At 37.3% G+C, this 57,671-nt stretch carries 62 protein-coding genes, 2 tRNA genes, 2 other RNA genes and 1 other annotated feature (1 of these 67 only partly in view); of the genes, 18 read left to right on the top strand and 48 right to left on the bottom strand.

From position 1 onward, the window contains the following. On the bottom strand, positions 1-4 hold the 5' end (the start) of the coding sequence (locus AA0X95_RS16150; protein ID WP_413299548.1) for an RrF2 family transcriptional regulator. 425 nt of this gene lie to the left of the window's left edge; only the first 4 of its 429 coding nucleotides appear in the window; its start codon is at positions 2-4; its stop codon lies off the left edge, out of view. A gap of 216 nt (positions 5-220) precedes the next feature. Here AA0X95_RS16150 and AA0X95_RS16155 point away from each other — a divergent pair, with 216 nt between their 5' ends. Further along, positions 221-787 carry a CBO0543 family protein gene (locus AA0X95_RS16155; protein ID WP_413299550.1) on the top strand — a complete coding sequence of 189 codons (567 nt, stop codon included), beginning with the start codon at positions 221-223 and terminating at the stop codon, positions 785-787. Here the strand turns inward: AA0X95_RS16155 and AA0X95_RS16160 are convergent. Next, a complete protein-coding gene (locus tag AA0X95_RS16160) occupies positions 784-1,245 on the bottom strand; it encodes a GNAT family N-acetyltransferase (RefSeq protein ID WP_413310070.1) in 462 nt (153 codons plus the stop codon). The two genes, AA0X95_RS16155 and AA0X95_RS16160, sit on opposite strands and share 4 nt — an antisense overlap. A 371-nt stretch (positions 1,246-1,616) precedes the next feature. Between AA0X95_RS16160 and AA0X95_RS16165 the strand changes: the two genes are divergently transcribed. Beyond that, a complete protein-coding gene (locus AA0X95_RS16165) occupies positions 1,617-3,404 on the top strand; it encodes a DUF4153 domain-containing protein (RefSeq protein WP_413299552.1) in 1,788 nt (595 codons plus the stop codon). 136 nt (positions 3,405-3,540) lie between these two features. Next, positions 3,541-3,918 (top strand): VOC family protein, encoded by a 378-nt coding sequence (locus AA0X95_RS16170; RefSeq protein WP_413299554.1) that lies wholly within the window; start codon positions 3,541-3,543, stop codon positions 3,916-3,918. 73 nt (positions 3,919-3,991) lie between these two features. Here AA0X95_RS16170 and AA0X95_RS16175 read toward each other — a convergent pair whose 3' ends face one another. From AA0X95_RS16175 to AA0X95_RS16200, 6 genes are all read right to left on the bottom strand, one after another. Further along, on the bottom strand, positions 3,992-4,300 hold the full coding sequence (locus AA0X95_RS16175) for a YjdJ family protein (RefSeq protein WP_413299556.1): 309 nt from the start codon (positions 4,298-4,300) through the stop codon (positions 3,992-3,994). Between the two features lie 61 nt (positions 4,301-4,361). Continuing rightward, positions 4,362-5,528: a DL-endopeptidase inhibitor IseA family protein gene (locus AA0X95_RS16180; protein ID WP_413299558.1), complete on the bottom strand. Its 1,167-nt coding sequence runs from the start codon at positions 5,526-5,528 to the stop codon at positions 4,362-4,364. Further along, positions 5,506-6,051, bottom strand: a complete 546-nt coding sequence (locus tag AA0X95_RS16185; RefSeq protein ID WP_413299560.1) for an RNA polymerase sigma factor — start codon at positions 6,049-6,051, stop codon at positions 5,506-5,508. The genes AA0X95_RS16180 and AA0X95_RS16185 overlap by 23 nt, the downstream gene beginning before the upstream one ends. A gap of 183 nt (positions 6,052-6,234) precedes the next feature. Then, entirely contained in the window at positions 6,235-6,954 is a 720-nt protein-coding gene (locus tag AA0X95_RS16190; protein WP_413299562.1) for a CPBP family intramembrane glutamic endopeptidase, read from the bottom strand. After that, a complete protein-coding gene (locus AA0X95_RS16195) occupies positions 6,955-7,716 on the bottom strand; it encodes a hypothetical protein (protein ID WP_413299564.1) in 762 nt (253 codons plus the stop codon). It lies immediately after the preceding gene. Positions 7,717-7,750: 34 nt separating this feature from the next. After that, positions 7,751-8,167: a MarR family winged helix-turn-helix transcriptional regulator gene (locus AA0X95_RS16200; RefSeq protein ID WP_413299566.1), complete on the bottom strand. Its 417-nt coding sequence runs from the start codon at positions 8,165-8,167 to the stop codon at positions 7,751-7,753. 268 nt (positions 8,168-8,435) lie between these two features. Here AA0X95_RS16200 and AA0X95_RS16205 point away from each other — a divergent pair, with 268 nt between their 5' ends. Next, entirely contained in the window at positions 8,436-8,960 is a 525-nt protein-coding gene (locus AA0X95_RS16205) for a GNAT family N-acetyltransferase (protein ID WP_413299568.1), read from the top strand. 101 nt (positions 8,961-9,061) lie between these two features. Further along, positions 9,062-9,280: a YolD-like family protein gene (locus AA0X95_RS16210; protein WP_413299570.1), complete on the top strand. Its 219-nt coding sequence runs from the start codon at positions 9,062-9,064 to the stop codon at positions 9,278-9,280. 6 nt (positions 9,281-9,286) lie between these two features. Here AA0X95_RS16210 and metG read toward each other — a convergent pair whose 3' ends face one another. The 4 genes from metG to AA0X95_RS16230 all read right to left on the bottom strand — a co-directional run bounded on the left by metG (position 9,287) and on the right by AA0X95_RS16230 (position 13,015). Next, positions 9,287-10,939, bottom strand: coding sequence for a methionine--tRNA ligase (metG, locus tag AA0X95_RS16215; protein ID WP_413299572.1), 1,653 nt, complete (start codon positions 10,937-10,939; stop codon positions 9,287-9,289). 56 nt (positions 10,940-10,995) lie between these two features. After that, positions 10,996-11,268 (bottom strand) — a binding site (T-box leader). Between the two features lie 114 nt (positions 11,269-11,382). Beyond that, a complete protein-coding gene (locus AA0X95_RS16220) occupies positions 11,383-11,844 on the bottom strand; it encodes an SAM-dependent methyltransferase (RefSeq protein ID WP_413299574.1) in 462 nt (153 codons plus the stop codon). Between the two features lie 32 nt (positions 11,845-11,876). Beyond that, positions 11,877-12,302, bottom strand: coding sequence for a VOC family protein (locus tag AA0X95_RS16225; RefSeq protein ID WP_413299576.1), 426 nt, complete (start codon positions 12,300-12,302; stop codon positions 11,877-11,879). A gap of 164 nt (positions 12,303-12,466) precedes the next feature. Continuing rightward, the gene (locus AA0X95_RS16230; RefSeq protein ID WP_413310072.1) at positions 12,467-13,015 is read right to left on the bottom strand and encodes a peroxiredoxin; all 549 of its coding nucleotides are present in this window, start codon (positions 13,013-13,015) and stop codon (positions 12,467-12,469) included. Positions 13,016-13,275: 260 nt separating this feature from the next. On the opposite strand from AA0X95_RS16230, the gene AA0X95_RS16235 reads away from it, so the two are divergent. The 3 genes from AA0X95_RS16235 to AA0X95_RS16245 all read left to right on the top strand — a co-directional run bounded on the left by AA0X95_RS16235 (position 13,276) and on the right by AA0X95_RS16245 (position 14,754). Further along, positions 13,276-13,707 (top strand): MarR family winged helix-turn-helix transcriptional regulator, encoded by a 432-nt coding sequence (locus tag AA0X95_RS16235; protein ID WP_413299578.1) that lies wholly within the window; start codon positions 13,276-13,278, stop codon positions 13,705-13,707. Between the two features lie 3 nt (positions 13,708-13,710). Continuing rightward, complete coding sequence (locus AA0X95_RS16240) at positions 13,711-13,872, top strand: hypothetical protein (protein WP_413299580.1); 162 nt, start codon at positions 13,711-13,713, stop codon at positions 13,870-13,872. Positions 13,873-14,313: 441 nt separating this feature from the next. Then, positions 14,314-14,754, top strand: a complete 441-nt coding sequence (locus AA0X95_RS16245; protein ID WP_335546813.1) for a YaiI/YqxD family protein — start codon at positions 14,314-14,316, stop codon at positions 14,752-14,754. A 41-nt stretch (positions 14,755-14,795) separates the two neighbouring features. Here the strand turns inward: AA0X95_RS16245 and AA0X95_RS16250 are convergent, their stop codons facing one another. Beyond that, positions 14,796-15,095, bottom strand: coding sequence for a hypothetical protein (locus AA0X95_RS16250; RefSeq protein WP_413299582.1), 300 nt, complete (start codon positions 15,093-15,095; stop codon positions 14,796-14,798). A 219-nt stretch (positions 15,096-15,314) separates the two neighbouring features. On the opposite strand from AA0X95_RS16250, the gene AA0X95_RS16255 reads away from it, so the two are divergent. Beyond that, positions 15,315-15,932: a DUF47 domain-containing protein gene (locus AA0X95_RS16255; protein ID WP_413299584.1), complete on the top strand. Its 618-nt coding sequence runs from the start codon at positions 15,315-15,317 to the stop codon at positions 15,930-15,932. 55 nt (positions 15,933-15,987) lie between these two features. Here the strand turns inward: AA0X95_RS16255 and AA0X95_RS16260 are convergent, their stop codons facing one another. From AA0X95_RS16260 to AA0X95_RS16270, 3 genes are all read right to left on the bottom strand, one after another. Next, positions 15,988-16,110, bottom strand: coding sequence for a hypothetical protein (locus AA0X95_RS16260; protein WP_413299586.1), 123 nt, complete (start codon positions 16,108-16,110; stop codon positions 15,988-15,990). Positions 16,111-16,287: 177 nt separating this feature from the next. Continuing rightward, positions 16,288-17,580: an ATP-binding protein gene (locus tag AA0X95_RS16265; RefSeq protein WP_413299588.1), complete on the bottom strand. Its 1,293-nt coding sequence runs from the start codon at positions 17,578-17,580 to the stop codon at positions 16,288-16,290. A gap of 42 nt (positions 17,581-17,622) precedes the next feature. Next, positions 17,623-18,045: a DUF1801 domain-containing protein gene (locus AA0X95_RS16270; protein ID WP_413299590.1), complete on the bottom strand. Its 423-nt coding sequence runs from the start codon at positions 18,043-18,045 to the stop codon at positions 17,623-17,625. 148 nt (positions 18,046-18,193) lie between these two features. On the opposite strand from AA0X95_RS16270, the gene AA0X95_RS16275 reads away from it, so the two are divergent. After that, positions 18,194-18,901 carry a hypothetical protein gene (locus AA0X95_RS16275; protein ID WP_413299592.1) on the top strand — a complete coding sequence of 236 codons (708 nt, stop codon included), beginning with the start codon at positions 18,194-18,196 and terminating at the stop codon, positions 18,899-18,901. A gap of 4 nt (positions 18,902-18,905) precedes the next feature. On the opposite strand, the gene AA0X95_RS16280 is transcribed toward AA0X95_RS16275, so the two are convergent. Next, positions 18,906-19,448 (bottom strand): CBO0543 family protein, encoded by a 543-nt coding sequence (locus AA0X95_RS16280; protein ID WP_413299594.1) that lies wholly within the window; start codon positions 19,446-19,448, stop codon positions 18,906-18,908. A gap of 237 nt (positions 19,449-19,685) precedes the next feature. Between AA0X95_RS16280 and AA0X95_RS16285 the strand changes: the two genes are divergently transcribed. Next, a complete protein-coding gene (locus AA0X95_RS16285) occupies positions 19,686-19,979 on the top strand; it encodes a hypothetical protein (protein ID WP_413299596.1) in 294 nt (97 codons plus the stop codon). Positions 19,980-20,378: 399 nt separating this feature from the next. On the opposite strand, the gene AA0X95_RS16290 is transcribed toward AA0X95_RS16285, so the two are convergent. Beyond that, positions 20,379-20,750, bottom strand: a complete 372-nt coding sequence (locus AA0X95_RS16290) for a hypothetical protein (protein WP_413299598.1) — start codon at positions 20,748-20,750, stop codon at positions 20,379-20,381. A 611-nt stretch (positions 20,751-21,361) separates the two neighbouring features. Here AA0X95_RS16290 and AA0X95_RS16295 point away from each other — a divergent pair. Then, complete coding sequence (locus AA0X95_RS16295) at positions 21,362-21,859, top strand: J domain-containing protein (protein WP_413299600.1); 498 nt, start codon at positions 21,362-21,364, stop codon at positions 21,857-21,859. Positions 21,860-21,929: 70 nt separating this feature from the next. On the opposite strand, the gene AA0X95_RS16300 is transcribed toward AA0X95_RS16295, so the two are convergent. The 5 genes from AA0X95_RS16300 to AA0X95_RS16320 all read right to left on the bottom strand — a co-directional run bounded on the left by AA0X95_RS16300 (position 21,930) and on the right by AA0X95_RS16320 (position 28,869). After that, positions 21,930-22,454 (bottom strand): GrpB family protein, encoded by a 525-nt coding sequence (locus AA0X95_RS16300; RefSeq protein ID WP_413299602.1) that lies wholly within the window; start codon positions 22,452-22,454, stop codon positions 21,930-21,932. Between the two features lie 115 nt (positions 22,455-22,569). Continuing rightward, positions 22,570-23,808: a serine/threonine transporter SstT gene (gene sstT / locus AA0X95_RS16305; RefSeq protein WP_413299604.1), complete on the bottom strand. Its 1,239-nt coding sequence runs from the start codon at positions 23,806-23,808 to the stop codon at positions 22,570-22,572. Between the two features lie 211 nt (positions 23,809-24,019). Continuing rightward, entirely contained in the window at positions 24,020-26,302 is a 2,283-nt protein-coding gene (locus tag AA0X95_RS16310; protein WP_413299606.1) for a molybdopterin oxidoreductase family protein, read from the bottom strand. A 41-nt stretch (positions 26,303-26,343) separates the two neighbouring features. After that, positions 26,344-27,318, bottom strand: a complete 975-nt coding sequence (locus AA0X95_RS16315) for a quinone oxidoreductase family protein (RefSeq protein ID WP_413299608.1) — start codon at positions 27,316-27,318, stop codon at positions 26,344-26,346. A gap of 588 nt (positions 27,319-27,906) precedes the next feature. Then, complete coding sequence (locus tag AA0X95_RS16320) at positions 27,907-28,869, bottom strand: S8 family peptidase (protein WP_413299610.1); 963 nt, start codon at positions 28,867-28,869, stop codon at positions 27,907-27,909. Positions 28,870-29,269: 400 nt separating this feature from the next. Between AA0X95_RS16320 and AA0X95_RS16325 the strand changes: the two genes are divergently transcribed. After that, positions 29,270-29,455, top strand: coding sequence for a hypothetical protein (locus tag AA0X95_RS16325; protein WP_413299612.1), 186 nt, complete (start codon positions 29,270-29,272; stop codon positions 29,453-29,455). A gap of 704 nt (positions 29,456-30,159) precedes the next feature. On the opposite strand, the gene AA0X95_RS16330 is transcribed toward AA0X95_RS16325, so the two are convergent. The 6 genes from AA0X95_RS16330 to AA0X95_RS16355 form a co-directional block, all read right to left on the bottom strand. Further along, on the bottom strand, positions 30,160-31,365 hold the full coding sequence (locus AA0X95_RS16330) for an IS256 family transposase (protein ID WP_413299614.1): 1,206 nt from the start codon (positions 31,363-31,365) through the stop codon (positions 30,160-30,162). Between the two features lie 390 nt (positions 31,366-31,755). Continuing rightward, a complete protein-coding gene (locus AA0X95_RS16335) occupies positions 31,756-32,409 on the bottom strand; it encodes a vWA domain-containing protein (RefSeq protein WP_413299616.1) in 654 nt (217 codons plus the stop codon). Between the two features lie 78 nt (positions 32,410-32,487). After that, positions 32,488-33,489, bottom strand: coding sequence for a macro domain-containing protein (locus AA0X95_RS16340; protein WP_413299618.1), 1,002 nt, complete (start codon positions 33,487-33,489; stop codon positions 32,488-32,490). Positions 33,490-33,585: 96 nt separating this feature from the next. After that, positions 33,586-34,833: an OFA family MFS transporter gene (locus AA0X95_RS16345; RefSeq protein ID WP_413299620.1), complete on the bottom strand. Its 1,248-nt coding sequence runs from the start codon at positions 34,831-34,833 to the stop codon at positions 33,586-33,588. 149 nt (positions 34,834-34,982) lie between these two features. After that, on the bottom strand, positions 34,983-35,762 hold the full coding sequence (locus tag AA0X95_RS16350; RefSeq protein WP_413299622.1) for a LytR/AlgR family response regulator transcription factor: 780 nt from the start codon (positions 35,760-35,762) through the stop codon (positions 34,983-34,985). Further along, the gene (locus AA0X95_RS16355; protein ID WP_413299624.1) at positions 35,759-37,420 is read right to left on the bottom strand and encodes a LytS/YhcK type 5TM receptor domain-containing protein; all 1,662 of its coding nucleotides are present in this window, start codon (positions 37,418-37,420) and stop codon (positions 35,759-35,761) included. Before AA0X95_RS16355 ends, AA0X95_RS16350 begins: the two co-directional genes overlap by 4 nt. 412 nt (positions 37,421-37,832) lie before the next feature. Here AA0X95_RS16355 and ppsA point away from each other — a divergent pair, with 412 nt between their 5' ends. Continuing rightward, complete coding sequence (gene ppsA / locus AA0X95_RS16360) at positions 37,833-40,433, top strand: phosphoenolpyruvate synthase (protein WP_413299626.1); 2,601 nt, start codon at positions 37,833-37,835, stop codon at positions 40,431-40,433. Positions 40,434-40,532: 99 nt separating this feature from the next. On the opposite strand, the gene AA0X95_RS16365 is transcribed toward ppsA, so the two are convergent. Further along, on the bottom strand, positions 40,533-41,258 hold the full coding sequence (locus AA0X95_RS16365) for a TIGR02206 family membrane protein (RefSeq protein ID WP_413299628.1): 726 nt from the start codon (positions 41,256-41,258) through the stop codon (positions 40,533-40,535). Positions 41,259-41,409: 151 nt separating this feature from the next. Between AA0X95_RS16365 and AA0X95_RS16370 the strand changes: the two genes are divergently transcribed. Next, positions 41,410-41,631, top strand: a complete 222-nt coding sequence (locus AA0X95_RS16370; RefSeq protein ID WP_413299630.1) for a hypothetical protein — start codon at positions 41,410-41,412, stop codon at positions 41,629-41,631. An 83-nt stretch (positions 41,632-41,714) separates the two neighbouring features. Here the strand turns inward: AA0X95_RS16370 and AA0X95_RS16375 are convergent, their stop codons facing one another. The 6 genes from AA0X95_RS16375 to AA0X95_RS16400 form a co-directional block, all read right to left on the bottom strand. After that, the gene (locus AA0X95_RS16375; RefSeq protein WP_413299631.1) at positions 41,715-43,037 is read right to left on the bottom strand and encodes an aspartate aminotransferase family protein; all 1,323 of its coding nucleotides are present in this window, start codon (positions 43,035-43,037) and stop codon (positions 41,715-41,717) included. 62 nt (positions 43,038-43,099) lie between these two features. Continuing rightward, complete coding sequence (locus AA0X95_RS16380) at positions 43,100-43,957, bottom strand: ABC transporter ATP-binding protein (protein WP_413299632.1); 858 nt, start codon at positions 43,955-43,957, stop codon at positions 43,100-43,102. Beyond that, a complete protein-coding gene (locus AA0X95_RS16385) occupies positions 43,958-44,755 on the bottom strand; it encodes an ABC transporter permease (protein WP_413299634.1) in 798 nt (265 codons plus the stop codon). 143 nt (positions 44,756-44,898) lie between these two features. After that, entirely contained in the window at positions 44,899-45,891 is a 993-nt protein-coding gene (locus AA0X95_RS16390) for an aliphatic sulfonate ABC transporter substrate-binding protein (RefSeq protein ID WP_413299636.1), read from the bottom strand. Between the two features lie 105 nt (positions 45,892-45,996). Further along, positions 45,997-47,103 (bottom strand): iron-containing alcohol dehydrogenase family protein, encoded by a 1,107-nt coding sequence (locus AA0X95_RS16395; RefSeq protein ID WP_413299638.1) that lies wholly within the window; start codon positions 47,101-47,103, stop codon positions 45,997-45,999. A gap of 309 nt (positions 47,104-47,412) precedes the next feature. Beyond that, positions 47,413-48,777 (bottom strand): sigma-54 interaction domain-containing protein, encoded by a 1,365-nt coding sequence (locus tag AA0X95_RS16400; RefSeq protein WP_413310074.1) that lies wholly within the window; start codon positions 48,775-48,777, stop codon positions 47,413-47,415. A gap of 286 nt (positions 48,778-49,063) precedes the next feature. On the opposite strand from AA0X95_RS16400, the gene AA0X95_RS16405 reads away from it, so the two are divergent. Both AA0X95_RS16405 and AA0X95_RS16410 read left to right on the top strand, forming a co-directional pair. After that, complete coding sequence (locus tag AA0X95_RS16405) at positions 49,064-49,492, top strand: hypothetical protein (protein ID WP_413299640.1); 429 nt, start codon at positions 49,064-49,066, stop codon at positions 49,490-49,492. 35 nt (positions 49,493-49,527) lie between these two features. Further along, positions 49,528-50,397 (top strand): nuclease-related domain-containing protein, encoded by an 870-nt coding sequence (locus tag AA0X95_RS16410; RefSeq protein ID WP_413299642.1) that lies wholly within the window; start codon positions 49,528-49,530, stop codon positions 50,395-50,397. A gap of 58 nt (positions 50,398-50,455) precedes the next feature. On the opposite strand, the gene AA0X95_RS16415 is transcribed toward AA0X95_RS16410, so the two are convergent. From AA0X95_RS16415 to ffs (AA0X95_RS16425), 3 genes are all read right to left on the bottom strand, one after another. Beyond that, complete coding sequence (locus AA0X95_RS16415) at positions 50,456-51,685, bottom strand: Bcr/CflA family multidrug efflux MFS transporter (protein WP_413299644.1); 1,230 nt, start codon at positions 51,683-51,685, stop codon at positions 50,456-50,458. A gap of 167 nt (positions 51,686-51,852) precedes the next feature. Then, positions 51,853-52,209, bottom strand: a complete 357-nt coding sequence (locus tag AA0X95_RS16420; protein WP_413299646.1) for a hydrolase — start codon at positions 52,207-52,209, stop codon at positions 51,853-51,855. A 114-nt stretch (positions 52,210-52,323) separates the two neighbouring features. Further along, an RNA gene (ffs, locus tag AA0X95_RS16425) (signal recognition particle sRNA small type) lies at positions 52,324-52,409 on the bottom strand. A 254-nt stretch (positions 52,410-52,663) separates the two neighbouring features. Between ffs (AA0X95_RS16425) and AA0X95_RS16430 the strand changes: the two genes are divergently transcribed. After that, a complete protein-coding gene (locus AA0X95_RS16430; protein ID WP_413299648.1) occupies positions 52,664-53,461 on the top strand; it encodes an HAD family hydrolase in 798 nt (265 codons plus the stop codon). Positions 53,462-53,582: 121 nt separating this feature from the next. Here the strand turns inward: AA0X95_RS16430 and ffs (AA0X95_RS16435) are convergent. From ffs (AA0X95_RS16435) to AA0X95_RS16475, 9 genes are all read right to left on the bottom strand, one after another. Beyond that, positions 53,583-53,668: signal recognition particle sRNA small type (gene ffs, locus AA0X95_RS16435), an RNA gene on the bottom strand. Then, positions 53,668-53,749: transfer RNA gene (locus AA0X95_RS16440), tRNA-Leu, on the bottom strand. The genes ffs (AA0X95_RS16435) and AA0X95_RS16440 overlap by 1 nt, the downstream gene beginning before the upstream one ends. Positions 53,750-53,761: 12 nt before the next feature. Further along, positions 53,762-53,852: transfer RNA gene (locus tag AA0X95_RS16445), tRNA-Ser, on the bottom strand. A 110-nt stretch (positions 53,853-53,962) separates the two neighbouring features. Further along, positions 53,963-54,514, bottom strand: coding sequence for a GNAT family N-acetyltransferase (locus tag AA0X95_RS16450; RefSeq protein ID WP_413299650.1), 552 nt, complete (start codon positions 54,512-54,514; stop codon positions 53,963-53,965). Between the two features lie 132 nt (positions 54,515-54,646). Further along, complete coding sequence (locus AA0X95_RS16455; protein ID WP_413310076.1) at positions 54,647-55,300, bottom strand: DsbA family oxidoreductase; 654 nt, start codon at positions 55,298-55,300, stop codon at positions 54,647-54,649. A 149-nt stretch (positions 55,301-55,449) separates the two neighbouring features. Next, positions 55,450-55,623, bottom strand: a complete 174-nt coding sequence (locus AA0X95_RS16460; RefSeq protein ID WP_413299652.1) for a hypothetical protein — start codon at positions 55,621-55,623, stop codon at positions 55,450-55,452. 27 nt (positions 55,624-55,650) lie between these two features. Next, positions 55,651-56,079 (bottom strand): hypothetical protein, encoded by a 429-nt coding sequence (locus AA0X95_RS16465; protein ID WP_413299654.1) that lies wholly within the window; start codon positions 56,077-56,079, stop codon positions 55,651-55,653. Positions 56,080-56,711: 632 nt separating this feature from the next. Next, positions 56,712-56,792, bottom strand: a complete 81-nt coding sequence (locus AA0X95_RS16470) for a putative holin-like toxin (protein WP_413310078.1) — start codon at positions 56,790-56,792, stop codon at positions 56,712-56,714. A gap of 158 nt (positions 56,793-56,950) precedes the next feature. Continuing rightward, positions 56,951-57,535 (bottom strand): hypothetical protein, encoded by a 585-nt coding sequence (locus tag AA0X95_RS16475; RefSeq protein WP_413299656.1) that lies wholly within the window; start codon positions 57,533-57,535, stop codon positions 56,951-56,953. Positions 57,536-57,671 lie beyond the last annotated feature (136 nt).

Below are 57,671 nucleotides of genomic sequence, written 5' to 3' on the forward strand. Positions count from 1 at the left end.
TCACGTTAATCATCCTTCCTAACCGAACCTTACTGTAACTTTAATGTATACAGTTTATTAAGTCAATGTTAAAACTTGGTGAAAACACCTATTTTTCAAAATAAAAGCGAATCTATTTAATATAGAAACGATGACATTACTTAATATCTCTAATTTGAGTAATTTTCACAATTAATGACAAACTAATGATAGGAATTTTTTTGAACACGAGGGATGATATATGAATGAAGGTCAGGTAAAAAGTTTTGAACGACTGGGACGTATTCAAAAAGAACTTTCTGATGGTTGGATTGATTATTGGTCTAAGTACTCCAATATAGATACTTGGCAGTTTTGGTTGAATTTATTTTTGTTCGTTCTTCCACTTATCATTTTATTTTTTACTATCGATCGTAAGCGCGCCTTTCACATTGGTTTTTTCGGCTATTCTGTTCATATGATGGCCGGATATATTGACGGATTTGCTACCAGACATGGTTTATGGGAATATCCCTTTAAAATTATTCCCTTCTTACCAATCAGTATTACACTAGATACTTCCTTAATCCCAGTTGTGTATATGCTGCTCTATCAATGGACACTAAATCGGAAGAAGAATTACTACATCTACGCAATTGTAGTAAGTGCTTTGTATTCTTTGGCAATAAAACCGATTTTGGCAGCTCTACACTTATTTCAATTAGAAAATGGATCCAATTACTTTTATTTATTTTTAGTCTATTTATTTGGCTGTTATGCTGCTAAATGGATTACAAACGTGTTTGTTTTTTTCGAGAGAAACAGTTAATTAATCTGAATAGATTTTGATAATAATTCCATGTCTTCCTTTGTAATGGCATAAATCTCGTGGTCTTCCCAACTCCCATATATTTTTAAGTATCTTGGCGAATAGCCTTCCTTTTTAAATCCAGTCTTTTCTAGGATACGTTTGGATGCAATATTCCTAGGCATGACGGCTGCTTGCACCCGGTGCAGCTTTAATTCATCAAAAGCAAGATCTAATATTAATCGAACAGCTTCTGTTACATATCCTTTTCCGTTATATTTTTTGTCTAAATAATATCCCAGGTTCGCATTTTGAAATGGCCCTCGAACGATACCGGATAAAGTAATTCTTCCAACTAGCTGTTGGGTTTCACGATGAAAAATGCCATATATATACGAAGAGTCGTTCTCAATATCTAAGGTTGCTTTTTGTATTTCTCTTAATTGTTCTTCATATGTAAAGTGTGACTCGGTTCTTATAGGTTCAAATTCCTAGAAAAATTGGCGATTCTCTTTCCTTAATTGAAGAAGACTTTCAGCATCACTATCCTTTAAATAGCGAAGAATTATGTTGTTATTAATCATTCCTTACACCTACTCTCATATAACATCCTCTTTCCAAATTGTAACATTCTTTTTCATAAAATAAATGAAAAACATAAAAAACGGTGCCTGTCCCCCGCCACGTTACCACAGTAACGCACTGGGGGACAGGCACCGTTTTTTAGAGTGTAAATTTACACCAATTTATCCATATGATATAATTAGATGTAGGATATGGAAATTATTTTTTGTGAAAGGACTTTCGTTAAAGTGAACTACATATGAAAAATAAAGGGGGTTCGAGGAAAATGAAATGGATGAAAAAGCTACAAGAGAGACTTACAGGATTGACCGATGCAATTACACGTTTCCCACTGACGACACTTTTTCTTTTAGCAGCTGCCGTTTTTATTTCTTACAGTATAAATGCAGAAAAGGATCAAACGCAATATATTCTAACATTCGTAGTTGGAGCATTTCTTAGTGCAGTATTACAGGTTGTCTATGAGAGGTTTTACTCTAATGGTACTACTCGTTTCGTATTAATGGGTGTGGGGGCCTTCTTAACAGCCGGATACTACCTAATTATCAAACCAACTGATTCAATAAGCATGGAGATGGGAATTAGAACAGGAGTAGCTCTCTTTGCCCTGCTCATTGCCTTCATTTGGGTTCCAATCATTAAAAGCAGCATTAGTTTTAATGCCAGTTTTATGATTGCATTTAAATCATTTTTTATCTCATTATTCTTCTCAGGAATTATTATGGCCGGCGTAAGCATCATTTTGGGGGCAACTGACTTATTAATTTTTTCTATCAATTATAAAGTGTATTCTTATGCAGCAACCATTATTTTCACCCTATTTGCACCGATGTATTTTCTGTCGCTCATTCCAGTCTATCCCGGAGCGGAAGACAAAAATAGATCTCAAGATGAAATAAAACAAAAGACAGAGTTCATTAATATCGCAGCCTATTGTCCAAAGTTTTTACAAATTCTTATTTCCTATATTGTCATACCCTTGATTGCTGTATTTACATTAATTCTCGTGATTTACATTATCAAAAATATCGGCGGAGACTTTTGGACTGATAACCTGCTGGAACCAATGCTCGTTTCCTATGCTATTACCGTAATATTAGTTTATATTTTAGCAAGTGAAATAGAAAATAAGTTTACAGTCTTTTTCAGAAAGGTTTTTCCAAAGGTATTAGTACCCATTGTTCTTTTCCAGATTGCCTCATCAATATTAAGTTTAACTGATACGGGTGTCACACATACTCGCTATTATGTGATTCTGTTTGGTATATACGCAGCTGCTGCAGGAATTTTATTTAGTATAATGCCTGTTCGAAAAAATGGAATAGTGGCTGCCATGGTAATTGTTTTTGCAGCAGTTTCCATAATACCACCAGTTGATGCATTTACCATCAGTCGAACAAGTCAGATTCATACACTTGAAAGCGTACTAGAGAAAAATAATATGCTTAAAAATAACAAAATCAAGCCAAAGGAATCCATCCCTGTTAAGGATAAAAAGACAATCACAAATAGCATTTATTACCTAGACAATATGGGCTACACAAAAGAAATCGCATGGCTACCAAAGGACTTTAAAGTATATGAAGATTTTACTGAGACCTTTGGTTTTAAAGAGTATCAGGACCCTGTTGATACTGATTTTAACCAGCCTGTATACGTAAATCTTGATTCATCTGCCCCAATACCTATTACTGGATATGACACTTTTATACAAACAGATATCAATATATACGATAAACAACAAAATCAAAAGATTTGTGTTATTAAAAAAGACGGAAAAACGTATACCTTGTTAAAAGACTTTAATAAAGACCGGGTAGATATCAAATTAAAGGGTGAAAATGCAAGTGATTTGTTCACCTTTAATACAAAAGAAATCTATGATAAGTTTTATAACTATAAAGCAATGAAGGAGCAAATCTCTGTAGATGAAGCAACTTTTACAAAGGAAAATGATCTTGTCAAAATAACGGTTGTCGTGCAAAATCTGAACATCGATAAGCAAAATAATCAGTATGACGCCTTCCTATTTGTATTTGTCCAAATAAAATAGTTGATGTTCTTTAAAACAAACGAGACCGTAGTTTCGTTTGTTTTTTCTTTTGATTGTTTTGATGATTGTAAATTGATTTGATAGAATGGGTTGATAAACGAAGCTCATCTACATATTAGTAAAAGGAGATTTTAGAATGATTAACAAAATTGGAAAAGTGACTGTCTATGTGCAAGATCAGGACCAAGCGAAGGATTTTTGGTTAAATAAAATGGGGTTTGTCTTAAAAATGGAGCAGCCAATGGGACCAAATGCAAGATGGATTGAAGTGGGTCCTAGTGAAGACGAATTTACCACATTGGTTCTTTACTCTAAGTCTGCAATGGAGCAACAAAAGCCATCCGCAGTTGCACACCCTTCCGTCCTTTTCAGCACCACGGATATTGAAGCTGCTTACGAAAAAATGAAACAAAACGGTGTAGAAGTAGACGATATGTTAAGAATGCCGTTCGGAACTATGTTTTCGTTCAAGGATCAGGATGGTAATGATTATCTGTTAAGAGAAGATAAATAATACAGTAAAAGCATGGCATTTTGCAATCAGTCAAAATCACCATGCTTTTTCATATCTTGACATTGAAATGACATCATCTTCTAAAAATAGTAACGAAACGTCTGAACATACCTAAGTTAATCATTATTAAAACTATGATAACACTTCCACTAACTAACATAAGTGTTGGAAATAAGGGATGAAACTTAGCAGCGTAAATAAAATAATCTAATTGATTAATGTCATGATAATCAGATATTTCCCCTTTAAAATAGTTTGTAAATTTAGCAGTATATTTCCATTCAAATGGATCGTCAACGATATTAGAACCCTCATACCAGGCTAAGAGGGTTGAGAAACAAAGTACCAAAATCGCAAGTCCGAGAATGCTCCAAAATATCATTTAACCTCACCCTTTTATATTTAAATAATTGCATTATCAAGACCTTTGAAAGACAATCTAGTTATTGCATTGGCATAAAGGCAACATTCCAAATTCCATCTTCATCCTGTATCAATTGGAAACCTTTCTTGCTGCCAGATTTGGTAAATTCAATATATCCTGTAAAATCTCCCGTTTTGATAAACTTTCCTTCCGCTAAGCCTGCATATGCAATTGGTATTTGCTCTCTTGAAATACGGTCAGAGGAAGGAATGTTCTCATCATATTCCTTCGTCCAGTTCACATACCCTTCCCTGTCAGTATATAGGGCATAGGCAATATCGTATTTTCCTTCCCATTCCGCCTGTACATAAAGCATTGCAACACTTATTGGATCCAGCCCTTCTAAATGAGATTCGTTTAAATCCTTAGAAAATGCTTTATAGACAATCATTTGTTCATCGTTTAACTGAAACGTTTGGGTTTGATCCGCTTCGATATCCCCACTATTTTTTGTGGAAAATGGAAGCGAACCGTCTATTTTCCACCCGCCTTCGTATTTTAAGCTGATATGGTAAATTCGGAATGGTTCAGAAACACCTTGGTCGATGGGAACCTTAAACTCTATACTCCAGCTTTGGTCATTAAGCTGTTTTCGGCTTGCGATTTCGGCATCCTGCCATAATAAGTTACCACTCATCTGTCGATTTTGTTGCGCAAGTTTACCGTTATACTCAATAAAATCCATTGCCCCATACATTCGGTTGGCCGCTTCTTTCGTATACACTTCCTCTAAATAAGCAAGAACCTTTTCCTTCGTTAAGAAATCTTCACCCATGTATCTGTAACTTTTGCCCTTATAGGAAAACACCTCACCCATTTCTGGTCCGCCACCATTGTAGATTATGGATGCATGGGCAAAGGCAATCCCCACGGTTTCTTTGGCTTTTTGTTCAGTAAGTTCCACTTGTTTCGTTTCATTTCCTTCTGGCAGCGTGCTATGCTTAGACTCAATTTCATGTTTTTCTGTAAAAATAACTTCGTACCCTGCAACAATCCCAATTAATAATAAGGCCGCAGTAAGTAGATTGGGTAATAAATGCTTCCCGATTCCTCTTATAGCACGTTTCTGTTCCTGGTCCATGGAGGTCAATTTTTTGCGAAGATTTTCTTTAAACTCTTGATCCGGCTGTAGATCAGGTCTGTTTTTTAATGGCTGTAAAAAATTATCGTACATTTTCTCGTTCATTGAAAATCACCACCCCTTCATTAGAATTATCTACATACTTTTTAAGGAGTTTAATGGCGCGGTGGTAATCTACCTTAACTTTTGATTCCTTCCAGCCCAGTACTTCTGCCGTTTCTTTGATCGAATACTCCTTTAGACCCCGAAGTATAATCACGTTCCGATAGTCTGGCTTTAATTGGATAAGTGCCATTTGCAGTACGCCCCAATTGTGATTATGAACCATCTCATCTTCCGGAATATAGTCTTCACTTTTCCTCATGTCAGTCAAAATGGAAGGTAAAATCGATATCATTTTCTTTTTCCGATAATGATCAATGGCTGTTCTTCTAGCAATGGACAAGATCCACGTTTTCAAAGATGATTGCTGGCGAAAACTATCGTAACTTTTAAATACTTTAATAAACGTGTCTTGAGTTAGGTCCTCTGCCTCTGATTTACTGTTCGTAAAATATAACAAATAATGATAAACATCATCAAAATGCCTTTCATAAAGCTCATGCATGATCTCATTTCGATCGCTCAATACGTCCTTCCCCCTTTATCTGCCAATTAGTCGATTCAACTAAGGGAATAGTTTCAATCCTCATAAAATAATTCGAAAATTGGGGACAGTCCCCCGGCATGATAACGCATTAAAGCACCGGGGGACAGTCCCCCAGCCTGGTAATGCGTTAATCTCCCGGGGGCCTGTCCCCAGTATAACTCTTTACTCTTCACCAATTTTTCCAAAATAATCTACAAGTGCGTGAAATAAGATTAATGGAATGATAGATTCAATTCCGATATAGACAATAGAAAACCACAACCCAATTAGTGTGGTTCGTACCACACCCGAAACTCCTTGGTATGTATGAGCTAGTCCGAATAGGATTGAAGAAAAAATTAATACAAGCCATATTGATAAATCTGGAAACAAATAACTAAGCGCAAATATCATAAAACCTCTGTAAATTATTTCTTCCGTTATTCCAGCTGTTAATGATACTAAGGTCCAAAGCTTTTTTTCCTGTTTAGTTTCTGGCATCATAACCTTAAACTGATTTTTTGAGTTTTCTTCCTTTTTCATCTTATCAATTGAGTTTTTTATTTTACTGTTGAATCTATAACCTATTGTAAAAAGTAAGATTGCCATCCCAAAAATAATTCCAACTAATATAGCTGAATATATTACCCATTTTGCGAGACTTTCAGTGTTAAGTGAAATGGAAGTAAGACCAATTTGTTCAAGTGTTAAATCTGTAAATCCGACAAAGCTTAAAATAAATAATGTGGGAACCCATAGGCTGATGATCGAATTCTTGTAAAATTTAATTCTTTCTTTATCATCCGTTTTTACTTTTCTCTTAAACTTTTGAAAATTGATATATCCCAAAATAGGTTCATAGGTTAACGTAAAAAGAATAACTATCCCAAACGCTACTTCCATTTATACCACCTCGTTTTTTAGAACCAATGTATTTACATTCCTCATAAATTCATCTTTCTCATCAAGGGATAGGTAGATTTTTCTTGTTATATGCTCCCTACCGATTCCATCTTTAATCATGATAGGCTCCTTGAAAGCAATCTCAATATCAGGATTTTCAAATTCTAATAAGGTAGCAACCCATACATCTTTTCTTTTTTTATCGTTTTCGTAATTAATTCTTCCACTTTGGATACCTTCAATATTGCTTAGCAGAATCTTTACTTTCATCCGCAAACCAAAACGAAAATAAATGGTTTCCTGAGATAAACGAACTGGATTCCTGATAATCGCCTTGAAATCACCAATGAGAAAGCCAATCATATATAAGGAGAGAACCAAGTGAATCCATGCTGCCACTTTACTCCAACTATGTAGGAAATACGAGACACCGACCCCTTCTAACAGTAAAACAAAGATAAAAGCGAACACCATCCCTCCATAACCAACATTTTTATGAAGGCTATAGGCGTCTTTCATTTCAATATTTCTTTTTTTCGATTTTGCGAAGAGATAATAAATCATTAATAGATCTCTTGTAACAAACGTTGCAAGTATTTTATTTTTGACTTGATTTACAACCATTTCTTCTATTCTATCTTCAATAGGAATTCCCCGATCCGTCATTCTATACCCTTTAACAAATCGGCTTACTCTCCATAATCCAAAACATACCAACAGCACTTCTAGACCAATCCAAAATTCCATTGGAATTGCCATCATATATAGCCCATCTCCCCCTAATTAAAATGAACCGTTACCCCTCTTCTCTTACAATGTCAGCCAGTTTTTTTAATACATCATGATAAACAACAATGTCCTCCGAAGAAAGTTTCATGAAATATTTTTCCAACACACGCTTTTCAGCCAGATCTAATTCTTTAAAAAATTCTATGCCTTTTTCATCCAAATACACAAAAATCTCTCGTCTATTTTCTTTATTCGTTTCTCTTTTTACATACTTTTTTTCTTCGAGTACTTTTATGAATTGACTTGCTGCGCTTGGTGTCGCATGGATTATTTGGGCAACTTCATGCATGGTAAATCTACCTGTCTTTTTAAGGTAATTTAGCACCATGGACTGTTTAGACGATAGGTCATATTCTTGAATGATAGTTTGGAATTCTCTTAAAAAAACCTTACTCATCTCTTCAGAATACTTTTGTGCTTCCATTAACAATTGCATCCTATCCACTATTATCCACTCCTTGATATATGCTTCCTAAGCATAAAATATATTTAATACTTTAATCTAACTAAACACTTAAGTTTACTTAATTATATTATACCATATTATTCCATTGATTGACTATTTTACAATGGTTTTCAACAAAAATTGCTCACCAAGTAAAAACTAGTCTTATTAATAAGTATGAAATAGAATAAGATAGCAAATGACATTACAAAGAAGTATCAAATTTGACGTGAATGAGGTGATTTAATTGAAAGTAATGGAAACCGAACGATTGATCCTTCGTTGGTTAACACCTGAAGATGTAGAGTTTATTTTTGGGCTTTTGAATGATCCTACATGGATCCGTTTCATAGGTGATCGAAACATTAGAACGCTTCTAGATGCAAAAAACTATATCATTACTGCGCCAATGAAGATGTACACCGAACTCGGTTTTGGGCTGTTCTTAACAGAACTTAAGGATGGTCACATTCCGATTGGCATTTGTGGGTTGATAAAAAGAGAAGGTTTAGAGGATGTTGATATTGGTTTTGCTTTCTTATCAAGATACCAATCAAAAGGCTATGCCTATGAAGCAGCCTTCGCGACAATGCAATATGCGAGTGAGGAGCTTGGACTTAGGAGAATCGTAGCAATAACATCAAAGGATAATGATGCATCATCAAGACTTCTAGAACGAATCGGAATGAGCTTCGAAAGATACATTACCATGCCTAATGATAAGGAAGAATTAAAATTATACGGATACGGGGACAGTCCCCCGGTGGAGTAAAGCTTTAAATCGCCGGGGGACTGTCCCCCGGCTTTGTTATCTTCACAAATCTTTAACATTTAATTCATTCTCCCTTAAAGAAACGTAGATATACTTAAGGTGTGTTAAAACATACATTGAAGGGAGATCCAACCAACATGTTTTTGAAAAAACTTACGGAAAACAAACAAATTACAGTTGATTATTATACCAATGGCAGCTTGCAAACGATTAAAGGGCGTGTGCATAGACTTAATCTAATGGAACAACTTCTGTCTCTAAAAGACGATAAACAGAAATCGTTTACTATTCGTTTATCTTGTATCAGACATATTTATTAATGACTTCTATGCTTCTGCTTCTCCATTTTTCACCTGACCATTTAATCTCTCCAATTCTTCATCAATGGTTTTGATGTCAATTCGTTCAAATAACGGCTGCACATTCTTAATCGAATGCGGAGTTGTTTTAATTAATGTCCAAGTAAATTCTCCCAGCCCTAACATCTTCCTTAATTCATTGCTCGAGAATGGTAAAAATGGGGAGAGTAACTGCGCCAAATTTACAATAATGAGGCTACAATTAAATATCGTACGGTCACATCCTGATTGATCTTCTTCCACCTGTTTCCATGGTTTTTGTTCATCAAAGTATTTATTTGTGAATCTGACAAGTTCAAAGATTTCCTCCAACGCCAGTTTAAAATGACTGTGCTCAATTAGTTTGCCTACACTCGAATAAACATTTTTTATCTTAGCTTCTATTTTAGGATCACCTGAACCTTGGGGAATTTGACTGTCATAGTACTTAGTTATAAATTTTAAGGTTCGGTTTACAAGATTCCCATATCCCCCCAATAATTCCCCGTTGTGACTATAAATAAATTCTCTCCAAGAAAAATCAGTATCCCTATTCTCTGGTGCATTGATTGTTAAAAAATAACGAATAGAATCAGGGTGATATTTATCTAAAAGGTCCGGTACCCAAACAGCCCAGTTGCGGCTGGTTGAAATCTTTTTCTTTTCAAGTGTCAAATACTCGTTGGACACAATATGATCCGGTAGCGCTTCGCTTTGAATGCCCATTAAGATAGCCGGCCAAATAATACTGTGAAAAGGAATATTATCCTTCCCATGGATGTAATAAGTGGTCGCATCCTTTTTCCAAAAGATTGATTCATCCTTCCCAGTCTCCAAGGACCACCTTTTACTTGCAGAGTAATAACCGGATAATGCCTCAATCCAAACATAAATCTTCTTCTCTTCAAACCCTTCGACAGGCACGCTAATCCCCAATTCAATATCCCGAGAAACCGCTCTGTCAACTAATCCTTCCTTTAGATATCTCTCTGTTAAATGAATAGCGTTCTCACGCCATGCCCCATTTGTTTTTGCGTGATTTACTAGAGACTGAAGCTGCTCTTGAAACGTACTTAACGTAAAATAAAAGTGTTCTGTCCTTTTTACTATCGGAGAATCTCCACATAACTTGCATTTTTTTTCTAATAAATCTAGCGGATCTAATATAGTAGAGCAATAGTCACATTGGTCTCCACGAGATGATTGCCCGCAATTAGGGCATAATCCCTCTACATATCGATCAGGAAGAAACTGGTCACACGTTCCACAGAAGGTTTGTTCGATTTCCTTCTTATAAATGAAGCCATTATTCAAAAGATCCAAGAAAATCTGTTGTACAGTTTTATGGTGATGTTCAGTATCAGTACGAGTATAACAATCATATGAAAATCCCAATTTTTTAAAGGTATCATTAAATTCTTCATGGTAACGGTCTGCGATTTCTTTTGCGGAAACACCCTCTTGCTTTGCTCGGATAGAGATGGGTGTTCCATTACAATCGCTACCGGAAACATATAAAACTTGATCACCTTTTTGCCTAAAATAGCGTGCCAAAATATCCCCTGGCAGTAAGCTTGCGATGTGTCCTAAATGCAAGGAGCCATTCGCATATGGCCATGCGCCTCCAATAAAAATATTCATTTACGATTCCTCCTTTATCTTGAAAAAACAAAAAACCCCGCCCCTATCTATAAATAGATAAGGACGAGGTTGATCTTCTCGTGGTTCCACCTTAATTCACCAATTGCTCACACAATTGGCCTCTACAAGTACGGAGCAGCAAAATGCTCTTATACTGTGGTTTTGATAACGAGTACCCAAAACTCGTCGCAGTCTACTAGTAACAAAACGTTACGTTCAATACGAAGCTCAGAGGCCATTGTTCAAATGAGTATTTTTGCTCCTTCTCAGCTACCGAAGCTCTCTGTGAAAAATAGAATCACTTTACTTTTCCTCATCATTGCCTAATTACGGTTAAATTGGATTTATTATACATCACACTTCGAAGTGTTTCAATACTTTTTTCGGGGGACAGTCCTCCGCTACATTAAAGCGTTACCACGCCGGGGGACTGTCCCCCAATTCTACTCCCAATAGTTCTTCATTAGATCTGATGACCATTTTGGCTGATGAACTTCTCCCTTGGGTAAGAACTCTTTCATAACTGGTTTGATATCAATAATTGGAGTTCCGTCAATCGCATCTAATCCTTTAACAATAAGGGTGTTACCCTCATGCCCGAGTAATTCCACCGTGGTCAAACCTAATTTATTGGGCCGATTCTTTCCTCTTTGCGCAAAAATCCCTACCTCTGGATACGCCTTATTATTTCTAGGATGGCGCGCTTCAAACTGAATTTTATCATCACTGACTTTATCAAAATAAAAAATGATCTCCAAATGTGAATATTCACTAATTCCTTTTAACGATTGTACGTTCATTTCCCCTGCTAACACAATATCTGATGTAACAGCTCCCCAATTGTCGTCCTCTATTTCTTTCCGATTGTTCCTGACAAACGCTATTGGCGTAATACTAAAACTCATGAGATCACTCCTATTCAAAATATGTAACCCTTCTAATCTTCCTTATTACCAAAATACGAATTCTGTAAAACTATTCTCCACCCATCAGGATCCTCGATGGTCACCCCTGCATTTTTCCAATAAGGATTTTCAGGTTCCACCACATAGTAGCCCATTCCAGCTAAACGGTTAACCAGCAGATCTCTAGCCTCAATGTCTGGCATATAAAATACCAGCAAATTATCCTCTGATGGAGGCGGACATGGAACCGCCTCCAGATGCTGTGTAAACTCTAAATGATAAGCGGTATCCGGTAGACCCAACATTACCCCATCGTACCCATTATGATTTTCAAAATGTCCGACCACCCTTAATCCAAGGCCATCCCGATAAAATTCAACCACTTTTTGTAATTGGTTTGTAGGTCTAGCAATTCTTAATTGAACCACTGGAAGTTTGTCTGACCAAACATTAGTCATACTATTCACCTCATTAATTTCTAAATTATATCCACTTAAATTTTACCATTTTTAAACAATTCATAAAATCAATTCTTAGTTTGAGTTTTCCTACATCTTTAGTCTTACATCAAAAAAAACGCCTCTACCTTAAGTAGAAACGCAACTGGTTCTAAAAAAATTCCTCAAATTCTCCCAATATATTTAGGATCCCTCACGATTCCAGGTTGACCTGGCACCCAATTCGCGGGAACTCCTTCTTGAGTCCTCCTTGCATATTGAACCCCTTGTATGACACGTAAAATTTCATACACATTTCTTCCTACCTCTAAAGGATAAACCATTTTAGTAACAATCGTTCCTTCTGGATCGATAATAACGGTTGCTCTGAAAGTTGCTCCAGTGTGCTCATTCAGGACTCTGTAAGCTTTACTAATTTCATGAGTTCGATCACTCACAAGCGGAAAATTCACTTTTGAGGCCGAAGGAGACACTTCCGTAAATACCTTATGGGCATACACACTGTCTGTACTTATAGCGAGTACTTCTGTGTTCAGTAATTTTAATTGATCATAAATAGCAGCGACCGCTGCCACTTCTGTTGGTCAAACGAATGTAAAATCACTGCCATAGAAAAATAATATAAGCCATTGACCACGATAACTTTCCAAGCGTACCTCTTTCATTTTCTTTTCTATATTGTCGTAGGCCTCGGCAGTAAATGATGGAGCCATATCTGTTGTTTGTGCACAGTTTGGTTGTTTACATTCCCCAAAGCCTACCTCATGACTTCTATAATCCACTTCTCCACCTCCATCTATAAATGTTTGCTTCTGTATTGTATGTATAGGTTTTTGTCCTATTGAGCCTATTTATTAACCAGGATTCCTCTAATTTTAGAATTTAGTAAATTATATATTACCAATTAACAATAAATATATTGATTTATAGTAAATTTAGTAATAATATTATTACTATAAAAAGGAGGATATGTATGTTTAACGAAATAGCTAAAGAATACATTGCTCTAATTCCAAATCTTTTTGGCAGTTTTAAAGAATTGAACAAAGGTTCGGTACATCTATCACATATGCAAAACCACGTGATTGAGTATATCTTTATGCAGCAAAGGCCTTTGAATCTTAAAGAAATCAGCGCTGGATTAGGGATTGCAAAGCAACAACTAACAAACATCATAAGTGACTTAGAAACCGAAGGCTATTTGAATAAGGTGCCTGACACCAAGGATAAACGAGCAGTATTGATTTCACTAACACCTGCGGGTAAGGAAATTGAAGAAAAAAAGTGGGCAGAGCTGTATCAAAAACTTAGCGTGAATGTAACAAAGTTAAGTGAAGAAGAGCAGCGTGACTTAGGCTTTGCACTTCACAAAGTGAATGTACTATTGAGAAAAATGGAGGAATAAATCATGAGCAAAAGACAACGAGTATCCATCCTAGGTGTAGGCGTAATCATGGGTTTGGTTCTGGGGTTAATTTATAATGATCTCTACAAATGTCTTATTACAGGAATTATAACAGCATCAACAATCATGGTTGTGTTAAGTCAACAGGCTAAAAAGACAAATTGAAAATAGCCCAGTTCTTTATGAACTGGGCTATTACTGGTTAAACAATTCATTCATATTTTAATAAAATAAAATTGTTATGCATCTCGCTTTCATTAATTGATATCCTGATGGCTAAGTCTTTCGTGCGTAAAACAAATTCTTTAACACCAATGAATTCAGATTCAGCAATCAAATAAAAGTGTGTTCCCTTTTTTATACCTTTGAAATTATTCTTAAGCTTATATTTCCTCATTATCTTACCTAGCTGCTCCCATAATCTATATACCTGAAAAAATCATATGTATGTGTGAAACTATATCAAAACTATAACGGTAATAACAACTAGTCTTCCACAAAAATGTTAATGTATTTTTTTAGCAAAACCATCTCTAACGTTTGACAAAATCCTTTTCTGCCATTATTATCACTATCAATTCGAACTTTTTTATAGGAGAGATACAGATGAAAATTTATGTCGATGCAGATGCTTGTCCGGTAAAAGATATTATTATCTCTGAAAGTAGGAAAGCGGAAATTCCTGTTGTACTTGTAACTAGCTTTTCTCATTTTTCTAATGCAGAACAACCTTCAGGAGTGGAAACCATTTATGTTGATTCTGGAGCAGATGCTGCGGATTATCGGATTATGAAGTTGGTAGAAATAGGAGATATTATTGTTACGCAAGACTATGGACTTGCATCGCTAGGCTTAGCAAAAGGGTGTACAGTTCTTCACCATAAAGGGTTTACCTATACAAATGAAAACATTGACCAATTATTACAAACACGTTATTTTAGTGCAATGGCTCGAAAAAGCGGAAAGCGTACAAAAGGGCCAAAACCATTTACATCTGAAGATAGGGAGAAATTTAGAGAGCTCTTTAAAAGGGCGATATCACGTTAAACGCTACGTAAGTAAAACTATCTCCCACCAGACTTTACTTTTTAATCAAAACGCTCTGTTTCAAAACCCTCCAAAATATCCTCTAATTCTGTAAGAAAATTTATTTGTACTGGACCAGGGATTCGCTCCATCCACTTTTTTATTTCAGGTAACTCCTCAGCCTCATCTATATTCGTTGGCTTTGGATGAAGAGTTGCCCACCATTTCTTCAATTCATCGATAAATTCATAAAAGTAGCGTTCAAATCTTTCTGCCCATTCTGCCCCCTCATCTCCAGAAGTATTTTGCATCATACTCCAGGCTTCCATGGCTGTTTCAAAGTATTCATCAATCAGCTTCATATGGAACTCCTTTCTACATACCGTTCTATTTTTGATAGATATATATTCAATATATTCTCTTAATACCATTCTAAGGCATCCATACACACTCTGCCACAATTTTACTAAGCTAACATGGGACGTCCGCCGTTACTGATTGTCCAAAGGCCGCATTTATTATAGTAATTGCGTAAATAAAATCATTGGCACGTACGAATTTGACTATGTGGGGGAGTTATTTTGGCATCCAAAAAGAAAGACAAGTTCTTTACCCATTTAATGGACATTTCTTTAAATTTAAAGGAAAGTGTGAACTACTTTGCTGACTATAAAATAAAGAACATAAGTGATCTCAAGATTTTTTCCGAAAAAATGAAAGAATATGAATCTAAAGGTGACGTCTTGGTTCATGACCTTATCATTGATTTAAATCTTGTGTTCATCACTCCCATAGAACGTGAGGATATCCTATCTCTCTCTATTACCATGGATGATATTCTCGACGGTTTACACCATACCGCTGGCCTTTTTGAAATGTATTCTGTAATTGAAACCGACGAGTTCATGCATCAATTTGTTGATGCGATCAAAAACTCTGTCTACGAAATTGACCGCTCGATTGAAATGTTATCTACAAAGAAATTAATAAGCATCAGAGAACACGTGCTTAAAATAAAAGACTTGGAATCATCATGTGACCACATCTTGCGCGGCTCCATAAAACAGCTGTTTGCCACTGAATCGAACCCTATCCGCATTATTCAATACAAAGAAATCTATGAAGGACTTGAAGAAATTGCGGATTCCTGCCAAGCAGTTGCAAATATGTTCGAAACCATCATTATGAAAAATAGTTAAACTGTCATGAAAAAATGAATGAATAAAAGGGACAGGTTATTGTCCCTTTAAATTTTTACTTATTAACATCTCTTTGCGCTTTCAATGCTTTCTTTTCAAATCCATTAGCATTTTCTTGGGCGAATTCTACATCTGCTTTTGGTAGAGCCTTATTCTTGTTATACTTATTTTTTGCCATTTTTTCACCACCTAAGTTTTCTCTTCAAATAAGTATGCCATCTATTTTGGTAATGGCACCCACGATTATAGTTTGCTTACTTTCCAATAGGCTATGCTACCAATTTAGTTAGCGAACAAAGGACCATTTCACAATAAAAAAGTCAGAGGTAGAAAACCTACTGACTTCAAACGAAACTTAATATTCATCATCAAAATTAGAAAATCCAATAGAAGCTGCCTGTGCTTGCTCCCACTCCTGTTTTTGTTGTTTCTGTTGGATGGCTTTTAATTCTGCACAAAGTCGCGACACATCTACCTGCTGTTCGTAATGCCATTCAAGCGCAATAGAAGTGTACAATTCATTGAGCTGTGCATAAGAAAAATCCTTCGTAGAATCAATGACCTCCTGAAGCTCTTCCATTGACAGAATCTGATCAATTTTTTTACTAAGCAAATACTGATAGCGAAGCTCCTTAGTCGGTACTTTAATCTCGTATGCCCGGTCAAACCGGCCAGAACGGTTCATTAACGCAGGATCAATTTTTTCAGGATAATTCGTGGTACCAATGATGAAAATCCCTTCCTTCGAGGTTGCACCATCTAATACATTTAGAAACACCGATCGAACACTAGCAGGCATCGAATCGATATCCTCAATTACCAAAACTAATGGTGTTAATTTGAGGACAGACTTAAATACCTCTTTAATGGTATAACTTGACGTATATTCAGTAATCTGCCAATAAGCGACCGGAGCATGGATGCTGCTAGCGATGGATTTCACTAATGTCGTCTTCCCATTTCCAGGTCTTCCATAAAGCAAAATCCCTCTTTTGTACGGGATATCATACAGCTTAAAAAACTGACCTTCTTCAGAAAAAAATTCATCAATTGACCGATAAATCTCTCTCTTCATCGTATCCTCTAAAAACACATCTTCTCTCTTAACCAAAGTGGTAATACTATCAATCTCTGTTTTTACACCCTCTTCTGTATCTGTAAAAACAGTTACATAGTTTTTAATATAATCCCTTTTTCTTTTCAGCACATACTTCAAAAAGGAAACCATGCACGCGTCATTTTTGGCAAAAATAAAATCACGGGTCATTTCCCCGTCGCTTTGATAAATAATCAACTTTGCCAAGGCTACATCATAATTCGGATAATAATAAAGACCATTGTTAATACGCGGCTTGACGATGAACTCCATCGCCTTCTCGTTATGGTTTGACGAGATCGTTCTTGTCTCCCCCTCTTTGTAAATATGACAAATGAGTCGGACATCAGAAGCCTGCTCCTTTAAGTCCTCTTCTAAAATATCCCAAATCTCATTAGATGTATCTTCATCAGAAAACATCTGAAAGTCGATTCCTACTTCATCAAGAAGCTTCTCTTGAACTACAGAAACAATTTTTCCATAGTCATAATAGTAGGGTAAAGATGTTCGATCTAAATCTTTGGTGTGAAACAGGAAATTCATATTCTTCATCTAGTTCTCCTTAGTAAAAAAATAATTGTTACTGTGGCAAATTTATTCTCCCGGATACATTTCTTGCAAAAATGCAACAGATTCCTTGATTAATTCCTTTAACACTTCAACATCAATATCCGCCACTTTGTTAATGTACACACATGCTTTACCTGTTGTATGTTTTCCGAACTCCTTCAGTAATTGTTCTCGCTTGGTTTCACCAGGGGCGAAATACAAACTGATCTTTGCTTTTCGCGGGGAAAAACCTACTAGTGGAGCATCTCCTTCATGACCAGATGCATATTTATAATGGTACGAACCAAATCCAATAATACTCGGTCCCCACATTTTTGCTTGATAGCCAGTAGTTTCTGTAAATATATCTAATAATCGATAAGCATCTTCCCGTTTCTTAGGCTGATCTACTTGTTCGATAAACTCAATGACACTGTTATCAGTTTCTTTTGTTTTTAGTTCATACATCGCAAAAAACCTCCCTTTTCTTTGGTAGCATTATAGGGATTACTCCTCATTCTTATACTACGACATAAAAAACCTTTTTCCTTCTTAGATTATTGTAAGGTTGAAACAAATGCCTCATTGAAACGTCTATTAATTTGGAGGTGGTAATTTGCGGAAATTAATAAGTCTCTTTCTATTAGTTATTATTTTCTTAGTAGGCTGCGGAACGAGTCAACATACCGTTATTGATTGGGTAGATTTTGTGAAGTGGGATGGAACTATGTATGATGGCATTTATTCAGGGGTCATATCAGATGAGAAGTACATTGGTGAAAAACTTGGAGAGGTAAAATTTAGAGTGGCAGACAATGTTTCAGACCCGGAATATAAAGTAAAAAACGGAGATGCTGCCTTCCATGAAAAAGGAACAGATCTTTTTAAAGTCAAAGGATATTCACATGTAATTGCTGTTAGATCAACACGTGCCATCCATAAATACCAACTATACTACTCAAGAGAACACACAAAATACAATTGGGGCTATAAAAACCTACCACTGGAAAAAGTAAACATAATCGAAATCTATCAAGCAGCTACCATAGAAGAAAACGAACGAATATCAGAGATAAACGAACCTGACAAGGTTTCCCGCTTCTTAGAGATACTTAGAAATAGTCAAGGCTCCCCCAACTTCGAACCAAACACAGAAAATGGAGATCCTACTTACTATAAAATGGTCCTCTACACAGGAGAACCAATAGCTTACATGTTTGACCTAATGTATGACGGCAAAACCTACTACTGGTACCCTGCCGAACCAGCCACCCTATCAAATGACATGCAAACCTTTATGGGGGACAGTCCCCCGACGCAGTAACGCATTAACGCTCTGGGGGACTGTCCCCCACATAGAGCAACCTTTCAACAAACCATTTGTTTACTACTCCTAAGAGGATATAGATGAGGAACGAATAGTAATATTCCCAATTTAATGGTTCGTAGATTTCCATCCACGTGAAAATGGGTTCGGCTACAAAAGTTGCCCCTGCCGCCAATATGGTTTGAGCAATTAAAAACGTCTTCCACTTTTTGAAATACTGATAAACAATCATAAATGTAATAGGCATCACGGTTAGATCAATTGGATTTAATCGTGCACTGATTGGAATCAATTGATATTGATAGATCCACAACGTAAAATGGGATCCAATATCATCTAGTAAAATGGAATAAAGAGATATGACGGTGCCATAGAGCAGAATTTCAATGATTCTTTTTTTGTCCACGAGCTTCCACCATAGGATCCACGGCAAAATGGTAAGTCCAAGTAATAACCACCACTGGTATGTGAAAAACACATCATGTAACCAATACTCATTTCTCTTCTCTGCTATTTTTCTCGATAATTTAATCAGTTCTTCCACTATTAGCTCCTCCTTTCGTCATTCGAGATATTTTTTTCTATCATAATAGTTAAAAATGACTTTTTGAACCTTTAATGGACAAAATTGTAATAAGGTCGTAGCATGTTACTGCTTCGGTACTATATAAAATTTTACTTAAATAAACCATGGTTTAATTTTTTCTTACGTGTAAAATGATAGTAACAAAGGAATCTAAATACATTGGAAACCATACTTCGGAAAAGAGAGAGGAAAACCATGTTTCTACACTTTTTATTGGATCTTGTTGAGGGATTATTCAATAGTTCAGGAAGTGGCACGGTATTAAATACTCAAAAAATCGATAAAAATATTGACCTGTTAAAGGGACAAGAGTGGTTTAAGAAATTATACGAGGATGAGCGGTATCATCGATTATTCTTCGTCAATCGACGTGTTAGAAAGTATTTACAAAGTATGATTCGTGTAAAAAAAATCATTCGCAACCCTAAAACACAACAGAAGTTTTTGTTATTTCTGGATAAGGAGGTTGAACGTTCTCGCAAACACTAAGTAAAAGCAATATACATTAAAATCACAGACGTCTACGTTACCAGAACCGTTTGGACTTAAGGCAGCCGGTCACCTATAAGCGGTCTACGTTACCAGAACCGGCTGGGCTTACGTCCACCGGTAACATAAAAACCTTCTACGTTACCCAAACCGGCTGGACTTACCGCCACAGGTAACGTAAAAGCCTTCTATGTAACCCAAACCTGCTGGATTTACGGCAACGGGTGACATAAAGTTCTTACCAGTTCTATGTTTATTTTTATCAAAATACCTCCTCTTTACAAATTAAATAATCACAATTCAGTTTACATAATAATGTTATAAAACACTCGTCACAAACAAAACCTTTAAACACATAAAAAACAGAGGAGCGGCATTAGGTGCGCTACTCTTAAAAATTCACTGCAAATTAAAGAAAACCTGGCCCCCTACCATCTCTTCATAACGAAGCTGTGCTTTTTCTCCTGCTTTCACCAACTTCGCAATGTAGCCTTCTTTTTCATTCCCAACATACATTTCAAAGCTGAAATCAGGATCAGTTGACGCAACAATGTCACCACTATAAATATCTCCACTTTCACTTACCGCGGTAAAATTCATAATCCCATCAATATGAAAGGCTAAATCCTTTGTTTCAGACTCAACAAATTTTACTTTTACTTTTGCAAGAACCCACTCATATCCTTCTGGTGCAGGATCATTAAATTCATTCATCGCTTTTAATTTTTGAAAAGCCCTCGAACATCGACGCAGGTAAAGTGATTTCAACATTAAAAAGCCCCTTGTCTACATTAACCGATTGTTCCTTAGTTTGCTTGCTTTCCTTTGATTCTTCCTTATTTGCACACGCTGATAAAAAAACAAACATTAATGCAAAAATATGTAAGTAAACCTCCGCATAATGAAAACCTCCTGTAAGGATTTTTCTTAATTTTCCTTATTTTTGCTGATAATACACGGTTTTTGATCTAGAAAAAGAGAAAAGCCCACTATCTTCAAATAGTGAGCTTCCTTCCATCTTTTACTTTCTCTCTCATATTATTGCTTTTTAATAGGAGTGACCACAGAAAATAAACTTTCAGTTGGATCGGATACATTAAATTCAATAATCTTGTATCCATTATCCCCTTCTTTGTACTCGCTTTTAGTTGAAACTATTAATTGATTACAATCCATTATTCTTTCTTCCCTTCTAACATTCTCACACAGAAGTTACTATATGATGAATGTTAAAAAGTGTGCATATTTTTTAAAAATTTGGTCACTCACCTGTAAAAAGACTTTAACTTAATGTCACACTCCTGTTCTTTTTCTGAAAAAAATTAATGATATGATAATTTGAGAATGCCCCTATAGAATTAAAAACAAAGAGAGTGGAAATTATGCTGAACGTAAAAGAAACTGTAGAACATTTAACCTCGGCTGGCATAGCCGCTAGTGACGATGAAGTAATGAAGTGGATTGAGGAGGGAAAAATAAAGGCCGAAATAGCCCAAAGAAGAAAGACTACATACAAAATTAACGTTAAAGATCTTACTGAATTTATTATTCAAAAGCATGCCGCTCAGCTTACTACCCAAATAGAACAGTCACGTCGAGAAAACTGCAACCTTACCGAGCAATTAGACTATTTAAAAACCCGAATACAAATTGAACAATCAAAGGTACGCACCCTAAAAAAATTGCTTAACGAACAGATTGAAGTCAATAAACCAAGTACATTTCCCTATGATGAATTGTTAGGATTGAAGAATCAAGACTCGAACAGCCATACACTAAAAAAAGAATTTAAAAAACTCCTGAAAGCTCTTCATCCCGACCGAGGCGGGGATGAAAGGCTTTTTAAAGTGTTCAATGAACACTACGAGAATCTTAAATAAAAGTAGAAGGACGTGAAATTGAAAACACGTCCTTTTAATATCATTGATAACATTCGAAGTCCTCTTCAAGCTAATTTGCTCCGAAAGTTTTATACCATTCCAGTGCTTTTAGTTCAATGTCTTTCACATGGCAATCCTTACCGCTTATGTAAGATTCAATGTCATAAGAAAATTGTTGAGCTAATTTCTCTTTTAATTCACCATAGGCCTTCTTCTCATTTGGATGATTTCTCAGATAATCCCTAAAAACTAGGTGTCGTTTTATTTCATCACTACCAACCTGATAAATGTGAATGTGATGAGATCGATTGTCCCCACCTTTTTGAAAATATCTTCGTCCAGATATTCCATTCTCACCCTTTGATTCATATCCGATTTCCTGCATATTTGGAATAAACGTATCAATCATATTAATGTCATTCACAACAGGCATAATGTCTATTATTGGTTTAGCTTTTAACCCGGGAACAGCTGTACTGCCAATATGGTAAATATCCACGATTTCGTTTCTAAAAATCCGTTTTAGTTTTTCGGCTTCTTCCGAAAACATATTAGACCACTTTTCATTATAGGAACATACTTCAACCCTTCTCAAAATACCCCCCCTATTTCTTGTTTTTTCCATAATATCCTGTCTTCTTCTTGAACGCAATAAAAAATGACGTGTGGCAAGTCACACGTCATTTCATATTTTTTAAGTTCTTCCTTCATTATGAAGCTTTTTGAATACGAATGTTCTTTCCTTCTTTACGTTGCTTCTTAAATTCAGCTGTAGCTGTAAAAAGAACGTCTGTAGAAGAGTTAAGTGCCGTTTCAAACGAATCTTGTAAAACCCCAATGATAAATCCTACACCAACGACTTGCATTGCTACATCTCCAGGAATTCCGAATAAGCTACATGCTAGAGGAATCAACAACAATGAGCCACCAGCAACCCCTGATGCACCACAAGCACAAACAGCAGCTAAAACGCTAAGGATGATCGCTGTAGGAATATCCACATGAATGCCCAGTGTATGAACCGCTGCCAATGTCAAAACAGAAATCGTAACGGCTGCACCGGCCATATTGATGGTCGCACCAAGTGGAATCGATACAGAATACGTATCCTTATCTAGATTTAAATCTTCACATAATTTCATATTAACAGGAATATTAGAAGCTGAGCTTCGTGTAAAGAATGCTGTAATCCCACTTTCCTTTAAACACTTAAACACAAGTGGATATGGGTTTTGTCTGATATTTACAAACACGATAATCGGATTTACCACAAGTGCTACCAGGAGCATACATCCAATCAAAACAGCTAGCAATTTCCCGTAACTTAGCAAGGATTCGATTCCATTTGTTGTAATAGAGTCAATTACTAGACCCATAATCCCTAGTGGAGCGAATCGGATGACCCAAGTAACCAATTTCGAAACGGCATCAGAAAAATTAGCAATCATTGTTTTTGTCGTGTCAGCCGCATTTTTCAGCGCCAAACCAAGTAGTACTGCCCATGCTAGAATACCGATATAGTTTGCATTAAAAATCGCTTTTACTGGGTTATCTACTACGTTCAGAAGTAAAGTCTTAAGAACTTCAACTACACCGCCAGGAGCCGTTACATCCTCCGCACCCTTTCCGAGAGTTAAACTTACTGGGAACATAAAGCTAACCACAACCGCAATGAAACCAGCTAAAAAGGTGCCTAAAAGATAAAGGACGATAATGGACTTCATATTCGTTTTGTGACCACTCTTATGTTGCGCGATGGCCGACATAACCAAGAAAAGGACCAATACAGGCGCTATTGCTTTCAAAGCACCAACAAATAATGAGCCAAAAATGACCACTGGTTTTGCTACATCTGGAACCGATACGGCCAAGATGATCCCAATAATCAAACCGACAATAATTTGTTTGACTAGGCTCAGTTGATCCCATTTTCTCCATAAACTTTTCAAAGATAGTCCCCCCTAGTAGTGTAAATAACTATTAAATTAATAAGAGTATTTTAAAGAATATTTTGATATATTACAATAGTATCGTATTTAAATAGGACTTTTGTTGCATGGGTTTTTTTCAGGTGGAATAGTACTAATACCCTGAAATCGTATTCATAAAAAAAGGGAACTCCATGTTTCTGGAGATCCCTTCTCTCATATAAAATTAAATTTATTGATCTGTATAAGTAGTTAGAGACACTGACTGTAGTTCCTCTACCTTCTCAACCCTAACTGGTACGCCATTTAGTACTGCATTTCCCGAGACTTTATCTATTACTTGCTCATCGGTTAAAATATTTACATTAATTCCAGCATGCTCTCTTGCTACTTGAAGACGTGTTCCAGTAAGATCATGACCCCAACCATGTGGGAGACTTACCACCCCGGGCATCACATCATCTGTTATATGAATGGGTACCTCTATTTTCCCTGTACGAGATTGTACCGATGCCTTATCTCCATTTATTAGCCCCATCCTTGAAGCATCTGTAGGATGGATCCAAAGCAAACAGCGGTTTTCTCCTTTAACCAGCACAGGCAGATTGTGCAGCCAGGAATTATTACTCCGTAGATCTCTTCGACCTATTAATAGTATGTTCAAAGAGTCAGATTTCATTGTTTCTCGTAGACGATAGACGTCATCCACTAATATTGCAGGAGCTAACTCGATTTTTCTGGAAGGTGTTTGAAGAATTTCTTTAATCCTTGGTTGAAGAGGCCCTAGGTCCAATCCATGGGGGTGATCCTCAAGTACGGATAAACTTAGCCCATTGGGATTTTTGCCAAATTGCTCTCCATATGGGCCCACTCGCAAATAGAAATCAAGTAAACGCTCGGGACCCCTTCTATTTTTCAACAAGTCCAGAATTTCCAAAACATCCTTTTCAGAAATAGGAGAATTTTGATTTTTCACCTCATGTTTGATCAACTGCGTGATTGTGAGGTCATCCAATTCCTTCAGTACGTCCCCTTGGACCATCTGATCACTCACAGCATTTGCCAAGTATAAGAGAATTTCCCATTCATCCATTTGCTCTTTTGGAAGGTCAAAAACCGGTGGTGAATAATGGGCAATATTCCGAACAGCCAGGTTATAAAAAGTAATATCATAGTGAGATCTCTCTAATGGTGAAGGAACAGGTAACAGTACATGTGCATGCCGTGTGGTTTCATTTAGATAGCAGTCCAAACTGACCATAAATTCCACTTTTTCGAGCGCGTCTTGTAACCTTTGACTATTTGGCGCTGACAGAGCAGGATTGCCAGCAATAGATATGAGTGCTTTTATCTGTCCAGGTCCTTGATTTTCTATTTCTTCAGCTAAACAAGACACTGGCAGTTCTCCCAGAACCTCTGGTAAATTTCTTATTCTTGTTTGATAACGGTTGTAACGAACTTTACGGACTCTTTTCGAGAGGGCACGCCTTGTTGCAGGATTAGGAAACATGACACCGCCTTCTCGGTCCAGATTGCCTGTAAGAACATTTATAACATCCACTAGCCAGCTATTCATCGTACCATAAAGTTGTGTACTAGTGCCCATTCTTCCATATACAATCGCCTTCGGTGCCTGTGCTAATTCTCGTGCTATACGACGAATGGTATCAGCAGATATTCCACATTTAGAGGACACAGCTTCTGGGGTAAAATCTTTCGACAAGATTTTTATTTCTTCCAGTCCATTAATAATGTCGGTTAACTTTCCAGGTTTAACTAATTCTTCATCAAAAAGAGTACAGATAAGAGCAAATAAGAACAGCGCATCCGTACTTGGGCGAATAAAATGGTGTTCATTCGCTTGTTTTGCCGTAACAGTAAGCACGGGATCGATAACTATTAGCTTGCCGCCTCGGTCTTTTAGGGCCTTTAATCGGCCTCTCATGTTTGGTGCCGTCATTAAGCTGCCATTAGAAGCAAGCGGATTCGCTCCAATCATTAGTAAATAATCAGTATGGTCGATGTCCGGAATCGGAAGGTTAGCATCACTTCCAAACATGAGTTCAGATGAAAGCTGTTTTGGAATCTGGTCAAGAGTGCTAGCTGAAAAGATGCTTCTACTCCCTAAAGCCCGTAAAAAAGTTGGTCCATATAACATTCCTCCTAAATTGTGAACAGTGGGGTTTCCTAAATAAACTGCCACCGCATCGTTCCCATGTTCTTCAATTATTGGACGAAGCCTCCTCCTTATTTCTGTGTAGGCCGCTTCCCAAGATACCTCTTGCCAGTCCTGTCCCTGACGGATCATCGGTTTTCTAAGGCGATCAGGGTCTGAATCCAATTCTTTTACACTATAACCTTTAGGACATAAATAACCACGGCTAAATGGATCGAGTTTATCTCCCTTAATGTGGACAACTTCCCTATCTTGCGTATGAATTTCCAAGCCGCAAGTAGCCTCACATAAAGGACATGTACGATAGCTTATGTTAGTTTTACTCTTATCATTTTTCAAAAAGCAAGCACCTCTCCTCGTTTTCCTCATGTTATTGCCCTTTACGGGTTTAGAACGAGCTTTCCGATGGTCTTCCGTCCTTCTATTAATTCATGGGCCTTTTCTGCTTCATCCAATGGCATAATTTCACCAATGATTAATTTTAAATTCCCTTCTCTTACATGGTTTAGTAATTCTTTAACACTCTCTTTATATAACTCTGTGTTATTCAGAATATGAATTAGCCAAAATCCTATTACACTGACATTTCGCTGCATCAGGATAGCGGGGTCAAATTTTGTTTCTTGTCCACCCGCCCTTCCATAGATAACAAGCCGACCGTTGATCGCAAGGGATTTCAAGCTTTTCTTGAAAATATCACCGCCTACCATTTCAAGGACAAGATCTACACCCTTACCGCCAGTACTAGATAATACCTGTTCATGCCAATTTTCTTCAGTATAATTAATTACTACGTCTGCACCCAATGAAGAAACTAGATTCAGCTTTTCCGAGCTACTGGCAGTAGCAATGACTTTGCCTGCTCCCATGATTTTAGCAAGTTGAACAGCTAGTGTACCTACTCCACCCGCGGCAGCATGAATCAGGACCGATTCACCTTTCTTCAATTGTCCAGATGTTTTTAAAATATGGTAGGCTGAGATTCCTTGGCCTAAGATGGCAGCAGCTTGGTTAAAATCTACATGATCCGGTAACGGAACGAGTTGTGATGTATGTAGTGAGATATACTCTGCATAACCACCGTTGTTCGTTAAGGCAACCACGCGATCTCCTACTTTAAAATCTGTTACATCAGGCGAAATCTCTGTAATGACTCCTGAAATTTCCGCTCCTGGGATATAGGGAAGAGGAGTCTTTTCCAAATATTGTCCATATCGGCGGGCTGTATCCGCAAAATTCACTCCAACTGCCTTGACTTGGACTAGGACATGGCCGGGTTGCATGGAAGGTATAGGTATACTTACAACTCTTAACACCTCTGGTTTACCGTACTCATTAAATTGAATCGCTTTCATTATTTCCTCTCCTCCTCGTTTGCAAAAAGTAAAAAGCGGTACTGTCAGCTAATGAAACATACTGAACGGTTAGTATCTTAATTATATTAACAATTATCAGATTGTTCAATCATTATTGGAAATCTTCATTTTTTACACCCTTTCGTTATATTGTTATTTACCTTTCTTAATTTATCCCCTAATAATTTCAATGTTCATCGAAGTGTGAATATTTAAAGGATAGAGCGGTTCTTATTCCTTAAGTGATAAAAAAAGAACGCACATGTTTGATATGTGCGTTCTGTAGAAATCTGTTCTCTATATAAATCACCCGTAAAACAAGAATCATAATAAAATAGTCAATTCCTAAATTACATTCATTAGGTCTTCCTTTAGATGTTCACCGAGAAATTCCTGATTATAACTGTGAACTTACAGCTCGCGGGAGTTGATTTCGAAATTGGATTTGTTTTATTCCACGTCTAATTTTGAAATTCTTCCATTGATTGCGGATTGTCAAGAGAAGATAAATCACCTGGAGCAGTGCCAAAGAGAAATCTTCAGCACTGCTTTTTTTATAAGTATTTAACTAGTAAACTAGATTTTTAATTAAACCTTCAGCACATCTTCTACTAGATTTGTATTGAAAAGTGTCTCTAAATAATCTACGGCCGTTAGGTACACCATCCCATTTCCTTCTAACTTTGGAGAATATCCTAGAGGAACCGTTCTCTTTATTAATTGCGCGTATAGTTCTGGCTCTGTTAACTCTCTCTCAAACGATTCAAAAGTAAGAGCTTTTAAGAGGGCTAATGCACCAGATACATGTGGTGTGGCCATCGACGTTCCACTTAGTCTAGCAAACTTTCCTCTCAAATAGGTTGAAAGAATATTTTCACCAGGAGCCACGAGATCCACTTCGTTATTCGAATTAGTAAAATCAGAAATTTCTCTGTCCAGGTTGATCGCTCCTACACTGATTACTTCATTGTAAGAACCAGGATAACCAAATTCATCAGTTGCATCCTGCCCATCCCCTTCATTACCGGCCGCACAAACAACAAGAATATTATTTGCAACCGCCTTTTGAATCGCTTCGTGTAATTCAGGTACATCTTCCGGACCACCGAGACTCAAGGAAATAATATCAACCTTTTGTTCTATCGCATAATAGATTCCATTTATGATCCATTCATATTGACCAGAGCCGTTTCTATCAAGGACTTTGACAATTAATAGATTGGCTTCAGGAGCTACACCAACAACTCCTTTTTGATTGATCGTCGCTGCCATTGTACCAGCCACATGGGTGCCATGGCCATTGTAATCTCGATACACCTCTTTAATGCCTTTGTCATCCCTCGTGAAATTTCTTCCACCAATAATCCGTTCCCTCAAGTCGGGATGAGTCAAATCACAGCCGGTATCAAGTATAGCAATCGTGACTCCTTTTCCCTTTGTCTTCTCCCAGACTTTCGGGGCCTGTATCATGTCTACCCCTTTTGGCACCTCGGTTACTTCTTCAACCTCTGAAATCACTTGGTACGGAATCAAGCGTACTTGTCGCTCCATTAGTTTCCCTCCTGACAGAATTATTGAAGCCAACCCATGATGTTATTAATAGTTTAACAATTCTGAATCTATTATTATTGATTCTTTTGGCATATTTTTCTATCAAACCACTCCTTTTTGTATTGGGAAAAAAATCAACATTTCACCTTTTATATAGGAGAATACTAGAAAAAGAGACAGGTTTAATTAAATATAATTTTCTACAAATCGTTGACACACCAGTTGATTTAACGTCTTAATTTGTCCGAAAAAGAAATAATATTACTTTTCCTAATAAAATTTGGAGATTCATGTAGATAAGTTTTATAACTTGATTGCAGGAAAAAACCTGCTTGTTATAAAAATAGTAAAGCAGGCGGAAAAGACGTCTAACGAATAAGTTGAAAGGTGGTCATGATTCTTGGCAGTTGATTTATCCCTACAACAAATCGTCGAAGGTCTACCGAAGTCATTATTATATGCATCTGATAGGGATTTGGAAGGATTCCAAAAAATTATCGAAGAAACAATTAGATTAAGAGAGGGTCATAAAAACCTGCAAAAGATGGTTAAAAACTTCTCAACCACTACGATTCAGAGGACTTAAAACATAGTGACTAAAACTATTTTGAAGGTGCATTCACCTTCTTTTTTTCTTTTAAAGAAGGTGTTTGTAACACATCACTTGAATTAACTAACCTGTCAGATGTTGACCCTGATTGAAAGACATTTTTCATCTAAATCTATTTCTTTTGTCCTTCATCCAACCGATGAAAGACATTTTTCATCTGAATCTAACCCTTTTTGTCCTTCATCCACCCGATGAAAGACATTTTTCATCTGAATCTATCTCTTTTGTCCTTCATCCAACAGATGAAAGACATTTTTCATCTGTATCTATCTCTTTTTGTCCTTCATCCACCCGATGAAAGACATTTTTCATCTGAATCTATCTCTTTTTGTCCTTCATCCACCCGATGAAAGACACTTTTCATCTGAATCTATCTCTTTTTGTCCTTCATCCACCCGATGAAGGACATTTTTCATCTTTATCTATCTCTTTTTGTCCTTCATCCAACAGATGAAAGGGGAATGTAAATTATTTTGTGTAAATGGTTAAATCCTATATGATTTGACTATATTGAAACTAAAGTGTTCTTACCTACTAGGGGGATAGGGCAATGCTGGGGAGCAACCCGAGCACCTAGTAGGGTTCTGTACAAAAGGAGAGAGGATTTTTCCTCTCTTTTTCCTTTTGGGAGAACGAAAGCGATAAACCCTTAGGGCAGAGCCCTAACTTAACTACGTCAATTATTTCCCAAGCCGGCCCTCAAACATGATATCAAACTGCTGTCTACATTCTAACCATCCAGGAATAGGATTAGACCATTTATCTGTAACTCCAACAGTCGCAAGGTAAACAATTTTCCTTAATGCATTATCCGTTGGATAAGCAGTTTTTGTTTTTGTGACTTTCCTTAGTTGTCTATGGAATGCTTCAATAGTGTTGGTTGTGTAAATTAACTTTCTAATCTCTACTGGGTAAGAAAAGAAAGTCGTGAGTTCTAGCCAGTTGGTCTCCCATGATTTAATAACAGAAGGATATTTCTTTCCCCACTTTTCTTTAAACTCATCAAATTCCAATTCTGCTTGTTCAATTGTATATGCTTTATATACCTTTTTTAAATCGTCCATAAGTTCCTTACGGAATTTGTGAGGAACACACTTTACATTATTTCGTAATTGATGAATGATACAAGACTGAATATCTGTTTTCGGAAACGTGGCATTAATTGCCTCTGAAAATCCAGAAAGCCCGTCTTTACAGGCAATTAGGATATCTTGTACACCACGACTCTTCAAATCTTGGCAAACGTTCAACCAAAAACTAGCACTCTCATCTTCGCCGATCCAAATACCAAGAATGTCCTTAATACCATCTGTATTTACGCCTAAAACTGTATAAGCTGCCTTACTAACAATCCTATTTTCATGCTTAACTTTAAAGTGTATTGCATCCAAAAACACAATAGGATACACAGGGTCTAGTAGACGGGACTGCCATTCATAGACAAGAGGCAACACTTTGTCTGTAACCTTACTTACTAAACTAGAAGAGACGTTAATACCATAAATATCCTTCATGTGGTCCTCAATATCCCGTGTGGACATACCTTTAGAATAAAGGGCAATTATTTGATCCTCTAATCCATTAATAGAGGTCTCATATTTCTTTATAATCTGCGGTTCATATTCACCTTTACGATCTCTAGGGATATTTAACTTGGTTTCACCTAACTTAGATTTAATGGTCTTTTTACTATAGCCATTCCGGCTATTTCCCGTATTGATACCTTTAGAATCATGTTTGGAGTACCCAAGGTGCTCCTCAATCTCAGCCTCGAAAACCTGTTGGAGAGTCTCCTTGAAAAGGTCCCTAATCATGGCATGAATATCGTCCACTGTTTCACATTGACCTGCCAATTCTCTAATTGTCATATCCCTATAATTTTGCATAAATGATCATCTCCTTAATTGGTAAGTATAACCATTTACACAAAACTATAGACGTTCTCGATGAAAGACATTTTTCATCTGAATCTATCTCTTTTTGTCCTTCATCCAACAGATGAAAGACATTTTTCATCTGAATCTATCTCTTTTTGTCCTTCATCCAACCGATGAAAGACATTTTTCATCTTTATCCATCTCCTATTGTACTTCATCCTCCCCTAAATTCATTGAGCCTGTCAAAAGTTGCAACAGGTCAAGACAAAGTTGACCTTAAATCCAGTAACCTTGTAAAAAGTTCCACTTTTATTAGGAAATTAAGTAAAGAGTATAATAACTTTTAACCAAATAAACACAAATAAGGAAGCACTTTTAATGCTTCCTTAAAATCTAAAACTATTCTTTCCTCATACGGCGATTATAATCCCTCTCAATGTCTTCTTTCCAGTTCCGTTCAATCTTTTTCCCGCTGCGAAGATTACTCACGGCTTCATTTACCGCTTCGTAATTTAATTGCGTGCCAACCTCGTCCGCGTGGTAATCTACTGCAAAGTCCTCTTCTATTCCAAATCTGGCAGCCGTTGTAACTGCATCAATATTAGCACCAAGGAACAGGAACTCCCAGCTATACTTATCCTTTTGATGCTGAACCATTTTTTTAATTTTATCAGCTGTAAACTCATGGCTGGCATTTTCCATTCCATCCGTTGTAATAACGAACAGTACCTTGTCTGCCTGCTCCTCTTCACTCGTCCTCTTTTGTACATTCACGATTTTTTGAATCGTAAAACCAATAGCATCTAATAAAGCAGTCGTGCCCCCTACTTCATAATCATCTTCTGTAATAGGAGAAATGCCTATTACATTGATTCGATCATGTAATAGGTCGTAATGGTGGTTGAATACTGCAGTAGTAACAATGGCTTCCCCCTCTGCTTTCTGCTGCTTCGCAAGCATGGCATTATAACCGCCAATGGTATCCGCCTCAAGACCCGCCATAGAGCCACTTTTATCTAAAATAAACACTAATTCAGTTTTATTCTTTTTCATAAATTTTCATCCTCCGTTCTTTGATAAACTAAGGATAACAATTTTTCAAAAAGAAAAGGTCGCTTCGAAAGCGACATTTCAGGCACCTAGTAATGGCTGATCAAAAGCGAATAACGCTTCATTGATTTCATGGATATTGTAGTTCGCCTGATGAATAAAGTACTCAATTATCACATCGAATTTACTGCTACGGGACAAAGTAAAACCTGCAGCAGACAACAACTCCATAGTTTCGTCAATACCTAACTGAAGTGCAATAGCTAATGCAACAGCCGTTTTCTTTTTTGGAGTATAATCAACACCATTTCGGATTTTTGAAAATAATCGTCTGTCAATATTGGCCCGTTTATACGTCTCCACATCCGTCATGCCTTTTTCATCAATAAAACGCAACAGCCTTTCAGAAAAAGACTCATCAAGTTGATCCAACAGGTTTACTAAGGAATACTCAGCTTCCTTAAATATCTCGTGTTGAAGGGATTCATCCTCCTGCAACTCTTCCAATACATATGGATCTTGTCTATTTCGATTAAAAGTGATAACTGCTTCATCTACATAATTCTCGTCGATATACTCATCAATGGATTGAAATAGTTTCTTGCTTATTCCGAACGAACTTTTATCAAAAACAACTAAATAAACAAACAGATCATGTTGTAATAAAAATGAACTAATGGTGGATATTGCTATCTGCAAGGCCTCTTCCTTCGGATAGCCATAAATGCCAGTTGAAATCAGTGGAAAGGCAATGGATTCACATTGATATTTTTTTGCTAGTTCCAAAGAGTTAGAATAGGATTTCTTTAACAAGGCTGCTTCCTGATTCGTGCCACCCTGCCAAATCGGTCCTGGCGTGTGAATGATGTATTTTGCATCCAGCTTAAACCCATCTGTAATAACGGCCTCTCCCACCTTGCAACTGCCGATTTGATCGCATGCCGCCTGCAGCTCACTGGCTCCCGCCGCACGAAAAATAGCTCCACATACACCGCCACCCTTTTGAAGTGATGTATTTGCGGCATTCACAATCGCATCTACCTTCATCTTCGTAATATCGTTACGAACAATTTCTAATGGCATAATTTTTCCCTTCCCCTATTTTATCGTTTAATTCTTAGGTCTATTATACCAAAGAAAAAAAGACCGAACATGCCGGCCTCTTTTTAAAGCATACTATTAACTTGCCCGTGTTTCAGGTGATAGGCTACGAACCTTCCCATGATTTCTTTTTTCCTTTGTTTTCTTATTACCATAATCCGGTGCTTTGATCGTCATCGCGATGAGTAGTGAGACAATGCTCAATACGGCAATAAGCTTAAATGTAGGTATGAAGCCACCTAAAGCAGAAGCAATAAATGATCCGGAAATGGCTCCAATTCCGAAGCCCTGATAAATGATTCCGTAGTTTTTGCTCTGATTTTTTAAGCCAAAGAAATCAGCTACAATAGCAGGAAATATTGTAATATTACCGCCAAAACAGAAGGCAATCCCCGCTACACAGGTAAAGAACAAGACATAATTCAGTTGGACAAAGCTTAATACAGTTACTGCTGCTGCGGTTACAAGAAGTGCGCCTGATACCACTCTTAAACGGCCCACTTTATCTGATAATGCCCCAAGAATGATGCGTCCGCTTGTATTAAAAATGGCTACTAAAGCCACAGCATTACTGGCTGTTTCAATATCAAGTCCTACCAATCTAACACCAATATCCTTAACAATCCCGATCAAGAATAGCCCACTCATGCACGCTGTGAAAAATATGACAAATAATAGATAAGCCTGTTTTGTTTTTAGCATTTCTTTAACAGTGAAATCTTTTTGGATGCTACCATCAAGGGTTTGCGGCTCTTGACTCATTTTTGCTTCACGTACAAGGAATGAACCACCGACAACCAAAATCATGACGATTAATCCCCAGTAAAAGAAGGCATGGGACACACCCACTGATTGGATGAGTGAACCGTTGATGAACTTGAATAACAAACTTCCCGTACCATACGCACCAACAGAAATTCCAGAAATAAGTCCTTTTCTCTCAGGAAACCACTTAATTAAGTTTGATAAGGACGTGATGTAAGCAGTACCGTCTGCTGCCCCAACAACTACACCTACTAAAATATAAAGCATCCACAATGACGAAACTTGAGAACTAAGGATTAATCCTCCTCCCAACACAAGCCCTGCACAACCAATTAAACGTCGAAGCCCCCATTTATCCTGTAGCTTCCCGGCAAACAAGGTAGAGAATGCCAAGGCGAAGCTGGTGATTGAAAAAGTAATAGCAACAGAATTTAACTTCCAATGAAAGAGTTCTACTAACGGCTGGTTAAACAAACTCCAAGTATAGATGGTACCTAATCCCATCTGTACAATTATAGTTCCTAACACTATCAGCCATCGACGATCTGTTGTTGATTTCATTGCGATCTCCTCTTTTCTTCCATAAAAAAAATGATAATGTTTAACATCAGAATCTTTATTTGATCGTGTTTACATCATCATCATAGCACCGAAAAAAAAGAAGAAACCGTTTTCAGAATGAGATGCCTATTATTCGGAATGAATGGCTGTTAAAGATGCATAATTTGTCGAAACGCTTTCACTTTGCTTCTGCTAACCGGAATTTCTACAGATTGGTCCTTCAGACGCAGCATGTAGGTTTGGTTAAACCATGGTACAATTTCACGGATTTTGGTCAAGTTGACCGTATATGAACGGTGACACCGAAAAAAAAGGTCCTCTGGTAAAAGGGAATCAAATTCAGTTATACTCATCGGCATAGTGTACTCCTCCTGTTGGGTATACACCAATGTAACTTTTTCACTAGCTATAGCGTAATAAATATCATTCACATCTGTTACGATAATTTTATCATTCTTTTTCAAATTGATCCGACTAGTGGTCTTCGAAGAGATTTCTCTTTGTTGTCCTTTAGAATTCAGAGGAGATTCGGGTTTTCTATCTACGAGAGTTGTTTCGGCTTGATCTCGTTTAAACGCAGATTCTAGCCGGTTTAGCATCGCGGCAATTCTCTTCTCGTCATAGGGCTTTAAAATGTAATCAAATGCTTCAAGTTCAAAGGCTTGTGCTGCATGCTCTTTGTAGGCAGTAGTAAAGACAATATAGGGCCTTTTTGTAAATTTACTGATGGTACTAGCTAACAACATGCCATTAAGAGACGGAATATTAATATCTAAAAAGATTACATCTGTTTCATGTTCCTGCAGAAATTTTAAAACATCTAAACCATCATCAAAAAAATGAGTCACTTTAATTTCACTATAGGATTCAACTAAATACTCCAGTTCTTCACGAGCTGGTATTTCATCTTCTACAATAATCGCTTTCATAGGTTCTCCTTTACCATATCAAAAAAAACTTCTGTTCCAGGTGACAGCCGGTGAATGACTAGTCCTTGGCCATAAATAAGTTTTACTCGCTGATGAACATTATACAACCCGATTTTGTTAGCCGGCACATCATCATGCAGCAACTGATGAATGACATCTTCACTTATTCCAGCTCCCGTATCTCTCACACTAATTCTTATTTTGTCTCCCAAATCCTTAACTGAAATGGTCACCACTCCTGGGCCTTTTATCGTTAAGATTCCATGGATAATGGCATTTTCAACTAAAGGCTGGATGAGCAGGCTCGGTATGTGGACATTCACATCGTCAATATCGTATTCCACCGTTAATCTACTGCCGAACCGTGCCTTCTCTATCTGCACATAATCACGAACTTGTTCTAATTCTTTATGAATATCAATCAATTCATCACTAACCTCTAAATTGTAACGCATATAACCAGAAAGATTGATAATCAATTCACGAGCCTTTTCTGGATTTTTACGTGTGGTGGAAGCAATCGCATTAAGTGCATTAAATAAAAAGTGCGGATTAATCTTCGTTTGAAGTGCCTTCAGTTCAGCCTTGTTCGCGGCTTCTTTAATCTGCTCAATGCGCGATACCTCCATAAGTGTGGAAATAATTTGTGATAGTCCGATGGCCATGGTTTGCAGTGAATGGGTCATTTTATAGGCTTTTCGATAATAGATTTTAAGTGTTCCTGTCACCTCACCATGTTCCTCAAAAGGAACAATTAAAAGGGAGTGAATTTGGGGTGTATGGTGATCCGCCACTTGATTACGAATAATGAATTTCCCACTGTGAATCGCCTCTTTAGTCAAATCACTTATGATTTCCTGGCCGATTGCATATCGTTCTTCTCCAAAGCCAACATAAGCGAGCACATTATGGGTATCTGTAATGGCAACTGCATCGGCCTTTATATCATTTTTAATAATACGGCAAATCTTCCTAAGGGAATCCGAGTTAATTGACCGAAAGTAAGGCATTGTCTTATTGGCAATTTCCAAAGCTAACTTTGCTTGTCTTGCTGCAATCAATTCCTTTTCACCTTCGACGCTCATCACAAGCAAAACAATAAGGCCAATGTTAACCTCTCCTGCAATCATCGGGAAGGCGATTTTAGAAACGATATCCAAACCTAGTTCAAATGGATTTGCCATCGTTAGAATCAGCACCATAGTCAACATTTCAGACAACATACCTGCTGCAATTCCATAAATCCAGCGTAAAGACCTTTTCACTCTTCGGTTAATATAACCCGATACAATCCCCGCAAAAATGCTAGTAATGAGACAGGGAATCGATGTGATTCCACCAATATCAATTAAATATCGATGGATTCCTGAAACAATACCGGTTATGATCCCTACCCATGGTCCAAACAATATTCCACCCGAAACGACAGCAATAATCCTGACATTCACAAGTGACCCTTCCACATTAATTCCTGAATACGTACCAAATATGGCAAATAAACAAAACACAAGTGTAATAACGACGCGCTCTGTAGGAGAATGGCGGTCTTTTTGAAGTGATTCCTTAAATTTCGGGATTCGTATCATAAAGAACAGGCAAATCAAAAGCAAAGCAGCCCGTTCAAATAAATGAATCAGCATTTCTAGTGATGTATTCATCTAAAGTTCCTCTCTATATTTCTAAAAACACCTCTATTTTGAAGATATCTATTTATTATTTCCACTTTTCTGCTTGAAATATATTTAACCATCAAGAATCTAATAAAAGGATGAAGACTGAGATATTTTTTTCACATACAAATTGTATGACGTTTCTAAAACACTCTAAAATACAAAACAGTGGGGAACGAATGCTCCCCACTGTTTAAAACGTTATTTAGCTGGTTTTTTCATTAAAGGTTGATATTCGCTAACAAATGTGGAACCGGGGCATCAGTTTACTGAAAGGAATTTTTGTACTCTTCCTAATTAAATTATAACATATAAAAAATGGTCAAAATAGACTGTTTATTCCCATTTACTACTGCTAAAATGCAATAGAACTTTAATGAGATTTGTTGGAGGGATATGGATGGGTTCATTGGCTCTCGGTTTTCAGGAAATAGAAAAAACACAACTTTTGCTCGTTGGCGGAAAAGGGTTAAATTTAGGTGAATTATCAAAAATTCAAGGAATACATGTGCCAGAAGGATTTTGCGTTACGACTGTAGGATATCGAAAAGCCATCGAACATAACGAAACGTTCCAAGCATTGTTGGATCAACTAACAATGCTAGAAGTAGAGGAACGGGATCAAATTGGAGAAATCTGCAGAGAGATTCGGCAAATAATCATGGAAGCTGAAATTCCTTCTGATGTGGTGACATCAGTTGTTGACTACCTCTCAAAGTTTGGCGATGAACATGCTTATGCCGTGCGTTCTAGTGCGACTGCGGAAGATTTACCGCATGCTTCTTTTGCTGGGCAACAAGACACCTATTTAAATATCATCGGTAAAGACGCCATCTTGGAGCACATCAGCAAATGTTGGGCTTCTCTATTTACAGATCGCGCAGTAATCTACCGTATGCAAAATGGATTTGACCACAGACAAGTGTATTTATCCGTTATCATCCAAAGAATGGTTTTCCCACAGGCTTCAGGGATTTTATTTACCGCTGATCCGATTACCTCAAACCGAAAAATCCTATCCATCGATGCCAGCTTTGGGCTTGGAGAAGCACTAGTCTCTGGCTTGGTATCTGCTGATTGTTATAAAGTACAGGAACAAAAAATCGTCGATAAGAAGATATCAACTAAAAAATTGGCTATCTTTGCACGAAAAGAAGGCGGAACATTGACCGAGCCGATCGAGCCTGATCAGCAAAAGAAACAAACACTTACTGACCAACAGATTTTACAACTCGCACGCATCGGAAGGCAGATTGAAGCTTATTTTGGTTTTCCACAAGATATAGAATGGTGTTTGGTTGATGAGAAATTTTATATCGTCCAGAGTCGCCCAATTACAACTTTATACCCTATCCCTGAAGCAAATGATCAAGAAAACCATGTATATGTATCTGTCGGCCATCAACAAATGATGACAGACCCCATGAAACCATTGGGATTATCTTTTTTCTTGTTAACGACTCCTGCACCTATGCGTAAAGCTGGTGGCAGGTTGTTTGTTGATGTCACAAGACAACTCGCTTCACCTGCCAGTCGAAACAATTTATTAAACGTTATGGGGCAACACGAACCGCTCATCACAGACGCTCTTAAGACCGTAGTCGAGCGAGGAAATTTTATAAAAATGTTGCCAGATGATAAACAAGCACCAAGTCTTAGTAGAAACAATCCAGATATGACGGCACAATTCGATAACGATCCGTCCATCGTTACTGATTTAATTAAGAGTAGTCAAACATCCGTAGAAGAGGTAAAACAAAACATTCAAACGAAATCAGGTTCACAAGTTTTTGAATTTATTTTAGAGGATCTTAAGGAATTAAAGAAGATTTTATTTAACCCACAAAGTTCCGCTGTCATTAGAGAAGCGATGAATGCTACATTATGGATCAATGAAAAAATGAACGAGTGGTTAGGTGAAAAAAACGCAGCAGACACACTTTCTCAATCTGTTCCAAACAATATTACTTCAGAAATGGGTCTAGCGTTAATGGATGTCGCAGATGTGATTCGTCCTTATGCGGAAGTCATCGATTATTTACAACATGTAAAAGATGATAACTTTTTGGAGAAAATCGTGAAGTTTGAAGGTGGAGAAAAAGTGCGAGATGCACTAATCACTTTTCTCGATAAATACGGAATGAGATGCGCCGGAGAAATTGATATGACGAGAAGTCGTTGGAGCGAAAAACCAACGACACTTGTCCCCTTGATTCTGGGTAACATCAAAAATTTTAAGCCGAATGCCAGCAAACAGAAATTTGAGCACGGACTACAGGTAGCTTTTAATAAAGAACACGAGTTATTAAATCGATTGAAGCAATTGCCTGAGGGTGAACAGAAAGCCAAAGAAACAAAACGAATGATCGACCTAATTCGGAATTTCATTGGCTATCGGGAATATCCAAAATACGGCATGATCAATCGTTACTTTGTTTATAAGCAGGCATTACTGAAAGAAGCCGAACAACTCGTACATGAGGGCGTTATTTTTGAAAAAGAAGACATATACTATCTCACTTTCGAAGAACTTCAGGAAGTCGTTCGCACAAATAAACTAGATTACCAGATCATCAGCAAGCGAATAGACGAGTACAAATTATATGAAAAACTAACTCCCCCACGTGTGATTACGTCGGATGGTGAAATCATTGCAGGTAAGTACAAAAGAGAAAATCTCCCATCCGGAGCGATTGTGGGTCTACCGGTTTCTTCTGGAGTGATAGAGGGACGCGCGCGTGTCATCTTAAACATGGAAGATGCTGATTTAGAAGATGGAGATATATTAGTCACCCCCTTTACTGACCCCAGCTGGACACCATTGTTTGTATCCATAAAAGGACTAGTCACCGAAGTTGGTGGACTGATGACCCATGGAGCAGTTATCGCACGTGAATATGGCCTACCTGCAGTTGTTGGAGTGGAAAATGCGACTAAACTGATAAAAGATGGGCAACGAATTCGAGTGCATGGAACAGAAGGGTTTATCGAAAAATTCTAAAGAGGAAAAAATGAAAAGGCTCAGTATAGTGAACTGAGCCTTTTTATTGCGGGTTTAGAGTCTCCATCCTTTTACTGCGCTATTATTGAATGTGTCAACTTAACCCGCTTCATTCACCCTTTTGCTTTTATTTTCAATCCTTTGTAAAATTCCCATTGGAATATAGGTAATCCCAAATACAATCAATGCAGCAATCTCTAGATTAATATAATACATAATTCCAGTTCCAAAGAATGTGAGAATGGTTTCTGATTCTGTTGGAGCAGCCAGGTAGAAAAAGTTCGTGTCAATCAGCTTATTCAAGATAAAGATTGGAACGGCAATAATGTTAGCGGTTACATAACTAAACAAAATAGCTTTCCTTGGAACCCTGTAACCTTGGTATAGGATAAAATACAATGCGGCTAACGGAAGAATTGAATGGTGAAGGAAATACTCGATATAGTGAAAATGTGGGAATGTGTAGACCATTTCTGGTGTAACCATAGCTAAAAATGGAGGAAGCGTACCGAAAAAATATAACAAATAAAACATTTTATTATTCTTTTTAAAAAATAAATACATTGCTAAAAAAGTACTCAGCGAACACAGCTGTAAAGGTAGATCACTCACGTCCCATTGATCGGTTAGAATTAGCCATAGATGCGAGGAAATCTCACAGGCCGGTAAAAGAATAAACAATGTCCATTTAATAATCTGCTGATAAAACTTACGTTTGTTTCTGAAATACACTAAAACACCACATGCTACAAAGAAGGCAACTAATGTCCAAATATGGGCAGAAGAAAATAACTCAAATCCCTGCATTCCTGTCACAGAAAACATGATGTTATCACCACCTCTCGCTGTTCGGTGAAATGCTGATATTTTAAGTGTATTCAGCAATAGAAAAAAATGGCACGAATTTAATTCGTTTCTAAGAAAGGTAACGTAAGTTTCATTCTTAGCATATAATCATGTTGGGTGGGTGAATGATATGGATAATAAACTAGAACAAGCATTTAAAATCAATTTTTTAAAAATCGGCACCATGACCAATACTGGAGCTTTACAAATTGGGGTCGGGGCTGGTAGAAAAAAACGAGGTCCTTCAGCCGGTTATACTACAATTGGAGAGAGCTTAGTGCAAGTTACAGCACCAACAGCACCTGCAGTTCCATTGCAAGCAGCAGTACGTGATTTTGCAAAGGGTTTGTAAAACAGTAATTATTACCACTTATTTCATTGAAATAAAAAAGGGGTCGCCTATTGGCGACCGAAATTAGATTTTCTTCCTATCCATTATTTTACTGTATGCATCAATGTTGCTTCATACTCCGTTAATGCTTCTTCAAACATTTGTAAACCAACATCAATTTGTTCCTTTGTAACGATTAACGGGGGAATCATTCTAATGACTTCACCATGATTCCCGCATAGATAGAATAAAACACCTTTCTCAAGCGCGAGATCAAGAATTTTTAACAATCCTTCCCCATTAGGTCCTCCCGATACTGGATCAATGATTTCAATACCAATCATTAAGCCAACAGCACGGATACTCCCAATCACAGGGTGTCGTTCCTTGATACGTTCTAGCTGCTGAACAGCGTAGCTCCCCATATTTCTAGTATTTTCAAGAAGGTTTTCCTCTTTCATCACTTCCAATGTAGCCAATGCAACGGAACAGGCAATGGGATTACCACCGAACGTTGTACCATGACTGCCCAGTGGCCATTGTTTCATTAATTCACTGGAAGCAACCGTCGCACTTAGTGGGAGACCATTGGCAATTCCTTTGGCAATCGCCATAATATCCGGGGTAACGTCAAAGGTTTGGGCCGCAAACCATTGACCTGTGCGGCCAAATCCAGTTTGAACCTCATCAAAGATGAGTAAAATATTATGTCGATCACAAATTTCACGAACCTTTTTTAACCAGCCCTTCGGTGGAACAACATATCCGCCCTCACCGAGAACAGGCTCTAAGATAACACAGGCGACTTCTTCCGGTGTTACTTGATGGCTAAATAAAGAGGCGAAATCTTTTTCTAATTTTTCTATGACATATTCTTCAGGGTTACTGCCTGCTGGACATTCTTTTACATTCGCATAGGGAATTTGATAGGTAAGACCTGATGGCTGGATAAATTTACGGTATTTGCTTTTAGATGTGGTCACACTTAATGCACCTAAAGAACGACCATGGAAACAACCCGTAAAAGAAATAACATACGGACGTTTCGTCACATATTTTGCTAGTTTAAGAGCGCCTTCGATTGCTTCCGTCCCACTATTGGCAAAGAAAAAGCAATCAAGGTCACCAGGTAAAATATCAGCAAGTTCATCAGCTAAACGTAAAATTGACTCATACATAATCACACCTGAAGGACCATGCATTAATCCATCTGCAGCATCTTTAATGGCCTGGACAACCTTCGGGTGACGATGTCCTACATTGGTAACAGCAATCCCTGACGTAAAATCAAGATATTTCTTTCCATCTACTCCAAAGTAATAGCAGCCTTCTTCTTTCACAACCGGTAGATTAGGATGATCCTTTGCCATGCTGGGTGCAAGTCGATTTGGCATATTTTTCACGAGGTGACCCCATTTTTTCTCCATACTTTAACCTCCAAATTCGTAATACTAATCTCTCGAAATTGTCATATTTTCGTGACGAACAGTTATTTAATCGCTTTTAAACTTTCATCTCGAATTAGAGACAATAATTCTTCTTTATATTCGGCGAACTCGATTGTAGCTTTCACACTGAAATCCCTTGGCCGCTCTAATGTGATTGGGATCTTTTTCTTTAAGCGTCCCGGTCTAGCGGTCATCACATACACGGAATCTGCTAAAAAGATTGATTCATCGACATCATGCGTAATAAATAAAATTGTCTTTTTGGACTCTTCCCATGCTTTTAGGAGCACTTCTTGCATAATGTTCCTTGTTTGGGCATCCAATGCCCCAAATGGTTCATCCATTAATAAGATTTTCGGGTCATTTGCCAACGCACGTGCAATCGCGACACGTTGTTTCATCCCGCCAGATAATTGAATCGGGAAGTGATTTTCAAATCCTTCTAATCCGATTAATTGCAAGTAGTGCTTGGCAATTTCGTCTCTTTCATTAGTTGAAACACCCTTTAGCTTTAACCCAAAGGTAATATTCTCTTTCACGGATAACCATGGAAATAGCGTGTACGATTGAAACACCATACCGCGATCAGGCCCAGGTCCATTGATTGCCTGCCCATCAAGGAGAACTTGTCCTGACGTTGCATCTTCTAAACCTGCGACAATCCGCAACACGGTTGACTTCCCACAGCCTGAAGGTCCTAGAATCGTGACGAATTCCCCTTCCTCAATCGAAAAAGAGGTTTTTTCTAATGCGGTTGTTTCTCCTTTTTTTGTTTTAAAGACTTTCCCTACCTCTTTAATTTCTAGCTTTGGGGTTCCTGTTATCGTAACATTCGATTCATTACGTTTTGGTACAACTATTTTTTCTCTTTCTTTAACTTTCAATTGAGGTGTAACCATCTAGAAACCATCCTTTCTCATCCAAGAAAACGAAGCCTTGTATATGGCTTTAAAGAGAATATCCGTAATCAGCCCTAGTAAACCAATAATCAAGATTCCCACAATGATTTTATCCGGCTGCAGAAAACGTGACGCCTGCATGATCATATATCCTAAACCGCTGGAAGCACCGACAATTTCAGCGACCACTAGATACGTCCATGCCCATCCAAAAGTAATTCTTAGCGTATCAACAATTCCTGGTAAGGAAGCAGGCAGTATAACCTTAGTGAACACCTGTGCCTTCTTTGCACCTAATGTGTAGGAAACATCTACTAAATCATTTTGAACATTTTTGGTTACGTCCATGATCATCAGAGTCAGCTGGAAAAACGTTCCTAAGAAAATGACACTCATCTTTTCTGTCTCTCCAAGACCAATCCAAAGAATAAGTAATGGAATGAAAGCTGATGCAGGCATATAGCGAATGAAACCGATAATCGGTTCAAATGCTCCTTCCATGATCCGCAGTGATCCCATTAAGATTCCTAAAGGGATTCCAATAATAGCAGCTGCCAGAAATCCGAAAAGAACCCTTGTAAAGCTGATACCAATATCAGAAAGAATCTCACCATTTACGAACAGATCAACTGCTGTAGCTAACACGGCAGTTGGAGTGGGTAAGAATAATGGATTAACAAACTGTCCGTAACTGAGTACAGACCAAATCAATAGAAAAATAATAAATGTTAAGAAGCCCGCTGACGTATAAAACATTTTTGGGATTTCTTTATTAGGAGTAAACAATTTTGCTATCATTTCATCTCACCTATTTTCTTATGCATTCTATTAACTTATTTGGAAAAAGCCTAACTGATGAGGGGGTAAAACGACTCATGAGTCAGGCTATTTATAGTGAATCTTACTATGAAAATTGCTAGTTAAGCCAATAGGCTTCCTTTTTACTTTTGGAAAGTTGGATTAATGACATCTTCTGCTTTTGGCTCGGTTTTAAGTAGTTTTTGATCTTTGTAAAACGAAATTGCATTTTCTGTTGACTGATAAATGGAACCTTTTGCGCTTTCAGTCCCAAATAATTTTTCGTTATCCTCTTTTGAAAAGAACTTCAAACCAGTTACAGTTCCTTCAAATTCTTTTACGTCGATTTTCAAACCTTTAGCCATAATTTCATTAGCTTCTTTTTCATGTTCTTTCCAGTATGTCATCGCTTCACCCATCGCCTTTACGAATGCTTTCACATCTTTCGGGCGGTTCTTGATCACATCTTCTTTAAAGCTGACAGTATCAACGATAATTCCAGATAAATCTTTGGTAGTTAACAATACCTTACCGTTTGCTTGTGCGCCTTTTGATAACCAAGGCTCCCATGTAACGGCAGCATCCACTTTACCCGCAGCAAAAGCAGCACCGGCATCGCCTGCAGACATCTGCACTACTTGAACATCTTTTTCTGTTAAGCCGCCTTGTTTTAGTGCTTGTAGTGCAAGCATATGGCTTGTCGAACCGACTTCAAATGCGACTGTTTTACCTTTTAAATCTTTGACACTATTAATTCCTTTTTTCACTAGGATGCCATCCCCGCCGAAGGAATCATCCAATAACCAAACCACTTGGACCGGGATTTCTGATGCAGCTAATGAAACTTGTACATCCAGCGCTGTTGCCATCCCATCGATTTTCCCACTTGCTAACGCTTGTTTACGTTCGCCTAATCCTTCTACAATGGAGAGGTCAACATCGATCCCATTCTTTTTGAAAAAGCCCTTTTCTTTCGCTAAAAATAACGGGCCATATCCTGTCCATGTCGGCAGTGTGACTCTCAATGGCTCAGACGACTTTCCATTCTCAGCAGTAGTTGCCGCGTCCTTTTTTCCACATGCGGCTAACGCGAATAACAACATCAACGAGCAAATTACTACTAACCATTTTTTCATCCATTATTCCCCCTTGTTTTTTTAAAAAATATCTCTTTCAAATGTAGCTAGTTTCATAGAATTGCTTTTTCAAACGGAATAATACTGTCTAATAATGAAGAACGCTTATAATACTTCAGCAGCGGTCAACATTCCATTTCCTATTTCATCCGCCTTGCGCACGGCCTTGATCACCATTTCTGGTGTGACATCAAATGGCATATTGGCCATATCTTCAATCGTAACGGTTATTTCTCCAAGCTTTTTCCACTGACGATCTGTCAAGTTAGTGATCCCCATCTGCTTTAAAGTAAAAGGAAGTCCTATTTCCTGGTAATAGCTGATTAACGATTTCAGTTCATCCTCGCCCGTATTCTCCATACACAGCTGAGCAAGAATTCCAAAGGCAACAATTTCACCATGATAGGTTTCGTGAACTTCAGGAAAAATCGTTAATCCTGAATAAATCGCATGGGCTCCAGCCGTCCGGCAATCATCGCCGCCGTATCCACTTACACTGCCACTGACTAAAATAACGGTATCAATCACATCTTCTAACTCTTTTGTGACTATTTGTGTTTTTACAGACGTGACAGCCTCTTTCCCAATTTGGAGTAAAGTCTGATAAACTTGAGCTGCTATCGCAATAGCGGTCTGATTTAATGCGGTGGGTGTAGCTTTTTTGACAGAGGCTTTCGTCTCAAACCATTTAGCTAAGGTATCGCCAATCCCCGCTATTAAAAACCGAACCGGTGCATTCATGATGATTTCCGAATCTACCAAGACTAACTCTGGAGCTTTTGACTTGCGTTCAATCCCTATAAATTCACCTTCGTTAGTGTAAAGAATGGTAATCGGTGTGGCAGCGGCACAGGTTGCCGCTATTGTTGGGATGACCACTAACGGTTTGTTAAGTCGGTAGGCAACGGCCTTAACCGTATCAATCGCTTTACCTCCACCTGTCACGATGAGTACATCGATATTTTCACCCTTTAAGTCAGCTACTAACCTATCAATATTCTTTTGAGAAGATTCTCCCCCGTACCAAAGGGAATGCTGCAAACTAACCCCATGCTCTGACAAACTCTTTCTTAATGAACCTTCTATTATTCCTCTACTTGTATGGCCTCCAATAAGAGCGGCAGTTTTTCCGAAGTTCTTTATGTATGTTCCCGCTTCTTCTAATACCCCTTTATTTCTAATATATTGAGCAGGTCCAACCGTTACTTTCATTTTCCACCCCTTTTCCACTTTCATTGTAGTAAAAATGAATAATATTCTTTAAATATAGATACTCTTCTATTTTATGTCAATATATTTTCTTAATATTCTATTATCAATTTAATATGCGTAAATGGAAATAAAAATACATTATAATCACTATTTGAAAATATTGTCTCTTATTATTTCTGTATAAATATAAGTATTCGAAATTTCAAATATCTTCATATTGTCTCCATTTAATAACAATATCGGTCCTAAGGAAGTTCTCTTCGTCGGTTATTCTCTTCAGTTAATTAACATGCAAGTTTTATGCCATTTTTAATCTATTTCGTATTTTCTGATTTTCCTAAATACAGATGGTTGACTAATTCCTAAAGCTTTAGCCATTTCAGTTGTTGTTTTGTATCGTTTTTTAGCTTTTATAAGCACCTGCTTTTCTACACTTTCAAGAATTTCATTTAAGGAACGATTTCCATCATCAACGGATGTCACATCAGTAAAAGATTTTCGAAAATGATTAGGTAAACTGTCTATTTCAATCAGCTGTTTAGGTGAAGTGACCACAAGTCTTTCAATTAAATTGATTAATTCCCGCACATTTCCCTTCCACTCTTGTGTTAACAACAGATGAATAACGCCTTCATCAAGGCTGCGCTCACGGCTATACTTTTTTGAAAAATACGCCAAAAAATGTTCAATCAAGGGGATAATATCAGTTGTACGCTTCCTTAATGGCGGTATGGTGATAGGTACAACATTTAAACGGAAAAAGAGATCATGTCTAAATGTTCTTTCCTCTACAGCTTTCTCTAAGTCTTTATTTGTCGCGGCTAATATTCGGAAATCAACGGTTCGAAGCTTCGTCCCACCCACACGATAAAATTGCTTTTCCTGAATAAACTTTAGGATTTTTACTTGATTTGCTAATGACAGTTCACCAATTTCATCTAAAAATAATGTCCCACCCTCAGCAAGCTCCGCTAACCCTACCTTCCCTTTTGAATTGGCACCTGTAAAGGATCCTGATTCATACCCAAAAAATTCTGCCTCAAATAGGGATTCGGGTATGGCTCCACAGTTCACCTCGATAAAAGGACCGTCTTTCCTGGAACTTTTCTTATGAATAAATTTCGCAATGTGTGATTTCCCCACTCCTGTTTCGCCCAGCAGCAACACATTGACATCGATTTCTGCCACTTGTAATGTGAGTTGGAGGACCTTTTTCATTTCAATACTGTTTGCGATCATCCCATCTGAATCAAACTGAAGATTTCTAAGCATTTCAAGCTCACTTTTCACTCGTTCCATTTCATCTTCCATGTCAGTTAAGTATTTTTTTAAGTTAAGTAACTCCGTAACATCATGTGAATAACTGACAATCCGAACAAGGTTTTTGTTAACGTCGAACACAGGAATCCCAGTAACAAGTAACTTGTCCCCCTCATTGGTTGTTTGCACAAGGGTAATTTTCTTTTTTTCTTTAATTACTAATGGCGTCAAAATTGGTGTAAAAACACCTTCTTTTTCAAGATCATAAACGGACCGACCGATCATTTCCTGTGACTTCATATTATAAATACCTTCTGTTGCTTCACTCACCTTCAAAATAATCCCATTAGTATCGGTGACTAAAATATCGTCCTGTAATGAATGAAGAATGGCTTCACTTTCATTCCAAACTATTTTTTCATCACTCAGAAATACCCCTCCCTTCTAGAAGACTAACAATTTAAAAATTATTCATTAATGAATAATAAAAGAGTAAAACTTCTTAATAATTCAGTTATATCAGATGATTGATAATTTTTATACAGTTTAGAATAATTTATTCATTTTTGATTGACCGAATCTCTATCATCATAGCGATAGCGATAGGAATAAAGTCTAAAGGAAAATAGATGGATTTACTTTCCACTTTTATTTCTTAAAAATAAAGAGTAGAAGATTTTGAAAGGTAGCGATCAATAAGATGCTTTATATAAGAGATATTGAGAAAATAATTAAAAATACTTTACATGAGCACACATTAAATATTGATTATGAAATTAACAATAAATTACTTGCACCTATGAGCTATAATGTATCGACTAATACTATTAAGTTTAACTATTTACAAATTAATGGATACATAGCTAATATTAACTTTAAAATTAAGGAGACAGATGAAGACTGTGTTAAAATTATCCTCTATCGTCAGCTCGGTTATTATTTAGTATTTAAGAACAACAAACATGATTTAAGGATTTTAAAGTATTTCGAGGAGGAAGTAAAAGCACGGATTCTAGCTAAAATAGAAATGACTGGTTGGGAATATGGTCGAACCTTGGTACCTGAGAAACTAGTAAATTCCTATGATAAAGTCCGTGAAATAGATAAAATGCTACTAAAAAACTATTAAACAAATATATTATCTGATATACAAGGAGAAAATAAATGACCTGGTTAATTATTTCCACTTTACTAGCCGCATCTGTCGCTTGGTTAGCTTATAAAGTTAAAAAGGAAAAGGCTAAACAAAAAGAAATGAGAAACAACCATTTCCAAGAGTTAACAGCTTTTAAAGAATTGCAAAAAGCTTCCATGGAAACGGCAGCAGCAAACTTTGATAAGAAGGTTATGCTTTTGTCCGAATCATACCAACGTGAAATAGAAAAACTGATGATCGAAAATGAAGATATACGGAAAAATTATAGAAATCAAGGGGAAATCATAACTCATCAGATACTCGAAAATTTCAAATCAGATTTAATTCGAAAAAAAATCATTCCACCTGATGAAATGATTATAATGCCGAATATCTTTATTCCTGAGATAAACGGTAATTCTCGGCAGATCGATCACCTTGTACTTTTATCAACTGGTATATATGTATTAGAAACAAAACACTGGAAAGGCCACATATTATTGGGATTAAACAGAATGGGCAGCCACAGGTTTTCTTTTTTAGCAGAGTTAGTAGACAGTGAAAAAGAGGAAACGCTTATATTCGATAAGGATGCGTCGGGAGCATTAACTGTAAAGACATATGAAAATCCAATTAGCCAGGTTCAGGAGACAGCCGTCATCCTATCAAATTATTTACAAAGTCAAGATATTACAACATGGATAAACTCCTTGGTATTCTTTAATTACGATGAAAAAGAGCTACATGATTGGTCGGATAACAGCACCGTAAACCGGTTTACGAATAAAGAGCAGTTACAGCAGTTTTTTATAAACGAGCTTACATCCAAAAATAGAATATATGGAGCTTTTCAGCTAAACAATATAAAGCATCTTATCGAAAGCGCTAATTATATTTAAGTTTGCTAAGGTAACTCATAATAAGAAGAAAAAACGCTAAACTCAAATAAGATTGAGTTTAGCGTTTTGGGATTATGTTATTAGTAGCTTGTATCCGTATCGAAGCTTTACGAACTAAGCTGAAATAGGATAGGAATGCGAGAAAACTAGCGCAAAACATGATGGCACCCATTGGAATGCCTGTATTCGCCCCTGCTATTCCCACAAGCGGAGCTGTAATGGAGCCGAGTACAAATGGCATTACTCCTAATAAGGCAGAGGCACTACCGGCGATATGTCCTTGTGATTCAATGGCTAAAGCAAAAGACGTGGTCCCAATAATACTGATGGACGATACAAAAAAGAAAATCGGGATCGCGACGGCGAAAAGCGGTGCTTTTAAAAGCAGAGCAATGAGTAACCATGCACCCGCTACATTAGAGATAACTAATCCAATCTTTAAGAATGTCTTCTCCTGAACAAAATCTGCCAAACGCCCAACCATCTGACTTCCAATAATTAAAGCAATTCCATTTACTCCAAATAAAAAACTAAATTGTTGAGGTGTGACTCCGTAAATATTTTGATAGACAAACGGAATCCCAGATACATAGGCAAAAATTCCTGCAACAGTAAAACCTTGCGCTAGAGCGTATCCCAAGAACGTTCGGTCTTTGAATAAAGAGCCAAAGTTCTTCAGAATTTGCGATAAATTGCTTGGAACACGATTTTCTACGGGCAGCGTTTCTTCTAATTTTAATAAAACAATACATAGCAACACCGCACCTAAACATGCCAAAGCAACAAAAACCCCATGCCAATTTGTAAAAGCAAGGATACCCCCACCAGCAATCGGTGCAACAATTGGTCCTAGGTTACCTACTAATACCATCATCGTAAAAAACTTGGTCAGTTCCCTTCCGCTAAAAAGATCTCTGACAATCGCTCTTGAGATCACAAGTCCACCTGCTGCAGCAAAACCCTGGACTAGACGGGATCCGATAAGGAAATAGATATTAGGCGCAATCGCACATGTCAGAGAAGCCAGTAAATACAAGATGATAAAGAAGATCAAAGGTTTTCGACGGCCTTTCACATCACTTAGGGGACCAATGATCAATTGCCCCAAACCCAGACCTAATAAACATGAAGTTAAACTAATTTGTACTAACGAAGCTGTGGTGTGATAATCTTTTACAATCGTTGGAAAGGATGGCAAATACGTATCAATTGTAAAAGGTCCTAATAGTCCTAGTGATCCTAGGAGTAACGCCAGCTGTATTCGTTTCTTTCCACTCGGTTTATTCAAATTCCATCGCCTTTCTAAAAAAATTATTTTTTTAATTCGGAAAATTATTTCGAAACGCTAAATAAAAATAATGTTCATTATAACCCATTCTTACCCCATCGTAAACAATTATGATTTACTCCTTTTGCTCATTAAAAAAGCACCCAAAAAATGAGCGCTTCAGTTCATCAAAACTCCCGGTACTCCAATATGGCCTGTTCATTTTCTAATTCACTATCCAAAATTTTCATTTCACGAATATGTGCACGAGTTTTTTCATCACCTAAATAATATAGTAAAGAATAGATTACCATCATGCGCAGGTCATATTCTTTATTTTCAGGCTGATGATGATATTCAAGAAAAGGAATATGTGCCCGAACATAACTTTCCCAATCTGTTTCATCTGTTTTGTCGAATAGCCTTTCAAGGACAGCAATTTGACTTTCGGTTGCGCTAATCTTAAAATCCCATTCCCCTCCATTAGGTTCACCAAAAATCTCGTGAGATTGTATGTTTATATAATAGCTGTGTTTTTCATCCATATGATCATCTCCTATCCTTTTTTCCATGTATACCACAACTTTTCGAGTCTAAAACGGTAAAGAAAAAACGCTAACCTCATATAAGAATGAGATTAGCGCTGGTCGCTTTCGCACTATGTAATAGCCCACACAATTTCACTAGTTATGGCTGCTGCATTCCTGCCCTGACCAGTTTCCTAGTATCCTTGTTGGACTATGATGCGGGTGAAGGGAGCCGAATCCCCACGCCCGAATGCGCCAGATCCTAAGTCTGGTACGTCTGCCAATTCCGCCACACCAGCATGATAATTATGGCTTATTTAACCACTGCCCCTAAATTTTTAATAATATATTTATCTTGCAAAGAACGGTCCCTTGCTCCTGAATAAACTTTATTTAATCTGTACACTGAATTTACAAGACTTTAATATTCAGATGATATGATTGGTTTATCACCGAATGAGGAGGCAGTTAAATGAATGTGCGTGCAATATTTATTGATATGGATGGTACCCTACTAAACGCCTCAAACAATATTTCCCGCCGAAATATGGAAGCCATTAATAGGCTCATTAATCAGGGAGTCCAGGTTTTTCTAGCTACTGGCCGACACTATGAAGTAACCGCTCCCTATCATAAAGAAATTGGATTACGAACGCCAATGGTCTGTTTGAATGGTGCTGCTATTCACGATGCAGAGACAGGAAGAGCTCTGCAAATGAAAACCGTTCGACTAAACGAAGAACGATTCCACCTTCTGACCGCTGAAATTCCTTGTAATGTAATTATCCATACAGTAAATGGGATTTATTGTAAGGAAACAAATGAAGAAATCGATTATTGGACAAATGTTGGGCAAATTCCGCCACAGTATATTGGAGATTTAAGACAGGCAAATTATAAAGATGTCCTTAAATATAGTGTTCGAACAGGTGCACCCAGTCCTGAATTATCCGCTTTGTTTAAAACGGAAGCAGAAGTCATCAATTGGAATGACGGGTTTGAGTTGGTTGCTCCTCATGTTTCCAAATGGTCTGCTATAAAAAGCTTACTTCGCACATTTCGATTTAGTCCAAATGAAGTCGTAACCATTGGAGACGGACCCAATGATATAGAGATGCTTCGTCATGTCGGTACTGGTGTGGCAATGGGGAACGCAAGCGAAGAGGTTAAAGCAGTAGCAGATTTTGTAACAGGACATCACGAAAATGATGGATTAGCTGAATTTATAGAACGTTATCTTCTTAAATCATATGAATCCTATGTGATTTAAAGTTATTTAAAATCATTTTTTATCATCAATAGCTGAAAGTATTTTAAAAATTAGGATACCTAATATAAAAACGCTAAACTCTCAAAGAAAAATTGAGTTTAGCGTTTTTTGATTTCTGTTCTATGTAATAGCCCACACAATTTCACTAGTTATGGCTGCTGCATTCCTGCCCTGACCAGTTTCCTAGTGTCTTTGTTGGACTATGATGCGGGTGAAGGGAGTCGAACCCCCACGCCCGAAGGCGCCAGATCCTAAGTCTGGTGCGTCTGCCAATTCCGCCACACCCGCAAATTCATATTATGGCAGAGAAGAAGGGATTTGAACCCTCGCGCCGGTTACCCGACCTACACCCTTAGCAGGGGCGCCTCTTCAGCCTCTTGAGTACTTCTCTGTATGAAGAACTACTTCAAAAAGTTCCGTTAAGAACTTATAAACTTACTATAACATCCACACCAATTGGAAGCTACCTGTAAATTTTGGTAGACAAAAGTCCTAAGTGTTCTATCTCTTTTTCTGAAAAGATGCTTTATGGAACTTTCCAATATGCTTAAACAAATCCTCACCAGTAAAGTCCTTGTGCTTAGACTTGATGTGAGAATACATTGCCTGATAAGGTTCTGGCACCCAAATATACTGATGAATATAATCAGTCAAGGTAAAACCGCAATGCTGCCAAAAATGAATTCTTTTAAGGTTTTCAGGTGTTTTTTCTGCTTCTACCTCAATAATTAATGCATCAAATTGATCTTTACCAAGAGACCATTCATGAATATAGTTCACCATTTTCTTCCCTAACCCTTGGTTTTGAAAATCTGGGTGAACAGCAAAATAATCAATTAATAAGGCATCCATTTCATTCAATTTACCGATAAGGGCCATCGCTACGCTTCGGTCTTCCATATAGCCAACATGCAAATAGCAAATTCCTTTTTGAAACATATTCCGAATGATGTCCTCTGGCTTTGCTCCCTTGTCCTTAAAAGCCTGTTTATAGATGAAGCCTGCATCGGCCCAAACCTCTTCATTCCATTGATCATACGTTTTAAAATTCAAACCAATTTACCTGGAGCATTGGCACAAACATGCTACCAGGTTTACCCCCTTTTCATTTTGTTATTATTATTTACTGATTAGTAAAAAACAACCTGAATTGAATCAGGTTGTTTTTTGTAGTAAAGAAACGCATTACTTTTTAGGAATTTCGCAACCATTTTCATCGCAAACGATCCCATCTTCATTGTTTAACACAACGATTTCATCCTCTTGGATGACTTTTCTCAATGCCTGAACAAATGTCTCAGTTGGTTGAGCGCCGGTTAGCGCATACTTCTTATTAATAAGGAAGAATGGGACACTTGTGATACGGTATTGCTGCGCTGTTTGCTCATCCACACGTACTTCGTCCGCCATCTCATCACTTGCCAGCATTTTTTCAACAGATTCCCTGTTCACCCCAACTTCTACCGCCAATTCAGTTAATGTTTCATGATCGCCAATATGCTTGGATTCCGTAAAATGCGCGTGTAAAATTCGTTCTGTCATCTCTTTCATTAAACCATGTTTTTTAGCGAACATCGTTAATCGGTGTGCATCGAAGGTATTCGTTAAAATGAGCGTATCCATATGATAATCTAGCCCAGCATCCTTTGCCATTTGTACCATTCTTTCGGTATTGGTTTTTGCTTGGGCGATACTCATCCCGTATTTTTTTGCTAACGCTTCGTAGATGTTTTCTTTTATGTCCCGACCAATTGTCGGATCTAATTCGAAGCAACGGTAAGTTACTTCAATCGGATGGTCAAACTGTTTAATGGCATCCTCCAGATGCCTTTTGCCAATATAGCAGAATGGTCAAGCATAATCTGTCCACATTTCAATATGCATGGTTTTCCCTCCCGTTTGTTTTTCTTGTATAGTATAAAGGAAACCATTATTTTTTACACAGAATATGATACATTGGTGAACTCAACACATTGTTTTTCCTAAGTTTAATCAAGCCAAAGGAAGCGTTCTTCTACTTCTTCATCAGTTAAACCAGCAATTTTCGCTATTTCCTCAATTTCTACTCCTTGTTCAAATAGTTTTTTAATCAAAAGTTCACGTTCCCATTTATCTTTTTCACTTCCACTAAATCCAAACTCTTTATAAAATGGTTTTTCCATTTTCTATCACCTCAATTTAGATTTTTTCTATATACAATCATATCCATATTTTTCGATATACTCCGCAAATGACAAATTAAAATCCTCAGGGACACTGCCTAATAATGTTTCAAATTCACCATTTTTATATGAAACTAGGTAACTATTCTCTGGGTCCACATCAAAGTTAGAAAATTTTTCTTTGAAATCCTTAAATTGTTCATCGGTCAATGGACTCATTAATCGGTTACTACTGAAGGTTCCATCCTTCCTCTTTAAAAAGAATTTACCATACCCCCTTCTTTTTTCTATTGCAAAATAAGAAGTGTTTTTTTCCGGATCATATTTTGCTTCGCGATCAACTTCACAACCACAGCATTGGCAAATGATATAGCCCGCACCAATCCTGTAATAATAATCCTCAACAGCAAATCTTCCACAATCAGGGCAAGCTACAGGACGATGAAAAGATGCCATCAACTATTCCTCCTCATTAAAATGAATAAATGTTGTCTTACCGAAGTTACGCTTCCCTTCTAAAAATTTATAAATAAAGTCTGATTGACATAGAAGACTGCAATAAAATAAGAATTAAACAAGAGAAATAATGAGAATGAGAGAGAATAAGAAATAATAAACGAAAGTATTTATGGTAGGAAAAGGATAGATAGATGAGGTAGGAACTCTAAAAACAAATAGGGGAATTTATTAGTCATATGCAATTATAGCATTCATTTCAATAAATCGCCGCTAACCCAATTGGTTTTCACAAAATTGACAAAAGTCTAAATGTAAGAAATAACTACTATAAAGATTGACGAAGGTTCCAACCGTATTTGGTGCAATAGACAATGGTTTGAAAGACAATAATGATAAATAAAGAAAAGGCGCCAACGGCTTTTTCAGGCATTGGAACCTTAATGCATCCTTTATGGAATATTTAATTTGAAAATGCTGTATCATGGGTTATAATTAATGTAATAATGAATAAATTAAAAAAGACTAGACATGCTGTAACATGTCCAGTCCAGCAATAGATGGTTCCCTCAAAGAGGATCGGCTATTGTGGTGTCATAATCCACCCGAGCCTCAAAAAACTCAAGGGTGGATTATTTTTGTTTAAATGACAGCACGGCTACGATTAGACTGGCAAAAGCAATCATAATCATTAATGTTTCAAACACTGTCATTCAGCATCACCCCCTTTCTGTTGGGAGTGAGCCGACCACCCTTGAGAAATCCTATTCTATTGCATTTATAGTTAATCATACTTATATCAGAATAGGAACTAACGTTCTTTTTTGGCTGATATTTTTTATAACTACTGTTTTTTCCACGATAAAGCTGCCTATCTAGCTGAATGAATGACGTTCAGCTCTTCTATAATATGATTAGCATACACTTGGCATAAATTCATAACCGTATCAATGACTACTTTTGTTGAATATTCCAAGAAGTTCACCATGAAGTCCCTATTATCCGGTTGCAGGAATGTCCCTATAAATTCAACCAACAAATCGTTTACTAGCTTGGTATGGAAAAAAACACCTTGAGCATGGACTACTTGCTCTTCAACGCCAGAGCCTTTGTAAACTAACTCCTGAAACCGAGGCATATTTTCCGCAAGGAAATTAGTTTCTTGGACTTGTTTAGGAACATCCGCCATGATAGAATGGAAAATTTCTAGTGGGAAAAACTGTTCTTCTTCAATACACTGTGCAAAAAAAGAGATGGCCGTATTTGTATTTGCATATTGAAAGGTTACATTTCTTAAGAGTGCTTCTAAATACTCTTCATGTGAACCTACATCCTCTCTTATTTTTGTTAAAATGTTTTTAATTCCTTCTTCCCGCTCCACTTTATCCCAATGAGGCTGACTACTAAAAGCATGAAAAACTTCTGCTGTGTTTTTTGATAATAGTTCTATTGACAATGTTTTCGACCCCTCTAATGTTTTCGTATTTATGGATCAGCACAAGGTTAGTCTCATAACTAATTCCGTAAGATCTAGTGCCAATATTTCTAAAATAGTAAAAGATTCTACCAATATACTTAATATTATAACTCAG

Origin of the sequence: Neobacillus phoenicis (assembly GCF_047302305.1) — a bacterium.
GTDB lineage: Bacteria > Bacillota > Bacilli > Bacillales > Cytobacillaceae > Neobacillus.

Coding starts and splice junctions, on each gene's coding strand:
- AA0X95_RS16155 (WP_413299550.1), top strand. CDS start 221: ATGAATGAAGGTCAGGTAAAAAGTTTTGAACGACTGGGACGTATTCAA.
- AA0X95_RS16165 (WP_413299552.1), top strand. CDS start 1,617: ATGAAATGGATGAAAAAGCTACAAGAGAGACTTACAGGATTGACCGAT.
- AA0X95_RS16170 (WP_413299554.1), top strand. CDS start 3,541: ATGATTAACAAAATTGGAAAAGTGACTGTCTATGTGCAAGATCAGGAC.
- AA0X95_RS16175 (WP_413299556.1), bottom strand. CDS start 4,300: ATGATATTTTGGAGCATTCTCGGACTTGCGATTTTGGTACTTTGTTTC.
- AA0X95_RS16180 (WP_413299558.1), bottom strand. CDS start 5,528: ATGAACGAGAAAATGTACGATAATTTTTTACAGCCATTAAAAAACAGA.
- AA0X95_RS16190 (WP_413299562.1), bottom strand. CDS start 6,954: ATGGAAGTAGCGTTTGGGATAGTTATTCTTTTTACGTTAACCTATGAA.
- AA0X95_RS16195 (WP_413299564.1), bottom strand. CDS start 7,716: ATGATGGCAATTCCAATGGAATTTTGGATTGGTCTAGAAGTGCTGTTG.
- AA0X95_RS16200 (WP_413299566.1), bottom strand. CDS start 8,167: ATGGAAGCACAAAAGTATTCTGAAGAGATGAGTAAGGTTTTTTTAAGA.
- metG (WP_413299572.1), bottom strand. CDS start 10,939: ATGAATATTTTTATTGGAGGCGCATGGCCATATGCGAATGGCTCCTTG.
- AA0X95_RS16220 (WP_413299574.1), bottom strand. CDS start 11,844: ATGAGTTTTAGTATTACGCCAATAGCGTTTGTCAGGAACAATCGGAAA.
- AA0X95_RS16225 (WP_413299576.1), bottom strand. CDS start 12,302: ATGACTAATGTTTGGTCAGACAAACTTCCAGTGGTTCAATTAAGAATT.
- AA0X95_RS16235 (WP_413299578.1), top strand. CDS start 13,276: ATGTTTAACGAAATAGCTAAAGAATACATTGCTCTAATTCCAAATCTT.
- AA0X95_RS16240 (WP_413299580.1), top strand. CDS start 13,711: ATGAGCAAAAGACAACGAGTATCCATCCTAGGTGTAGGCGTAATCATG.
- AA0X95_RS16245 (WP_335546813.1), top strand. CDS start 14,314: ATGAAAATTTATGTCGATGCAGATGCTTGTCCGGTAAAAGATATTATT.
- AA0X95_RS16250 (WP_413299582.1), bottom strand. CDS start 15,095: ATGAAGCTGATTGATGAATACTTTGAAACAGCCATGGAAGCCTGGAGT.
- AA0X95_RS16260 (WP_413299586.1), bottom strand. CDS start 16,110: ATGGCAAAAAATAAGTATAACAAGAATAAGGCTCTACCAAAAGCAGAT.
- AA0X95_RS16265 (WP_413299588.1), bottom strand. CDS start 17,580: ATGAAGAATATGAATTTCCTGTTTCACACCAAAGATTTAGATCGAACA.
- AA0X95_RS16270 (WP_413299590.1), bottom strand. CDS start 18,045: ATGTATGAACTAAAAACAAAAGAAACTGATAACAGTGTCATTGAGTTT.
- AA0X95_RS16285 (WP_413299596.1), top strand. CDS start 19,686: ATGTTTCTACACTTTTTATTGGATCTTGTTGAGGGATTATTCAATAGT.
- AA0X95_RS16290 (WP_413299598.1), bottom strand. CDS start 20,750: ATGTTGAAATCACTTTACCTGCGTCGATGTTCGAGGGCTTTTCAAAAA.
- AA0X95_RS16295 (WP_413299600.1), top strand. CDS start 21,362: ATGCTGAACGTAAAAGAAACTGTAGAACATTTAACCTCGGCTGGCATA.
- AA0X95_RS16315 (WP_413299608.1), bottom strand. CDS start 27,318: ATGAAAGCGATTCAATTTAATGAGTACGGTAAACCAGAGGTGTTAAGA.
- AA0X95_RS16320 (WP_413299610.1), bottom strand. CDS start 28,869: ATGGAGCGACAAGTACGCTTGATTCCGTACCAAGTGATTTCAGAGGTT.
- AA0X95_RS16330 (WP_413299614.1), bottom strand. CDS start 31,365: ATGCAAAATTATAGGGATATGACAATTAGAGAATTGGCAGGTCAATGT.
- AA0X95_RS16335 (WP_413299616.1), bottom strand. CDS start 32,409: ATGAAAAAGAATAAAACTGAATTAGTGTTTATTTTAGATAAAAGTGGC.
- AA0X95_RS16340 (WP_413299618.1), bottom strand. CDS start 33,489: ATGCCATTAGAAATTGTTCGTAACGATATTACGAAGATGAAGGTAGAT.
- AA0X95_RS16345 (WP_413299620.1), bottom strand. CDS start 34,833: ATGAAATCAACAACAGATCGTCGATGGCTGATAGTGTTAGGAACTATA.
- AA0X95_RS16350 (WP_413299622.1), bottom strand. CDS start 35,762: ATGAAAGCGATTATTGTAGAAGATGAAATACCAGCTCGTGAAGAACTG.
- AA0X95_RS16355 (WP_413299624.1), bottom strand. CDS start 37,420: ATGAATACATCACTAGAAATGCTGATTCATTTATTTGAACGGGCTGCT.
- ppsA (WP_413299626.1), top strand. CDS start 37,833: ATGGGTTCATTGGCTCTCGGTTTTCAGGAAATAGAAAAAACACAACTT.
- AA0X95_RS16365 (WP_413299628.1), bottom strand. CDS start 41,258: ATGTTTTCTGTGACAGGAATGCAGGGATTTGAGTTATTTTCTTCTGCC.
- AA0X95_RS16370 (WP_413299630.1), top strand. CDS start 41,410: ATGGATAATAAACTAGAACAAGCATTTAAAATCAATTTTTTAAAAATC.
- AA0X95_RS16375 (WP_413299631.1), bottom strand. CDS start 43,037: ATGGAGAAAAAATGGGGTCACCTCGTGAAAAATATGCCAAATCGACTT.
- AA0X95_RS16380 (WP_413299632.1), bottom strand. CDS start 43,957: ATGGTTACACCTCAATTGAAAGTTAAAGAAAGAGAAAAAATAGTTGTA.
- AA0X95_RS16385 (WP_413299634.1), bottom strand. CDS start 44,755: ATGATAGCAAAATTGTTTACTCCTAATAAAGAAATCCCAAAAATGTTT.
- AA0X95_RS16390 (WP_413299636.1), bottom strand. CDS start 45,891: ATGAAAAAATGGTTAGTAGTAATTTGCTCGTTGATGTTGTTATTCGCG.
- AA0X95_RS16395 (WP_413299638.1), bottom strand. CDS start 47,103: ATGAAAGTAACGGTTGGACCTGCTCAATATATTAGAAATAAAGGGGTA.
- AA0X95_RS16405 (WP_413299640.1), top strand. CDS start 49,064: ATGCTTTATATAAGAGATATTGAGAAAATAATTAAAAATACTTTACAT.
- AA0X95_RS16410 (WP_413299642.1), top strand. CDS start 49,528: ATGACCTGGTTAATTATTTCCACTTTACTAGCCGCATCTGTCGCTTGG.
- AA0X95_RS16420 (WP_413299646.1), bottom strand. CDS start 52,209: ATGGATGAAAAACACAGCTATTATATAAACATACAATCTCACGAGATT.
- AA0X95_RS16430 (WP_413299648.1), top strand. CDS start 52,664: ATGAATGTGCGTGCAATATTTATTGATATGGATGGTACCCTACTAAAC.
- AA0X95_RS16460 (WP_413299652.1), bottom strand. CDS start 55,623: ATGGAAAAACCATTTTATAAAGAGTTTGGATTTAGTGGAAGTGAAAAA.
- AA0X95_RS16465 (WP_413299654.1), bottom strand. CDS start 56,079: ATGGCATCTTTTCATCGTCCTGTAGCTTGCCCTGATTGTGGAAGATTT.
- AA0X95_RS16470 (WP_413310078.1), bottom strand. CDS start 56,792: ATGACAGTGTTTGAAACATTAATGATTATGATTGCTTTTGCCAGTCTA.